General features: G+C 71.7%; 39 protein-coding genes. 27 read left to right on the forward strand and 12 right to left on the reverse strand.

The genetic code is table 11. The features are described 5' to 3' along the window. Positions 1-115 precede the first annotated feature (115 nt). Both L3K22_RS13280 and L3K22_RS13285 read right to left on the reverse strand, forming a co-directional pair. Positions 116-1366: an aminotransferase class I/II-fold pyridoxal phosphate-dependent enzyme gene (locus L3K22_RS13280; protein ID WP_263311795.1), complete on the reverse strand. Its 1251-nt coding sequence runs from the start codon at positions 1364-1366 to the stop codon at positions 116-118. Between the two features lie 304 nt (positions 1367-1670). Next, positions 1671-2252, reverse strand: coding sequence for a GtrA family protein (locus L3K22_RS13285; RefSeq protein ID WP_263311796.1), 582 nt, complete (start codon positions 2250-2252; stop codon positions 1671-1673). Positions 2253-2523: 271 nt separating this feature from the next. On the opposite strand from L3K22_RS13285, the gene L3K22_RS13290 reads away from it, so the two are divergent. The 11 genes from L3K22_RS13290 to L3K22_RS13340 all read left to right on the forward strand — a co-directional run bounded on the left by L3K22_RS13290 (position 2524) and on the right by L3K22_RS13340 (position 12494). Then, a complete protein-coding gene (locus L3K22_RS13290; RefSeq protein WP_263311797.1) occupies positions 2524-3324 on the forward strand; it encodes a hydroxymethylpyrimidine/phosphomethylpyrimidine kinase in 801 nt (266 codons plus the stop codon). A 511-nt stretch (positions 3325-3835) separates the two neighbouring features. Continuing rightward, positions 3836-4651, forward strand: a complete 816-nt coding sequence (locus tag L3K22_RS13295; protein WP_308445943.1) for an amino acid ABC transporter ATP-binding protein — start codon at positions 3836-3838, stop codon at positions 4649-4651. Positions 4652-4739: 88 nt separating this feature from the next. Next, positions 4740-5711, forward strand: coding sequence for a glutamate ABC transporter substrate-binding protein (locus L3K22_RS13300; RefSeq protein WP_263311798.1), 972 nt, complete (start codon positions 4740-4742; stop codon positions 5709-5711). Between the two features lie 87 nt (positions 5712-5798). Continuing rightward, positions 5799-6497 carry an amino acid ABC transporter permease gene (locus tag L3K22_RS13305; RefSeq protein ID WP_263311799.1) on the forward strand — a complete coding sequence of 233 codons (699 nt, stop codon included), beginning with the start codon at positions 5799-5801 and terminating at the stop codon, positions 6495-6497. A gap of 46 nt (positions 6498-6543) precedes the next feature. Beyond that, positions 6544-7371, forward strand: a complete 828-nt coding sequence (locus L3K22_RS13310; protein WP_263311800.1) for an amino acid ABC transporter permease — start codon at positions 6544-6546, stop codon at positions 7369-7371. A gap of 142 nt (positions 7372-7513) precedes the next feature. Continuing rightward, positions 7514-8383 (forward strand): class II glutamine amidotransferase, encoded by an 870-nt coding sequence (locus tag L3K22_RS13315; protein ID WP_263311801.1) that lies wholly within the window; start codon positions 7514-7516, stop codon positions 8381-8383. A gap of 54 nt (positions 8384-8437) precedes the next feature. Next, on the forward strand, positions 8438-9328 hold the full coding sequence (locus L3K22_RS13320; protein WP_263311802.1) for an ABC transporter ATP-binding protein: 891 nt from the start codon (positions 8438-8440) through the stop codon (positions 9326-9328). Further along, a complete protein-coding gene (locus tag L3K22_RS13325) occupies positions 9325-9975 on the forward strand; it encodes an ABC transporter permease (protein WP_263311803.1) in 651 nt (216 codons plus the stop codon). Before L3K22_RS13320 ends, L3K22_RS13325 begins: the two co-directional genes overlap by 4 nt. Next, the gene (locus L3K22_RS13330) at positions 9972-10643 is read left to right on the forward strand and encodes an ABC transporter permease (RefSeq protein ID WP_263311804.1); all 672 of its coding nucleotides are present in this window, start codon (positions 9972-9974) and stop codon (positions 10641-10643) included. Before L3K22_RS13325 ends, L3K22_RS13330 begins: the two co-directional genes overlap by 4 nt. A 61-nt stretch (positions 10644-10704) precedes the next feature. Further along, on the forward strand, positions 10705-11655 hold the full coding sequence (locus L3K22_RS13335) for an ABC transporter substrate-binding protein (RefSeq protein WP_263311805.1): 951 nt from the start codon (positions 10705-10707) through the stop codon (positions 11653-11655). Continuing rightward, complete coding sequence (locus tag L3K22_RS13340; RefSeq protein WP_263311806.1) at positions 11655-12494, forward strand: SDR family oxidoreductase; 840 nt, start codon at positions 11655-11657, stop codon at positions 12492-12494. The genes L3K22_RS13335 and L3K22_RS13340 overlap by 1 nt, the downstream gene beginning before the upstream one ends. Before the next feature lie 16 nt (positions 12495-12510). Here L3K22_RS13340 and L3K22_RS13345 read toward each other — a convergent pair whose 3' ends face one another. From L3K22_RS13345 to L3K22_RS13375, 7 genes are all read right to left on the reverse strand, one after another. Next, positions 12511-13302: an IclR family transcriptional regulator gene (locus L3K22_RS13345; protein WP_263311807.1), complete on the reverse strand. Its 792-nt coding sequence runs from the start codon at positions 13300-13302 to the stop codon at positions 12511-12513. Continuing rightward, positions 13299-13679 carry a cupin domain-containing protein gene (locus L3K22_RS13350; protein ID WP_263311808.1) on the reverse strand — a complete coding sequence of 127 codons (381 nt, stop codon included), beginning with the start codon at positions 13677-13679 and terminating at the stop codon, positions 13299-13301. Before L3K22_RS13350 ends, L3K22_RS13345 begins: the two co-directional genes overlap by 4 nt. A 44-nt stretch (positions 13680-13723) precedes the next feature. Beyond that, a complete protein-coding gene (locus L3K22_RS13355; RefSeq protein WP_263311809.1) occupies positions 13724-14974 on the reverse strand; it encodes an aminopeptidase P family protein in 1251 nt (416 codons plus the stop codon). A 316-nt stretch (positions 14975-15290) separates the two neighbouring features. Beyond that, the gene (locus L3K22_RS13360; RefSeq protein ID WP_263311810.1) at positions 15291-16109 is read right to left on the reverse strand and encodes a creatininase; all 819 of its coding nucleotides are present in this window, start codon (positions 16107-16109) and stop codon (positions 15291-15293) included. Further along, a complete protein-coding gene (locus tag L3K22_RS13365; protein ID WP_263311811.1) occupies positions 16106-17929 on the reverse strand; it encodes a BCCT family transporter in 1824 nt (607 codons plus the stop codon). Before L3K22_RS13365 ends, L3K22_RS13360 begins: the two co-directional genes overlap by 4 nt. Before the next feature lie 210 nt (positions 17930-18139). Beyond that, entirely contained in the window at positions 18140-19498 is a 1359-nt protein-coding gene (locus L3K22_RS13370) for an MFS transporter (RefSeq protein WP_263311812.1), read from the reverse strand. A 165-nt stretch (positions 19499-19663) separates the two neighbouring features. Beyond that, positions 19664-20326, reverse strand: coding sequence for a GntR family transcriptional regulator (locus L3K22_RS13375; RefSeq protein ID WP_263311813.1), 663 nt, complete (start codon positions 20324-20326; stop codon positions 19664-19666). Between the two features lie 164 nt (positions 20327-20490). Between L3K22_RS13375 and L3K22_RS13380 the strand changes: the two genes are divergently transcribed. From L3K22_RS13380 to L3K22_RS13415, 8 genes are all read left to right on the forward strand, one after another. After that, the gene (locus L3K22_RS13380) at positions 20491-21708 is read left to right on the forward strand and encodes a sarcosine oxidase subunit beta family protein (protein WP_263311814.1); all 1218 of its coding nucleotides are present in this window, start codon (positions 20491-20493) and stop codon (positions 21706-21708) included. A gap of 34 nt (positions 21709-21742) precedes the next feature. Then, positions 21743-22192, forward strand: a complete 450-nt coding sequence (locus tag L3K22_RS13385; RefSeq protein WP_263311815.1) for a sarcosine oxidase subunit delta — start codon at positions 21743-21745, stop codon at positions 22190-22192. Then, complete coding sequence (locus L3K22_RS13390; protein WP_263311816.1) at positions 22185-25139, forward strand: FAD-dependent oxidoreductase; 2955 nt, start codon at positions 22185-22187, stop codon at positions 25137-25139. Before L3K22_RS13385 ends, L3K22_RS13390 begins: the two co-directional genes overlap by 8 nt. Continuing rightward, a complete protein-coding gene (locus L3K22_RS13395) occupies positions 25129-25818 on the forward strand; it encodes a sarcosine oxidase subunit gamma (protein WP_263311817.1) in 690 nt (229 codons plus the stop codon). Before L3K22_RS13390 ends, L3K22_RS13395 begins: the two co-directional genes overlap by 11 nt. Positions 25819-25981: 163 nt before the next feature. After that, positions 25982-26470 carry an SRPBCC family protein gene (locus tag L3K22_RS13400; protein ID WP_083305794.1) on the forward strand — a complete coding sequence of 163 codons (489 nt, stop codon included), beginning with the start codon at positions 25982-25984 and terminating at the stop codon, positions 26468-26470. A gap of 230 nt (positions 26471-26700) precedes the next feature. Continuing rightward, positions 26701-27228, forward strand: a complete 528-nt coding sequence (locus L3K22_RS13405) for an SRPBCC family protein (protein ID WP_263311818.1) — start codon at positions 26701-26703, stop codon at positions 27226-27228. Between the two features lie 40 nt (positions 27229-27268). Next, positions 27269-28141: a formate dehydrogenase accessory sulfurtransferase FdhD gene (fdhD, locus tag L3K22_RS13410; protein WP_263311819.1), complete on the forward strand. Its 873-nt coding sequence runs from the start codon at positions 27269-27271 to the stop codon at positions 28139-28141. A gap of 173 nt (positions 28142-28314) precedes the next feature. Continuing rightward, on the forward strand, positions 28315-28773 hold the full coding sequence (locus tag L3K22_RS13415; protein WP_263311820.1) for an ASCH domain-containing protein: 459 nt from the start codon (positions 28315-28317) through the stop codon (positions 28771-28773). Positions 28774-28950: 177 nt separating this feature from the next. On the opposite strand, the gene L3K22_RS13420 is transcribed toward L3K22_RS13415, so the two are convergent. Continuing rightward, positions 28951-29910: a sugar-binding transcriptional regulator gene (locus tag L3K22_RS13420; protein WP_263311821.1), complete on the reverse strand. Its 960-nt coding sequence runs from the start codon at positions 29908-29910 to the stop codon at positions 28951-28953. 146 nt (positions 29911-30056) lie between these two features. Between L3K22_RS13420 and L3K22_RS13425 the strand changes: the two genes are divergently transcribed. The 4 genes from L3K22_RS13425 (at position 30057) to putP (ending at position 36143) form a co-directional block, all read left to right on the forward strand. After that, complete coding sequence (locus L3K22_RS13425; protein WP_263311822.1) at positions 30057-31814, forward strand: glycerol-3-phosphate dehydrogenase/oxidase; 1758 nt, start codon at positions 30057-30059, stop codon at positions 31812-31814. Positions 31815-31967: 153 nt separating this feature from the next. Then, positions 31968-32687, forward strand: coding sequence for an MIP/aquaporin family protein (locus tag L3K22_RS13430; protein ID WP_263311823.1), 720 nt, complete (start codon positions 31968-31970; stop codon positions 32685-32687). 97 nt (positions 32688-32784) lie between these two features. Further along, on the forward strand, positions 32785-34329 hold the full coding sequence (gene glpK, locus L3K22_RS13435) for a glycerol kinase GlpK (RefSeq protein ID WP_263311824.1): 1545 nt from the start codon (positions 32785-32787) through the stop codon (positions 34327-34329). 251 nt (positions 34330-34580) lie between these two features. After that, positions 34581-36143 carry a sodium/proline symporter PutP gene (putP, locus tag L3K22_RS13440; protein WP_263311825.1) on the forward strand — a complete coding sequence of 521 codons (1563 nt, stop codon included), beginning with the start codon at positions 34581-34583 and terminating at the stop codon, positions 36141-36143. Between the two features lie 209 nt (positions 36144-36352). Here the strand turns inward: putP and L3K22_RS13445 are convergent, their stop codons facing one another. Beyond that, a complete protein-coding gene (locus L3K22_RS13445) occupies positions 36353-37228 on the reverse strand; it encodes an SMP-30/gluconolactonase/LRE family protein (protein WP_263311826.1) in 876 nt (291 codons plus the stop codon). Positions 37229-37330: 102 nt separating this feature from the next. Continuing rightward, on the reverse strand, positions 37331-38809 hold the full coding sequence (locus L3K22_RS13450; protein ID WP_263311827.1) for an FGGY-family carbohydrate kinase: 1479 nt from the start codon (positions 38807-38809) through the stop codon (positions 37331-37333). 388 nt (positions 38810-39197) lie between these two features. On the opposite strand from L3K22_RS13450, the gene L3K22_RS13455 reads away from it, so the two are divergent. From L3K22_RS13455 to L3K22_RS13470, 4 genes are all read left to right on the forward strand, one after another. Beyond that, positions 39198-40145 (forward strand): sugar-binding transcriptional regulator, encoded by a 948-nt coding sequence (locus tag L3K22_RS13455; protein ID WP_263311828.1) that lies wholly within the window; start codon positions 39198-39200, stop codon positions 40143-40145. A gap of 174 nt (positions 40146-40319) precedes the next feature. Then, positions 40320-41408 carry a zinc-binding dehydrogenase gene (locus L3K22_RS13460; RefSeq protein WP_308445944.1) on the forward strand — a complete coding sequence of 363 codons (1089 nt, stop codon included), beginning with the start codon at positions 40320-40322 and terminating at the stop codon, positions 41406-41408. Between the two features lie 104 nt (positions 41409-41512). Then, positions 41513-42868 (forward strand): RbtT/DalT/CsbX family MFS transporter, encoded by a 1356-nt coding sequence (locus L3K22_RS13465; protein ID WP_263311829.1) that lies wholly within the window; start codon positions 41513-41515, stop codon positions 42866-42868. 143 nt (positions 42869-43011) lie between these two features. Then, positions 43012-43797 carry an SDR family oxidoreductase gene (locus tag L3K22_RS13470; protein WP_263311830.1) on the forward strand — a complete coding sequence of 262 codons (786 nt, stop codon included), beginning with the start codon at positions 43012-43014 and terminating at the stop codon, positions 43795-43797. Positions 43798-43818 lie beyond the last annotated feature (21 nt).

Raw genomic sequence — 43818 nt, forward strand, 5'->3', positions numbered from 1 at the left:
GAGGACACCTTCGAGCTGCTCGGCAACGAGCTCGGCTACAAGATCGAGATCGTCTCCCCGGAGGACGCGGAGCGCGACCGGGTCGGCGGCGTCGACCCACCGGGCCGTCGACCACTCAGCGGCGGGGCGCCGCCCAGCTCTCGAGCCGCTCCAGCGCCTGCTCGATCGTCGCGCGCGACTTGCAGAAGGCGAGCCGCAGGTGCGAGGAGGCGTCGCCCGCCTCGCCGTCGCGGTAGAAGGCCGACAGCGGTATCGCGACCACCCCGGCCTCCTCGGGGAGGCGCTCGGCCAGGGCGCGGGCGTCGCGCTCGCCGAGCGGGCCCGCGTCGGCGACGGTGAAGTATCCGGCCTCCGGCACGCTCACCCGGAAGCCGATCCGGCGCAGCCCGTCGGTGAGCAGGTCGCGCCGAGCGCGCAGGTCGGCGGCGAGGTCGTGGAAGACCGTCGGATCCAGACGCAGCCCGGCGGCGACCGCGGGCTGGAAGGGAGCGCCCGAGGCGTAGGTCAGCCACTGCTTGACCCCGGTGATCGCCGTGATCAGCTCGGGCCGCGCCGTGATCCAGCCGATCTTCCACCCGGTCACGGCGAAGGTCTTGCCCGCCGAGGAGATCGAGATCGTGCGGTCCTGCGCCCCGGGCAGCGTCGCCGGCGGCAGATGGGCGGGGCCGAAGGTGAGGTGCTCGTAGACCTCGTCGGTGACGATCAGCGCATCGTGCCGCTCCGCCTCCTCGACGATCGCCTGCAGCGCCTCCACCCACAGCATCAGACCGGTGGGGTTGTGCGGCGTGTTCACGAGCACCAGGCGGGTGCGCTCGGAGAACGCCGCGCGCAGCGCGTCCCGGTCCACGTCCAGCACCAGGTCCCCGTCGTCGGCCGCCGAGCCGGTGTCTGTGGCGGAGCCCGGCCGGGAGGTGATCGGGACGGTGCGGTGCACGCCGCCCGCCAGCGCGATCAGCGCCGCGTACTGGTCGTAGAACGGCTCGAGCGTGATCACCTCGTCGCCCGGCTCGACCAGCGCCAGGATCGTCGCGGCCAGCGCCTCCGTCGCCCCGGTCGTGACCAGCACCTCCGTGGCGGGATCCCAGCGCAATCCGTACCAGCTCGCCTGGTGCTCGGCCACGGCCTCGCGAAGCTCCGCCTCGCCCGCACCCGGCGGGTACTGGTTGCGGCCGCGCCGGATCGCGTCGATCGCCGCCTCGGCGACCAGCGCGGGCGGGTCGTCGTCGGGATAGCCCTGCCCGAGGTTCAGCGCGTCGTGGGCGGCGGCCTTCGCCGACATCTGCGCGAACACGGTGGGTTGTGCCTGCCCGCCCACGAGCAGGCCGGCAGCGGCGGCGGCACGGGTCCAGGGACCGGAGGAGTTCATGGGTCCGAGTCTCTCAGAGCTGCGGAGCCGTACGGCGGCGATCGCGGTGCATGGGCACCCGGCGTGCTGACTGCGCATGCTCGCAGGGCGTCGTGACTGTGCGCTCGCACCAGGCATGCGCGCCGCGCAAGCGCCCAGGGCAGTGACGTTCTGTGCCCGTGGCGACTCATGTCGGCGCGCGCATGAGTCGCCGGGGGTACAAAACCTGGCCTGGCCGTGGGGAGGGGAGGAGCCGAGGGGCCGGGCCGCATCGGCGGAACCGAGCGGGACGAGACGTCAGCGGCGGGGCCGAGCGGCCCGATGCTCAGCGGCGGGGGAAGACCAGCCGCCCGTAGGTGACGTAGCGGAACGAGGTCGAGACGATCTGGCCGATGAAGGTGCCGGAGATGTTGTCCGCGAGCGGTGAGTCCAGTCCCAGCACGTACCGCGAGAAGGCAAGGCAGGCGAGCTGCAGCCCCGTCGCGATCACGTTGACCAGGATGAACAGCATGATCGAGCGGGTCGTGTCCGGGCGGGGCCGATCCCCGAAGGTCCACAGCCGGTTGCCCAGATAGGTCAGGCACGAGGCGACCGCGATCGTGAGCACCTTCGCCGTGAGCGGGCTGCCGTGCATGAGGCCCTCGCCCCAGCCCTGCGTGGGATGCCAGAACACCAGCAGGTTGTACATCGCGGCGTCCAGCAGGAACACCAGTCCGCCGACGACCAGGAACTTCAGCGTCGAGCGGAGGTGATCGTCGACGAGCGCGCCGGCGTGGCCACGGAGGGTGCGGCGGGTCCCGGCCGACGTCGCGGGGGAGTGCTCGGCCGTCCCGCCCTCGGACAGGGAGAAGCCGCGGAGCGTGGTGGACGGAGCGCTGCGCCCCGTCGTCTCGTCCGGCGACAGCACGCCCGGCACTGTACCGGACCCGGTACCATCGTGGACCTGCCGCAGCGACGGGTCGGCGGCGCCGCACGCGGCGCCCGGCCCTGGGAGCGCGCGGCACCGACCGCTGCGACGGGAGGCGCCCCCGAGGGGTGCGCCGGCCCTGGGAGCGCGCGGTCACGTCGCCCGACGGCGCCCGTCCCCGGACGGCACCCGTCACGAGGCGGAGCCCGTCGGCCCCCGCGCCGCGGACCGCCCCGGCGACGCCGACGCACACACCACGAGAAAGGCCCCCATGACTCACGTCGCCCTGACCATCGCCGGCTCCGAGGCCTCCGGAGGTGCCGGTGCCCAGGCGGACATCAAGACCTTCCACCAGCTCGGCACCTTCGGCGCTGCGGCGCTGACCTGCATCGTCTCCTTCGACCCGAAGAACGACTGGAGCCACCGCTTCGTGCCGCTCGAGCCGCAGCTGATCCTCGACCAGATCGAGGCGAGCACCGCGGTGCACGACATCGACACCACGAAGATCGGCATGCTCGGCACCCCCGCCACGATCGAGACCGTCGCCGGGGCGCTCGCCGAACGGTCCTTCACCAACGTCGTGCTCGACCCGGTGCTGATCTGCAAGGGCAACGAGGGTGGCTTCGCCCAGGACACCGACGACGCGCTGAAGGCGAAGATCCTGCCGCTGGCCACCTTCGTCACCCCCAACCACTTCGAGACCCTGGCGCTGTCCGGCATGGAGAGCATCGAGACCGTCGAGGACCTCGCCGAGGCCGCGAAGCGGATCCACGAGACCTTCGACGTGATCGTGCTGGCCAAGGGCGGGGTCGTGCTCGAGGGCGAGGACGCGGTGGACGTGTTCCACGACGGCGAGCAGACCGTCGAGCTGCGCAGCCCGAAGGTCGGCCAGGAGCGCGTGAACGGCGCCGGCTGCACCCTGGCCGCCGCCGTCACCGCCGAGCTCGCCAAGGGCGCCACCCCGCTCGAGGCCGCCCGCACCGCGAAAGCCGTGGTCACCAGCTCCATCGAGAACCGCCAGAAGGGCCACACCCCCTTCGACTCCGTCTACCAGGGCAAGTACCAGGGCTGACGGGCCCCGGGGCCGGGCAGGCGGATCTGCCCGCCCAGGTCATCACGCCGCCCGGAAGCGGCGCTGCCCGCACCGAGTGCTGCATATGGACCGCCACCAGGGCCCGGCGACGGTCCACATGCAGCACTCGATCACGTCGGACGGGCCGGGCCTCGCCCCGAGCCCGGTCTGCGGCCATCGAGTGGGGATTCCGCGGGCTGTGGCCGGGCAGTCTGCGTCGGGCCGGGCAAGGCAGCCTGCGACGGGTCGGGTCGGGTCGGGTCGGGTCGGGTCGGGTCGGGCTGGGCCGCGTCGGGCAGAGCAGTCCGGGTCGGGTGACCGACAGGGCGGTCGCCCGCAGCTGCGGCGTGGTGAAACGCAGCCGCAGCGCGGGCAGACGGGCCCGGAGCGGGCGAAGGAGCCGCGGAAGAGGTCCAGCAGACGGTCCCGGAACGGTCACGAATGCATCCCGACATCCGGTCAGCGCTCCCCTCATGTGGACAGATGTCGCCGGGGGAAGCATTCTCGGAGCATGAACGAGCGCACCACGCCGCCCGACGCCGACGTCGCGGGGCAGGACCCGACCCGCCCCGCGGGGGCTCCCCGCACCGGCGAGCCCCTGATCTCCGTGCGCGGCGTCGACAAGCTCTTCGGCGACTTCCAGGCGCTGAAGGGCATCGATCTCGACATCCACCGCGGCGAGGTCGTCGCCCTGATCGGCGCCTCCGGCTCCGGGAAGTCGACCCTGTGCCGCTGCCTGAACCGGCTGGAGACCATCAGCGCCGGGGAGATCACCATCGACGGGGAGCGGCTGCCCGAGGAGGGAAGGGAGCTCACCCGACTGCGCGCCGACGTCGGCATGGTGTTCCAGAGCTTCAACCTCTTCCCGCACCTCAAGGCGATCGACAACGTGACCCTCGGCCCGCGCAAGGTGCGCGGCGTGCCCAAGGCCGAGGCGGACCAGCAGGCGATGGAGCTGCTGGAGCGCGTGGGCCTCGCCGACAAGGCGAACTCCCTGCCCACGGCGCTGTCCGGAGGTCAGCAGCAGCGTGTGGCGATCGCCCGCGCACTGGCGATGAAGCCCAAGGCGCTGCTCTTCGACGAGCCGACGTCGGCCCTGGACCCCGAGGTGATCAACGAGGTCCTGGACGTCATGGCGGAGCTCGCCGAGGCAGGGATGACGATGCTCGTGGTCACCCACGAGATGGGCTTCGCCCGCCACGTCTGCGACCGCGTGGTCTACATGGACGCCGGCGAGATCGTCGAGGAGGGCGAGCCCGAGCAGTTCTTCACCGCCCCGCGCAGCGACCGCGCCAAGGCCTTCCTGTCCAAGATCCTCGCGCACTGACCCCGGCGCAGTCCGACGCTCGCGCCTCCGCCCCCTCACACCCCGACCCCCGCTCCGCCGGGAGCGCACGCAGAAACCGGAGAAATCCATGAACCCCACGAGCTTCCGCCCCCGCCGCCGGGCCGTCGTCGCCGCGGCGGCCGCCCTCCCCCTGGTGGGACTGGCCGCCTGCTCCTCCGACACCGGTGACGGCCCCGACCTCGGCGGCGGCTCCGACGGCGGCGGCGAGGGCTCGGCCTTCGTCGACGTGATCGCCTCCGGTCCCGTCGCGGCCGACGACGCGATCGCCGGCAGCGCCTGGGCCGCCGCGATCAAGGAGAAGGACCAGCTGATCCGCGGCGGCACCGTCGCCAACCAGGTCTTCTCCCTCGCCTCGACCACCGGCGGGCAGCCCACCGGCTTCGACGCGGGCATCACCCAGCTGCTGGCGAAGTACATCCTCGGCGAGGGCGGCGAGGAGAAGGTCGAGTACATCGACACCACCGTCGAGACCCGCGAGACCCTGGTGCAGAACGGGACCGTGGACTGCGTGATCGCGACCTACTCGATCACCCCCGAGCGCCTCGAGGTCATCGACTTCGCCGGCCCCTACTACCTCTCCGGCACCGCCATCCAGGTGCGCACCGAGGACGCCGAGACGGTCGCCGGGCCCGAGGACCTCACCGGCAAGAACCTCGTCACCCAGGCGAACTCCACCGGCATCCAGGCGATCGAGGAGTTCGTGACCGACCCCGGCGATGTCCAGACCCTCCCGGACAACGAGTCCTGCGTCGCCGCGCTCAAGCAGGGCCGGGCCGACGCCTATGTGCTCGACCAGGGCGTCCTGCTCGGCAACTCCGCCGCGGACCCCGAGGTCACCGTCGTCGGCGAGCCCTTCGTCGACGACCCCTACGGCGTCGGCCTCGCGAAGGACGCCGAGGGCGCGGTCGACTTCGTCAACGCGTTCCTCCAGGAGATCATCGATTCCGGCGCCTGGGAGAAGCTGTGGACCGCCACGATCGGCGAGGTCATGGACACCGAGGCCCCTGAGCCGCCCGTCCCCGGCGAGCTGCCCTCCTGACCGGCTGAGCCGCCCGGCCGATGGACGGGCCGCTGGCCCGTCGGCCGTCCCTGATCCCCCGTCCCCGATCGCACCGAGAGGCCCCTGATGGACGCCATCCGCGAGAACATCCCGCTGCTGCTGCAGGGCATCGGGACGACCGTCGCACTGACCGTGCTCGGCTACGTGTTCGCGCTCGTCGTCGGCACCGTGATGGCGGTGGCGCGGGTCAGCCCGATCCCGCCGCTGCGCTGGGCGGCGACCGTGTACGTCGAGATCTTCCGCAACATCCCGCTGCTGAGCCTGCTGATCCTCATCTCCTTCGGCCTGCCGGACGTCGGGCTGCGCCTGCCCTACTTCTGGTGCGGCGTGCTGGGACTGACCCTCTCGTCGGCCGCGTTCGTGTGCGAGAACGTGCGCTCGGGCATCAACACGGTGCCCGTCGGCCATGCGGAGGCGGCCCGCTCGATCGGGCTCGGGTTCTTCGGCACGCTGCGCTACGTGGTGCTGCCGCAGGCGTTCCGCTCGATGGTGCAGCCGCTGGTGAACGTGTTCATCGGCACCGTGATCGGCTCGGCGCTGTGCTCGGCGATCGCGGTGCAGGAGGTCACCTGGGTGACGCAGACGCTGAACATCCGCTACGCCCAGGCGGTGCTGATGTTCCTCATCGCCGGCGCCGTCTATCTCGTCCTCTCCCTCGGCGGTGCGGCGATCGGCGGGGCGATCGAACGTGCCGTCTCCCCGGGCGGTCGCGACCGCTCGCGCGCGAGCAAGGCGCTCGACGTGACGGCAGGAGCCCAGGCATGATCGCGCGTCGACGAACTGCGAGGAACGAGCGGGAGGAGATGCGCCCATGAGCACGACGTCGTCCACCGCCACCCAGGTCCTCTTCGACGCGCCCGGCCCGAAGGGCCGTCGGCGCATCCTGCTGCTGTCGATCCTCAGCGTGGTCGCGATCCTGGCGCTGCTCGCGGGGGCGCTGTGGCAGTTCCAGTCCAACGGCCAGCTCGACCAGAACAAGTGGATCGTCTACCTGCGGGTGGACTACCTCGCCTTCCTCGGCCAGGGCCTGTGGGGAACCCTCAAGGTCACGGCGCTCGCCGCCGTGGTCGCCTTCCCGCTCGGCCTGCTGCTGGCCCTGGCGCGGCTCTCCCGCTTCCGGGTGCTGAGCATGCTCGCCGCGGTGTGGATCGAGTTCTACCGCGGCATCCCGATGCTGCTGGTGGTCTACGCATTCCTGCTGGCCCTGCCCGCCTTCGGCGTGACCTTCCCGCGGTTCTGGATGCTGGTGATCCCGATGATCCTGGTCTCCTCCGCCACCACCGCCGAGGTGTTCCGCGCCGGGATCAACGCCGTGGACCGCGGACAGCACGAGGCGGCCGCCGCGATCGGGCTCTCGCGCCGCGATGCGATGACCTCGGTGATCCTGCCGCAGGCGGTGCGCCTGGTGCTGCCGAGCCTCATCCTCGCCCTGGTCACGCTGCTGAAGGACTCGACCCTCGGCTACGTGGTCAGCTACAACGAGCTGCAGTTCCAGGGCAAGACGCTCGTGTCGATCACCCGCTACCTGGTGCAGACGTACCTGGTGGTCTCGGTGATCTACATCGTCATCAACTTCCTGCTCACCCGGATCGCGCTCGCGCTGGACGCGCGGATGAAGGCCCGCGCCGCCGCGGGCTGAGCGCAGCGGGGCGGGCTCCGGCCGCACCGGCTCGTCCCGTCGGCCGTCTCGTCCCGTCCCTCGAGCCGTCCCGTCGGCCGACCGGCGCGACCGCTGTCCCGTCGGCCGCCCCGCCCTCGCCCCCTCCAGGAAGGCCTCTCCCATGTGCCGTCTGCTCGGCGTCGTCTCCCGCGGCGCGCTCCCGCTGCCCGAGGCGGTGCCCGACGAGCTGCCGCTGTTCACGGCGCTCTCCGAGCGGCACAAGGACGGCTGGGGCGTGGCCTCCTATCCCGCGGGCACGGGGGCCGACGGGGGCGACGACCCCGCCCCGATGCTCCCGCTGCTGCGCCGCGGCACCGACACCGCCCTCGCCTCGAACGACTACGGGGACGCGGTCGCGGAGGCGCGCGGCGAGGTGATCGTGGTGCACCTGCGTCGGGCGAGCGTGGGCCTCGCGCTGACCCCCGAGAACACCCACCCCTTCGTCGAAGGGGAGATGACCTTCAGCCACAACGGCCAGTTCGACCTCTCCGACGAGCTGCGCGAGCGGATCCTCGCCCGCGGCGGCCGCACCCCGCTGGGCACCACCGACTCCGAGCTGTTCCTCTCGCTGATCACCGCCTGGGCGGGCGAGCTCCCCCCGCGGGAGGGGCAGACGGACTGGGCGCTCGCGATCCAGCACGCGGCCGCCGAGCTCACCGCGCTGACCACGGAGCTCTTCGGCCGCCCGCCCGAGTCGCTGAACTGCCTGCTCACCACGCCCGGCACGCTCGTCGCCTTCGCCCAGCACGACCCGCCCCAGGCCCCCGAGGACCAGCCGGGCGAGGTCTACGACCTGCGCTGGCGGGCGGATCACGACCGGGTGCTGATCTCCTCGACCGGCTATCCGCAGGAGGGTTTCGCGACCCTCGCACAGGGGGCGGCGCTGACCGTGCACCGCGGCAGCCTCCGAGTCGAGGAGAATCCGCCGCTGGGTCTGAACGCGGCGGACCGATCGGCCTGGCACGACCCCGCGCGTCGGGTCACTCGATAGGGTTGGTCCCTCCGGCAGTGACAGCTCGTCGGCCCGACCATCCTGGGAGGCCCCGTGATCGGTTTCGAGAACGTCCGCAAGGAGTATCCGGGCGGCACGCTCGCGGTCGAGGACTTCACCCTCGAGATCGCCTCCCACGAGGCGGTCGCGCTCGTGGGCACCTCCGGCTCCGGCAAGACCACCCTGATGCGCATGATCAACCGCATGGTCGACCCCACCTCCGGACGCGTCACGATCGACGGCGAGGACGTCGCGGCGATGGACCCGGTGCGACTGCGCCGCTCGATCGGCTACGTCATGCAGGCCTCGGGCCTGCTGCCCCACCGCACCGTGCTGGACAACATCACCACCGTCCCCGTGCTGCGCGGCACCGCGAAGGGCGCCGCGCGTGAACGGGCCCGCGAGCTCATGGACACCGTGGGTCTCGACCCGGAGCTCGCCTCCCGCTATCCCGCCCAGCTCTCCGGCGGCCAGCAGCAGCGCGTCGGCGTCGCCCGCGGCCTCGCCGCCGACCCGAACATCCTGCTCATGGACGAGCCCTTCGGCGCCGTCGACCCGATCGTGCGCGAGGAGCTGCAGAGCGAGCTGCAGCGCCTCCAGCGCGATCTGCGCAAGACGATCGTCTTCGTCACCCACGACATCGACGAGGCCTTCCGCATCGGCGACCGCGTCGTGATCCTCCGCCCCGGCGGCCAGATCGCCCAGGTCGGCACCCCGCAGGAGATCCTCGCCGACCCGGCCGACGACTTCGTGGCCAGCTTCGTCGGCGCCGACCGCGGCGCCCGCACCCTGCACGTCGAGCATGTCGACGGCCGTGACGTCGTCGTCGACGCGGACGGGCGCGCCGCCGGGGTGCTCGCCGGCGCCCCCGCGGCCGACGGGACCGGCTCGCATCGGGCCGACGGGGGCCGCGAGGGCGAGCGCGGGCAGGAGCGGCCCCGGTGAGCTGGGTCCTCGACAACCTCGACGTGATCGCGGGATACACCGGCGCGCACCTGGTCCAGGCGCTGCCGCCGATCCTGCTCGCCTTCGCGCTCTCCCTGCCGCTGGCGAAGCTCGCGAACTCCCGCGGCTGGCTGCGCACCGGCGTGACCACCACCGCCGGGCTGATGTACGCGATCCCGTCCCTGCCGCTGTTCGTGCTGCTGCCGGGCCTGATCGGCACCGGCGTGCGCAGTCCGCTGAACATCGTCGTCGCCCTGACCCTCTACGGCCTCGCGCTCATGGTCCCCACCGCCTCCGACGGCTTCCGCTCCGTCTCCCGCGATGTGCTCGGCTCCGCGACGGCCCAGGGCTTCGCCCCGGCCGCCCGCTTCTGGCAGGTCGAGCTGCCGCTGGCCGGGCCGGTGCTGCTGGGCGGGGTGCGGGTCGTCGCGGTCAGCACGATCTCGCTGGTCACCGTCGGCGGTGTGCTCGGCGTGCCGAGCCTGGGGATGCTGTTCGTGGACGGGGTGCGGCGAGGGATCGTCGCCGAGATCGCCGCCGGCGTCGTCGCGACCGCCGCCCTCGCGCTGCTCACCGATGCGCTGCTGGTGCTGCTGGGCCGGGCGCTCATGCCCTGGCACCGAGGGCGGAAGGAGGGCAGGCCGTGAACGAGAACCCCTTCGCCGGCGCCCTCGAATGGCTCTCCGACCCGGTGCGCTGGACCGGGCCGTCCGGGATCCCCCTGCGCACCGCCGAGCACCTCGGCTACACCGCGCTCGGCGTGCTGGTCGCGGCGCTGATCGCCGTGCCCGTCGGGCTGTACGTCGGCCACACCGGCCGGTTCAAGGGCCTCGCCGTCGGCGCCGCGGGCGCGGCCCGCGCCCTGCCCACTCTGGGCCTGGTGACCCTGTTCGCGCTGCTGGTGGGGATCGGGCTCACCGCGCCGCTGCTCTCCTTCGTGATCCTCGCGATCCCATCGCTGCTCGCCGGGGCCTACTCCGCCGTCGAGTCCGCAGACCCAGCGACAGTCGACGCCGCCCGCGCCCAGGGCATGACCGAATGGCAGATCCTCACCCGGGTCGAGCTCCCGCTGGGGATGCCGCTGCTGGTGGGCGGGGTGCGCGGCGCGACCGTGCAGGTCGTCGCCACCGCCATGCTCGCCGCCTATGTGGGCAGCGGCGGCCTGGGCCGATACATCTTCCAGGGCCTCGGCTCCCAGGACTATCCGCAGATGATCGCCGGGTCACTGCTGGTCATCGTGCTCGCGCTCGTGCTCGACCTGGCCCTGCTGCTGCTCCAGCGCGCGACCGCGCCGCGCGGGACGGCGACAGCATGAGCCCCGACCGTTCCCTCCCCGCCGCACGCTCCGTCCGACCTCACCTCCCAGGAGAACCCTCATGAGCATCCACAACACCCGTCGTCACCTGCTGGGCGCCCTCGGCGCGGGCGGGCTCGCCCTCGGCGCCGCGGCCTGCGGCAGCTCCGACCCCTTCGAGGAGGACGGCGGCTCCGGCGCCGCCGGCTCCGACGGCGGCGGCGAGGCCCCCGCGGGCACGCTCGCCATCGGCTCCCAGGCCTACTACTCCAACGAGATCATCGCCGAGCTGTTCGCGCAGGTGCTCGAGAAGGCGGGCTTCACCGTCGACCGCCAGTACCAGATCGGCCAGCGCGAGGTGTACATGCCCGAGCTCGAGGCCGGGTCGCTGGACCTGCTGCCCGAGTACCTCGGGAACCTCCTGCAGCACTACGAGTCCGACGCGGGCTCCGCGAGCCCTGAGGAGATCCGCTCCTCCCTCGAGGAGGCCCTGCCGGAGGGGCTGCGCGTGCTGTCCTTCGCCGAGGCCTCCGACCAGGACTCGTACACCACCACCTCCGACTTCGCCTCCACGCACTCCCTCAGCGCGATCGGCGACCTCGCCGGCGTCGAGGAGGACCTGAAGATCGCCGCGAACAGCGAGTTCGAGACGCGGCCCTACGGCCCCGAGGGCGCGAAGGCGGTGTACGACGTGGACATCGCCGTGGTGCCGGTGGAGGACTCCGGCGGTCCGCTGACCGTCCAGGCCCTCCTGGACGGGGACGTCCAGCTCGCCGACATCTACAGCGCCGATCCCTCCATCGCCGAGAACGACCTGGTGGTGCTCGAGGACCCGGAGTCGATGATCCTGCCGCAGAACGTGGTCCCCGTCGTCTCCGAGAAGATCGACGAGCAGGCGGCCGAGGCGATCGAGAGCGTGATCGCCGAGCTCAGCGCCGACGACCTCGTCGAGCTGAACCGGCAGAGCGTCGTGGACCAGGCCTCCAGCGCCGACATCGCCACCGGCTGGCTGACGGAGAAGGGCCTGCTCTGATGCGCATCGTGGTCACCGGGGCGAGCGGCAAGGTGGGCGGCGAGGTCGCCCGCCTGCTCCACGGGGCGCCCGGGGTCACGCTGCGCCTGGTCGGCCGGAGCCTCGAGCGCCTCCCCGCGCTCGAGGGCGTCGAGCAGGCGCAGGCCGGGTTCGGCGACGCGGACGCCTGCGCCGCCGCCTTCGACGGGGCCGACGCGCTGCTGCTGGTCTCCGCCGGCGAGGCCGAGGACCGGCTCGACCAGCACCGGACCGCGATCGACGCCGCCGCCCGTGCCGGGGTCCGGCACGTGGTCTACACGTCCTTCCTCGGCGCGTCCGATGACGCGGGCTTCACCCTCGCCCGCGACCATGGCGCGACCGAGGAGATGCTGCGCGGCTCGGGGATGGCCTGGACGTTCCTGCGCGACAGCTTCTACGCCGACGTGCTGCTCGATTTCGCCGGCGACGACCGGGTGATCCGCGGCCCGGGCGGCACGGGACGCTGTGCCTTCATCGCCCGCCGCGACGTGGCCGAGGTCGCCGCCCGGATCCTGCGCGACCCCGCCCCCTACGCCGGGCGGGCGCTGGACCTGACCGGCCCGGTCGCGGTCAGCCTCGCCGAGGCGGCGCTGCTGATGACGCGCGCGACGGGGGAGGAGTACGAGTACGTCGACGAGTCGATGGCCGAGGCCCGCGCCTCCCGTGCCCCCTACGGCGCATCGGACTGGCAGGTCGAGGCGTGGATCAGCACCTACACCGCGATCCGCGACGGCGAGCTCGATCTCGTCTCCGGGCACGTCCAGGAGGTCCTGGGGCGGGCACCCCGCGACCTCGAGGAGGCGGTCGCCGACCCGCTGTGAACGGGGGAGGGGCTCCTCAGCCCGGGCTCACCGCGCCGAGCCGGCGCGAGATCGCATCGGCCGCGGCACGGGTCCGGGCGGCGAGCTCCGGGAGCTGCTCGGCCCCGGCGCGGTAGAAGGGCGCCGCGAGGAGCACGGCGCCGGCGACCTCCCCGCGGTGGTCGCGCACCGGCGCGGAGAGGGAGACCTCGTCCTCGGAGGTCTCGCGGTCGTTGAGCGCGTACCCCTGCTCCCGCACCCGGGCGAGCCGCTCCATGTAGTCGCCGGTCTCCCAGCCCTCCTCGAGACGGATCGTGCCGGCAACGACCAGGGCCTCCGCTACGGCGGGCTCGAGGGCTGCGAGGAGCACCTGCACGGTCGAGCTCAGCGCCGTGCGGTAGTGGCTGCCGAGCACCGAGGTGTGCTTGATCTGATGGCGGCTCGGGACCTGCTCCACCGTCACCGACGCCGCACCGTTCCAGACCGCGAGCGCGGAGGTCTCCCCGGTGCGCTCGGCGAGCTCCTGCAGGTCCTCGAGCGCGACCCGGCGCACGTCGAGCTCCGCCAGCAGCGGCCCGGCCACGGCGATCAGGCCCAGGCCCAGCCGGTAGCGGCGGGAGGCCTCGTCGCGCTCGACCACCCGCTCCTGCTCGAGGGTCGACAGGATCCGCGAGACGCTCGACTTGTGCAGGCCGACCTGCTCCGCGATCTCGGTGACGCCCTGCTGCGGATGCTCCACGGTGAAGCAGCGGATGATCCGCAGGACGTTGACGATGACGGAGGCGCCGCGGCCGCTCTCGGAGCGCTCCTGCTCGTTGGTGCTGGTCATCCTCGAATCCTATCGGCGCTGTCGTCCCCAGGAGCCTCGCCGCGGGAGACCGTGTCGGTGGAGGGCTCGTCGCGGGAGGCCGATTCGGCGTCGCGTGCGGCGAGGGCCTTGCGGTACGAGCCGAAGCCGCTCATGTCGAAGTGCCCCGTCGGCCCCCATGCCACGAGCACCTGCAGCGGCTCGTCGCCCTCGCAGGCCAGGTCGTGCTCGATGCCGGCCGGGGCGCGCAGCGCATCCCCGGGACCCAGCAGATGCGTCTCGCCCTCCTGGCGGATGCGGGCCCGGCCGGAGGGGACCAGGTAGATCTCCTCGAGCGCCGGCTCGTGATGCGCGTGCATGCCCTCGTGGGCGCCGGGGACGAGGACGCCGGCCGGCATCGTCCGCGGGTGCGGTGATGCCGGCCGGCGTCCCCTGTGCCTGATCAGGCCGGGATGATGTTGTGCTCCGGGCCGAAGGGGAACTTCGTGATGTTCTCGGCGCCGTCCTCGCCGACCACGAGGATGTCGTGCTCGCGGTAGCCGCCCGCGCCGGGCTGGCCCTCGGGCACGGTGATCATCGGCTCCATCGAGACGACCATGCCCGGCTCGAGCACCGTGTCGATGTCCTCGCGCAGCTCCAGGCCGGCCTCGCGGCCGTAGTAGTGCGAGAGGACGCCGAAGGAGTGGCCGTAGCCGAAGGTGCGGTTCGGCAGCAGGCCGTAGCCGATGTAGATCTTGTTCAGCTCATGGGCGATGTCCTTGCACACGGCGCCGGGCTTGATCAGCGCGATGCCGGCGCGGTGCACCTCGACGTTGATGTTCCACAGGCGCAGAGACTCCTCGTCGGGCTCGCCGAAGAACAGCGTGCGCTCGAGGGCCGTGTAGTAGCCGGTGGGCATCGGGAAGGCGTTCAGCGACAGGATGTCGTGCTCCTGCACCTTCCGCGTGGTGGCCCAGTTGTGGGCGCCGTCGGTGTTGATGCCGGACTGGAACCACACCCAGGTGTCGCGCACCTCGCGGTGCGGGAAGGTCTTCGCGATCTCGCGGGTCATGGCCTCGGTGCCGGCCAGCGCCACCTCGAACTCCTGCACACCGGCGTGGACGGCGTTCCTGATCGCCTCGCCGCCGATGTCGCCGATCCGCGCGCTCTCCTTGATCACCGCGATCTCCTCGGCGGACTTGATCATGCGCTGGCGCATCGCGTCCTGGGAGACGTCGACCAGCTCGGCGCCGGGGAAGGCGTCCTGGAGGCGGCGGAGGATCTGCAGCGTGACGGTGTCGTCCTCGATGCCCAGGCGCCTCGGGTCGGTGATCCCGCGCTGGGCGAGGGCCTGCTGGAGCGCGTAGTAGAAGTTGTCGCGGTTCCAGTCGGTGTAGACGATGTTCTCGCCGTAGCTGGTGCGCCAGGGCATGCCCGCGTCGATGTTCGCGGTGATGGTGCAGGTGTCGTCGGCGGTGACGACCATGCCGTAGGAGCGGCCGAAGTACGTGAACAGGAAGTCCGAGTAGTACTTGATGCCCTGGTAGCTGGTGAGGATCACGGCCTCGAGGTTCTTCTCGGCCATGATCCTGCGCAGGCCGCTGAGGCGGCGCTCGAACTCGGCGTCGGAGAAGGTCAGCTGCTGCTTCTCGCCGTTGTGGAGGACCTTGAGGCGCTCGAGGTCGTTGACGGAGGTTGCGGTGGTCGCGGTCATGATTGTCTCCTTCGGCGGGGCACGGAACGGTACGTGGCCTTGGTGGTTGTCTTGAGTGCAACCGTGTTGCGCCAGTGTTGCGCGTGAGGGGCGTCACGTCAAGCGGTTCGGGGGGAAGTTGCTGACCCGTGATGGTGGGGCGGGCGGCGGCGGGATCGGCGATGCAGACGGGACCGACGGGATGATCGACCCCGCCGGGGCGGACGAGGTCGACGGGGCCGACGAGCTCGACGGGTCTTCGGGGCCGCCCGGCCGCCCGGAGGACGACGAGCCCCGCCCCTTGCCCGAGGTGGACGCGGAGCGAGGCTCGTGGAGGTCAGAGCCTGAGCTCGGTGCGCAGCTCCGCCGCGAGGTCCGCGACGGTCTGCGTGAACAGCAGCTCGCCCTTCTCGGCGCTCGCGCCGTCGGGCGCCGAGAGGCAGCCGGTGTCCGGCGTCCGCCCGGGCACGACCGGCAGGCGGTCGAAGCGGTACGGCGCGGCGGGCGGATGGCTCACCGCGCGGTCCATGTGCACCAGCTCCGGGCGCAGGTGCAGCAGCAGCGCGGTCTCCAGCACCCCGCCGTGCTCCACGTCCCAGCCGGGGAACCCGTCCGGGTAGACCACCTCGAGCGTCGGCGCGGAGACGTAGTCCCAGTAGGACAGCAGCATCACCGACTGCTCCGCGCCCGGGGTCAGGCCCAGGTCGCGCAGCGCCAGGTCCGCGCCCTCGTAGAGGAACTGCGTGTTCTCGTAGTGACCGTTGAGCACCACCACGTGTCGCACGCCCTGGGCGAGCAGGCCCCGGATCAGCTGGCGCGCCTGGGCGATGAGCGCATCGGCGTCGAGGCTGAGCGTGCCCGGCAGGTGGTTCCCACCGCCCGAGCGCTGCTGGGACTTGTACCCGAGCGTGAACGGCTCGAGCACCTTCGCCCCGATCCGCTCCGCCGCCGCCGTCGCGACCGCCGTGGAGAGGATCGCGTCGGTCCCCAGCGGCAGGTGCGGGCCGTGCTGCTCGAACGCCCCGGTGGGCAGGATCGCGACGGCGCTCCCGCCGTCCACCCACTCCTCGTACTCCCGGGCGGTCATCGTCGCCAGGCGCACGGTGCGGGCGGGCCCGTCGGCCGACGGGAGGTCGGGCGTGGTGGGCTCTGTCATCGGTAGTCATCCCTTCGGTCGTCGTGCCGGCGGATCGTCTGCGGGGGCACGAAGGTGCCCTCGCCGACGCCGCGCTTGGGGTCGGGGATCCCGTCCTCGTCGACGAACTCGTCCTCGGGGCGGGGCTCGGGGTCGTTGATCTCACGCTCGGTCCGCACGACCGCGGCGTTGCGGCTGCGCAGTCGCCGGATCAGGTTCGCGATCATCAGGATGATCACGAAGGAGAACGGGAAGGCGCCGATGATCGTGCCGGTCTGGACGGTGTCCACCACGGCCGCGCCGCCGAGGGACAGCAGCACCGCCGCGACGGTCGCGATCGAGATCACGAGCACCACACGGAAGGCAGGGCCGGACTTCTTGGGGGCCGAGACGAACTCCGCCAGCGCGTAGGTGCCGGAGTCGAGGCTGGTCACGTAGTAGGTCGCGACCAGCACGGTCGCCATGATGATGAGGAGGATGCCGATGCCCGGCACCATCTCCAGCATCCGGAACAGCGCCACCGAGAGGTCATCGTTCACTGCCTCGGAGATCGCCAGGCCGTTCTGGTCGTCGTAGCGGATGCCGGCCGAGGCGATGACCGCGGTCCACACCATCACGATCAGCGAGGGCACGATCGTCACGCCGAGCACGAACTCGCGGAGCGTGCGGCCGCGGGAGATCCGGGCGATGAAGCCGGCGACGAAGGGCGAGAACGCGATCACCCAGCACCAGATGAACACGGTCCACGGGCCGTTCCAGAGCTCGTCCCAGGGGGCTCCGCTGCCGGCGGCCTCGGCCTCGGTCCAGAAGCTCATGGCCGGGAAGGAGGCGAATAAGCCGCCGAAGGTCTGGAACATGTTCGAGAGGATGAAGATCGTCGGCCCGAAGACGAACACGCCGACCACCAGCACGATGCTGAGCACGGAGTTCAGCTCGCTGATCCGCTTCATGCCCTTGTTCACGCCCATGAAGGCGGAGACGGCCGTGAGCGTGCCGAGCACGACGATCACGATCATCCAGACCAGGGGGCCGGAGGCGACCCCGGTGAAGGCGTTCAGGCCCGAGGAGAACTGCATCGCCGCGAAGCCGAAGGAGGTCGCCAGTCCCAGCACGGTCGCGATGATCGCGAGCAGCTCGATGACCACGCCGGCGGGGCGGCGCACGGCCGAGGGGAGGATGTCGACGGTCGCCTCGCGGAAGGTGAGGGTCTTGCCGAGGTTGTGGTGCGAGTAGGCCAGGCAGATCGCGACCACGCAGTACATCGCCCAGGCGGTGGGACCCCAGTGGAAGTAGGTCCAGATGATGCCGGACTGGCCGGCGTTGCCCATGTCCGAGGCCACCGGGGCGCCGTCGCGCAGCATCATCGGCTCGGCGAGGGACCAGAAGATCAGCCCCACGCCCTGCCCGCAGGCGAAGAGCATCGAGTACCAGGCGAAGTTGCCGTGGGCCGGCCGGGCCTTCGGGCCGCCCAGGCGGATGCGGCCCAGCGGGCTGATGCACAGCCACACGCAGACCGCCACGGCGATCAGCGAGTAGAGCACGAACCACCAGGTGAATCCGCCGGTGACGAAGGAGCGCAGGTTCGAGATGAGGTTCGCGGAGGCGTCGGGTGCGAGGATCACCGCGATGACGACGCCGACGATCAGCAGCGGCGGCAGCACCATGATGATCGTGCGGTCCAGCGCCGGGATCTGGAATCCGCGGAAGCGGGGGAGGTCGACCGTGCGCTCATCGGCGCGGGAGGCGCCCTCGGGCGTCTCCGCCGCACCGTCGCGGTTCTCGGGCTCCGGGGGCGAGGACGGGTCCTCGGCGCCGGGATGGTTCGTCTCTGTGGTCGTCATGGGACACCCCTCGGGATGGTCGGTGCGGCCGGGCCTACGGCGATCGTTCTCGATTGCTCGACGGTCCGCGGGACTGATTCCCCTGCACTGTTGCGTTGACCGCAACTTGGTTGCCCAAGCGTTCACGTGGCGGCGGTCACAGTCAAGGGGGTTCTGGGGCGCGGCGCGCCGCGCGGCACCTGTGAGCCGCCCACGCGACGTGTCGGGCGCTCAGGGGGCGGCGAGCTGCTCCTGCTCCTCGCGGGCGGCCTGTTCCCGGGCGGCCTTCGGATCGTACGAGTCGCCCTGGAGGATCAACGCGACCAGCCCGAGCAGCGAGAGCCCCATGATCAGGAAGGCCGGCGAGTACGAGTTGTCCGTGACCGAGATCAGCCAGGTCGCGATGAACGGCGCGGTGCCGCCGAAGATCGCATTGCCGAAGTTGAAGGGGATCGCGAAGCCGGAGAGGCGCACCTGCGGCGGCACCGCCTCGACGAAGTAGACGGCGAAGGTCGAGTCGTTGAGGCTGAACAGCGCCACCAGCGAGATCTGGATCAGCAGCACGCCGAGGAAGCCGGACTGCCCCAGCAGCACGAAGGCCGGGTAGCTCAGCAGGATGAACCCGATCGCGTTGATCAGCAGCAGTCGACGCCGGCCGAAGGTGTCCGAGAGCCAGGCGCCCACGAAGATCAGCGGCAGGTAGAGCACCAGCGCGAGCGAGAGGATCAGACTCGACTGGAAGGCCGTCAGCCCCAGCTCCACCTCGATGTAGGTGGCCATGTAGGTGAGCACCAGGTAGTAGCCGCTCGCGTTCACGGCCATGATGAAGACCATCCGCAGCATCGAGGGCCAGTGGCCCTTGATCAGCTCGAGCAGCGGCGCGGTCGCGACCGCCTCCTCCTGCTCCATCTGCGCGCGCACCGGCGAGTCGGAGACCTTGCGGCGGATCCAGCGCACCACGACCGTGAGCACCGCCGCGGCGAGGAACGGGATCCTCCAACCCCACTCCTGCACGGCCTCCTCGGGCAGCAGGCCGTTCAGCAGCGAGGCCATCACCGACGCGCCGAGGAAGCCGGCCGACGTCGCGATCGGGACGGTCGAGACCCAGCGGGCGCGCTTGTGCGCCGGTGCGTGCTCGGCCAGCAGCACCGCCGCGCCCGAGTACTCGCCCGCGGCGCAGAAGCTCTGCAGCATCCGGGCCGCGAGCAGCAGGATCGGGGCGGCGAGCCCGATCGTGGCGTAGCCGGGCAGCACGCCGATGGCGAAGGTCGCCAGCCCCATGCCCACGATCGTGAGGGTGAGCGTGCGCTTCGGACCGATCTTGTCGCCGAAGTGGCCCCAGAACAGCCCGCCGATGGGGCGGACCAGGAACGACAGCGCGAAGACGCCGAAGGTCTGCATCAGCGCGATGCCCGGGTCGGTGCTCGGGAAGAACACCTGGGCGATGGTGGTGGCGAGATAGGCGTAGCTGGCGTACTCGAACCACTCGATGAAGGTGCCCAGGCCGACGGTGCTGAGCGTCAGCCTGACCTGGCCGCGCTCGAGCCGTGTGGCCGCGGCCGCGGTCGCATGGGAGGAAGTGCTGGACATGGGGACTCCTGTCTTCCTCCCGCCGTTGGGAGGTCGGAGGCGTCGGCCCGCTCGGAGCGCGACGCGGGGAGGGGCGCGCGACGGCGAGCGTGCGCGTTGCGTTCAGTACAACCGAGTTGCCAGAATGCCCTGTGGGCTGGGTCACGTCAAGGAGGTCGGCCCGCCTCAGAGCACCGTGCGGATGGAGGACTCGAACCCCGCGACGTGCTGCGCGACGAGCTCGGCGGCGCGGTCGTCGTCCCCCGCGAGCATCGCGTCGAGCATCTCCCGCAGCTCGGTGACGTGCGAGGTCAGGCCCGGCAGGCGGTGCATCGCCACGCACCAGATGCGGGTGGAGAGGTTGTCCAGGCGCAGCAGCGTCTCGGCGAGGTAGACGTTCCCGCAGGCGCGGTAGATCGCGCGGTGCACGCCGACGTCGACCTGCAGGGCGTGGCGCGGGCCCGCGGTCTCGGGCTCGGCCTCGAGCGCGTCGAGGGAGCGCAGCGACTCCTCGAGGGCGGCGCGGGCCGAGGGATCCTGGTTCGTGGTCGCGGCGCGGACCGCGACCGGCTCGAGCGCCGCGCGCACCTGGGTGATCGCCGCCAGCGCCGTGATGTCGACCGTGGTGGCGAAGGTGCCGCGGCGGGGATAGGTGACCACGAGGTGGTCGAGCTCGAGGTGCTTGATCGCCTCACGCACCGGGGTTCGGCCCACGCCGAGCCCCTCGGCGATCCGGCCCTCCTGGAGCGGCTCGCCCGGGGCGATCTCGAGCATGATCAGCCGGTCGCGCAGGGTCAGGTACGCCTGCTCGGCGAGCGAGGCGGGGGAGGTGCCGAGGGGCGTGGTCATCTCTGCTCCTGAGCGTCGGGGCGGCCGGTATTGACACCGGATGTGCCCCACCCTACAGTGAGCGATCAGTGATATATCAGTCACAGTCGACTGGTCGACACACGCTCCGTCCGGCCCACGGCCGGCGACGGCGCGCCCCGTCCCCTTCTGCGAAGGAACCCTCCATGGCCGACCTTCTTCCCGAGCATCCCGATTTCCTGTGGCACTCGCCCGAGCCGAGGTCCGGCTACGACGTCGTGATCGTCGGCGGCGGCGGCCACGGCCTCGCGGCCGCCTACTACCTGGCCTCCCGCCACGGCATCACGAACGTCGCCGTGCTCGAGCGCGGCTGGCTGGCCGGCGGCAACATGGCCCGCAACACCACGATCATCCGCTCGAACTACCTCTGGGACGAGTCGGCGATGATCTACGAGGCCTCGCTGAAGCTGTGGGAGCAGCTGCCCGAGGAGCTCGAGTACGACTTCCTGTTCAGCCAGCGCGGCGTGCTCAACCTCGACCACACCCTCGGCGACGTGCGCGGCTCCGTGCGCCGCGTCAACGCCAACAAGCTCAACGGCGTGGACGCCGAATGGCTGGACCCGAAGCAGGTCAAGGAGGTCGTGCCGATCCTCAACATCTCCGAGGACATCCGCTACCCCGTCCTCGGCGGCACCTACCAGCCCCGAGCCGGCATCGCCAAGCACGACCACGTCGCCTGGGCGCTCGCCCGCAAGGCCGACGAGATGGGCGTGCACATCATCCAGAACTGCGAGGTCACAGACGTCATCGTCGAGAACGGCCGCGCCGTCGGCGTCGAGACGACCCGCGGCCGGATCGACGCCGGGAAGGTCGCACTCGCCGCGGCCGGACACTCCACCGAGGTCTCCGAGACCGCCGGCGTGCGCCTGCCCGTCCAGTCACGGCCCCTCCAGGCCCTGGTCAGCGAGCTGTTCGAGCCGGTCCACCCCGCCGTCGTGATGAGCAACCACGTGCACGTCTACGTCTCCCAGGCCCACAAGGGCGAGCTCGTGATGGGCGCGGGCGTGGACCAGTACAACGGCTACGGCCAGCGCGGCGCCTTCCACGTCGTCGAGGACCAGCTCGCCGCCGCCGTGGAGCTGTTCCCGATCTTCTCCCGGGCCCGCGTGCTGCGCACCTGGGGTGGGATCGTCGACGTCACCGCCGACGCCTCGCCGATCATCTCGAAGACCGAGGTGGACCAGCTGTACGTCAACTGCGGCTGGGGCACCGGTGGCTTCAAGGCCACCCCCGGCGCCGGCTTCGCCCTCGCGCACACGATCGCGCACGACGAGCCGCACGAGATCAACGCGCCCTTCACCCTCGACCGCTTCGAGACGGGCCACCTCATCGACGAGCACGGCGCCGCCGGCGTCGCTCACTGACCGCGCCCCGTCCCCACGACCCCAGGAGGCCACCATGCTCCTCATCGACTGCCCCCACTGCGGGCCCCGCAACGAGGTCGAGTTCCACTACGGCGGCGAGGCCCACGTGCCCTACCCCGAGGACCCCTCGGCCCTCGACGACCGCGAGTGGTCCCGCTACCTCTTCTACCGCGCCAACACCAAGGGCATCCTCGCCGAGCGCTGGCAGCACTCGGCCGGTTGCCGCAAGTGGTTCAACGCCCTGCGCGACACCCGCACCTACCGCTTCGAGCGCATCTACCCGATGGGCTCCCCGCGCCCCGACCTGCCCGGCCCCGAGAAGGTCCCGGCCGACGCCGCCGAGCCGGACCGCTTCGCCTCGATGGCCACCACCGAGGGACGCACCGACGGCTCCCTCGCCGCCCCCTCCGCCGCCGGCAGCGCCGCCGACGGCTCCACCCCTGCCCGTGAGGCTCGCACCGGGAACGAGGACGACCATGCCTGAGAACCAGACCCCCCGCCGCGGCCCCGCCCACGGGGTCGACCCCGCACGGCCCCTGACCCTCACGGTCGAAGGCCAGACGCTGCCCGCGCTCGCCGGCGACACCGTCGCCAGCGCCCTGCTGGCCGCCGGTCGCCTGACCGTGGCCCCCTCGATCTATCTCGCCCGCCCCCGCGGCCTCATGGCCGCCGGCCTCGAGGAGACCAACGCCCTGATCACCGTCCACGACCGACGGGAGGACGGGACCGACGAGTCGATGCTCCCGGCCACCGCGGTCGAGGCCGTCGACGGGCTCGAGGCGAGCCTGCTCAGCGGGCTCGGCACGCTCGACCCGCGCGAGGACCGCGCCTACTACGACCACAAGCACGTCCACACCGACGTGCTCGTCGTCGGCGCCGGCCCCGCCGGACTCGCCGCCGCCCGCGAGGCCGCCCGCTCCGGCGCCCGCGTCATGCTGCTGGACGAGCAGCCCCTCGCCGGCGGCTCGCTGCTGTCCTCGCGGGGCCTGCGGATCGACGACCAGGACGCCATGGACTGGGTCGATGCGACCGTCGCCGAGCTGCGCCGCACCGAGGACGTCACCGTGCTCGAGCGCACGAACGTCTTCGGCAGCTACGACTCGAACTACATCACCGCCCTGCAGAAGCGCACCGACCACCTCGGACTCCCCGCGGAGGGCGCGGACGACGGCCGCCCCGGCGTCTCCCGCCAGCGCGTCTGGCACCTCCGCGCGAAGCAGGTCGTGCTCGCCCCCGGCGCGATGGACCGCCCCGTCGTGTTCGCGCACAACGACCGCCCGGGCGTCATGCTCGCCGCAGCCGTGCAGACCTACCTCAACCGCTTCGGCGTCGCCGCGGGCGAGGACGTCGCGGTGCTGACCACGAACGACTCCGCCTGGGAGCTCGTCGCCGATCTGTACGACGCGGGCGTGCGCCTGCCCGTCGTGCTCGACTCCCGCCCCGAGCCCAGCGCCCGCGCCGCGGCCGTCCTCGAGGCGACCGGCGTCGACGCCCGCTTCGGCTGGTCCGTCGTGGACACCGTCGGCGGCGGCGACGGGGACCGCCTCACCGCGGTGCAGATCGCGCCGCTGGGCGCCGACGGCGAGATCGCCGGCGAGGTCGAGACCGTCGCCGCGGACCTCCTCGCCGTCTCCGGCGGGCTCTCCCCGCTCGTGCACCTGCACTCCCAGCGCCAGGGCCGGATCCAGTACGACGAGGCACTGACCTCGTTCGTCGCCGTCCCCTCGGTCGAGGACCAGCACCTGGCCGGCTCCGTGCTCGGCACCGCCGACCTCGCGGACGCCCTCTCCCAGGGAGCCGAGGCCGGCGCCGCCGCCGCGACCGCCGCCGGACACCCGGTCACGGCGAGGGCCCCGCGGGCCGAGGCGTCTGCCCCCGTGGCACCGGCCCGGCCGCTGTGGCTCGTGCCCTCCCCGGACAGCGGGCCCGTCTCCGCGGCGACCGAGGACCCCGAGCAGTGGCGCGAGCACTTCGTGGACCTGCAGCGCGACCAGACCGTGCGCGACGTGCTGCGCGCGCTGGGCGCGGGCATGCGCGCGGTCGAGCACGTCAAGCGCTTTACCTCGATCAGCACCGGCGCCGACCAGGGCAAGACCTCCGGCGTCGCCGCGATCGGCGTGATGAGCGTGCTGCTGGGGGAGGAGGACCTCGGCGGAATCGGCACCACCACCTACCGGGCGCCCTACGCCCCGGTGAGCTTCGCCGCCCTCGCCGGACGCCGCCGCGGGCAGATGTTCGACCCCGCCCGCATCACCTCCATCCACCAGTGGCACCTCGAGCACGGCGCCGTCTGGGAGGACGTGGGCCAGTGGAAGCGACCGCGATACTTCCCGCAGGGCGGGGAGGACATGGACGCGGCGGTGCTGCGCGAGTGCGCCGGCGTGCGCGACTCCGTCGGCATGATGGACGGCACCACCCTCGGCAAGATCGAGATCCGCGGCGCGGATGCGGCGCGGTTCCTCAACCGCATGTACACCAACGGCTTCCTCAAGCTGCCGGTGGGCAAGGGCCGCTACGGCGTGATGTGCGGGCCCGACGGCATGATCATGGACGACGGCGTCACGCTGCGCGTGGCAGAGGACCACTTCTTCATGACCACCACGACCTCGGGCGCCGCCCTGGTGCTCGACCACCTCGAGGAGTGGCACCAGACGGAGTGGCCGGAGCTTGACGTGTCCATGACCTCGGTGACCGAGCAGTGGACCACGATCACCGTCGCCGGCCCCCGCTCCCGCGACGTGATCGCGAAGGTCGCCCCCGACCTCGACGTCTCCCAGGAGGCGTTCGGGTTCATGGAGTTCCGCGACACGGTCCTGGCCAGCGGCATCCCGGCCCGGATCCCGCGGATCTCGTTCTCCGGCGAGCTCGCCTTCGAGATCAACGTCGACGCCTTCTACGGGCGGTCCGTGTGGGAGGCCGTGCACGAGGCCGGCCAGGAGTACGGCATCGTCGTCTACGGCACCGAGACCATGCACGTGCTGCGCGCCGAGAAGGGCCTGATCATCGTCGGCCAGGACACCGACGGCACGATCACCCCGCAGGACGCGAACATGTCGTGGATCATCGGCGCCAAGAAGAAGGACTTCGTGGGCAAGCGGTCCCTGGACCGCCCGGACTCCGTGCGCGAGGACCGCCGCCAGCTCGTCGGCCTGCTCAGCGACGACGGCAGCACGCGTCTCGAGGAGGGCGCTCAGATCGTCGACGCCGACACCCCGATCACCCCCGAGGACGGGCCCGTGCCGATGATCGGCTGGGTCTCCTCCTCGTACCTCTCGGCGGCTCTCGACCAGCCGTTCGCGCTCGCCCTGGTCGACGGCGGCCTCGGTCGCATCGGCGAGAAGGTCCGCTCCCCGCAGGGGGACCGGATCATCGACCTGACCATCACCTCTCCCGTGCTCGTCGACCCCGAAGGAGCCCGCCGTGACGGCTGACAGCACCACCCCGACCACCTCGATGGACGTCCTGGAGCCGCTGCGCGCGGCCCCCGCCCGCCATCTGACCGACCTGATGGAGGGGGCCGCCGTCACCGGGACGCGCGCGGTGACCCTGCGCGAGCACGAGTTCGCCGTGCAGATCGGCCTGCGGGCCGTGCCCGGCGAGCAGGGCGCGACGGCGCTCGAGTCCGTGCTGGGCGTGCCGCTGCCGACGGCGCACGGCGAGGTGACCGGCGACCTGGACGGCCTGCACGTCCTGCGCCTCTCGCCGGACGAGTTCCTCGCCGTGGACGTCTCCCGCCGGCAGGAGCCCGGCGTCGAGGCGCCCTACCAGGAGGCGCTGGAGGAGGGGGTCCCCGGACAGGCCGTGGACCTCTCCGCCAACCGCACCGTGCTGGTGCTGGAGGGCCCCGGCGCCCGCGAGGTGCTCGAGAAGAGCGTCGCGCTGGACCTGCACCCGCGCGAGTTCGGCGTCGGCCGAGCCGAGGCGACGCTGCTGAGCACCATCCCGGTGGTGCTCGTGCGCAGCGGCGAGGAGACCTGGCGGATCCTGCCCCGCGCCTCCTTCGCGGACCACATGGTGCGCTGGCTCGTCGACGGCATGACGGAGCTCGGCTCCGCCTGCCCGGAGGAGGAGTCCGCGCAGCGCTCGGTGCGCCCTGCGCAGCACCCCTGAGCTCGCGCGCGGCACGGCGCGAGGGGCCGACGGGATCCGTCCGTCGGCCCCTCGCGCCGTGCCCGGCTGCTCCCAGCGAGTCCCCGCACCGCGGTGAGCAGGCCGTTCGACCGCCCGGTCGTTGCGGCGTGACATCGCGCAGCTCACGAGGCAGGGTGGAGGGATGAACACAGAGCAGACCCATCTGACCGTCACCCGCACGATCGACGTGCCCGCGAAGGACGTGTTCGCGGTGCTCACCCTGCCCGCCCGCCACCACGAGTTCGACGGCTCCGGCTTCGTCCGCGCCGCCGACGACACCGAGCGGATCACCGCTGTGGGCGAGAAGTTCGTGATGAACATGCACGGTGACCACATGGGCGGCGACTATCGCACCCACAACTTCGTCACCGCGTACGACGAGAACAAGATGGTGGGCTGGAAGCCCGCTCCCGAGGGGGAGGACGGCAGCGCCCCCGAGGGCCCGAAGGGCTGGGAGTGGCTCTACGAGCTCACCCCGCAGGGCTCGGACGCGACCGAGGTGTCGCTGACCTACAGCTGGTCCGACGTCACCGATCCCGAGCTGCTCAAGCAGATCCGCTTCCCGATGATCCCCGAGGAGGATCTGGAGCAGTCGCTGAACCTGCTTGCCGCCGCGGTCACGAAGGACTGATCGCGCAGGTCGCCGCCGCGGCCACGAAGCGCCGGTGCCGGAGCCCGCCCGCCCGTCCGGGTGGGCGGGCTGCTGCGCGCCCGGGCCACCCACGCATGGAACGCCCGCATCCGCAGCGCACACCCCCGGCCGAGCCCGTCAGCCTGGGAAGGAGCCTCGCCCGGGCCGCCGATCTCTGGCACGCTTCGTGAGGACGGCGACGACGCCGCCCCGACCCGAGGAGCACCGTGATGGCCGACGCCCAGTCACTCCCCGCCGACGCCCCCGTCCCCGACGAGATCGTGCACAGCGTGCTGATCGACGCGAGCGCGGAGACGGTCTTCGCGGTCATCCGCGAACCCGGCTGGTTCATCAACGACGGCGAGTACCGCGAGCACGAGATCACCACGTCGGGCCCGGTCACACGCGTGGTCGACCCCGCCCACGGCAGCTTCCAGCTCGCGATCGAGGCGCACGAGCCGCCGAACCGTGTCGCGTTCCGCTGGCTCGGCGGCGGGCTCGGCGAGATCTCCGACGCCCCGAACAACACTGTCGAGTTCGTCATCGACCCCGCCGGCACCGCGGCCCGGAACAGTGTGCGGCTCACCGTGCGCGAGCGCGGCTTCGCGAAGCTGGGCCTGGACGAGGCGGTCCGACGGCGCAACTATGAGGAGAACCTCCACGGCTGGCAGCAGGAGCTCGACCTCGCCAAGCGCCTTGCGGAGAACGGTCGCGACGGCGCCGCCGCGTCGGGATCCGGGGACGACGCCCACGGCTGAGGGCACGCCGCACCGCAGGTCGGAGGGCTATCCTCGAGGGATGGGCAGGGTCACCGACAGCACGCGGATCCGCACCGTCAGGGTGCGGGACGGGAAGCTCTATGCCGGGCGCAAGGGCGACCACGTCGCCGTCGAGGAGCCGCTGGACATCCGCCTGAACGGGCAGCAGCTCTCCCTCACCATGCGCACCCCCGGCAACGACGTCGAGCTGATCCACGGCTTCCTGCACGCAGAGGGTCTGATCCGTGACCGTGAGGACGTGGCCGAGGCCCGCTACTGCGACGGCGCCGTCGTCGACGCCGGCAGCGGCTTCGCCCAGAACACCTACAACGTCATGGACTTCACGACCACCCGGCCGCAGCTGCTGCCGCAGGTCGCACGCGCCTTCACCACCACCTCCGCCTGCGGGGTGTGCGGCGCGGAGAGCATCGACGCCGTCCGGCAGAAGAGCCGGTACACGCTGCTGCAGTCCTGGGTGGCGGACCCGCACGTGATCCTCCGCGCCGCCCGCGAGCTCTCCGACCAGCAGGTCGTCTTCGCCCGCACCGGCGGCGTCCATGCCGCCGCGCTCGTGGACCTCGAGGGGAACCTGCTCGTGGTCCGCGAGGACGTGGGCCGGCACAACGCTGTCGACAAGGTCATCGGCTGGGCCCTGCTCGAGGATCGCCTGCCGCTGCGGGACTGCTTCCTGCTGGTCTCCTCCCGGGCGAGCTTCGAGATCGTCCAGAAGGCCTGCATGGCCGGAATCCCGCTGGTCGCCTGCGTCTCCGCCGCGAGCTCCCTCGCCGTCGAGACCGCCCGCGAGTTCGGCCAGACGCTCGTCGGCTTCACCCGCGCGCGGGACGACGGCGATGGCCGCATGAACCTCTACACCCACCCCGAGCGCCTCGACCTCTCCGCTGCCGAGGGCTGACAGGGCAGGGTGGCCCGACCTGCTCCTGCGGTCCGGCTCGGATGGCTCGCACCCGTCGGCCGTACTCGCAGGCAGGATCCGTCGGCCGCACTGTGCGGCCGGCCCGGTGGACGGGCCTCGCCGGTCGGTGCCGATGGTCGGCTCCGCGTCTTCGTGCCCGGTAGGGTGCGGGGGTGACCAGCGACGACGCCGCCCTCCAGCAGTTCTGGGCCGAGGCCCGCACCGCCCGCCCCGAGCTGCCCGAGCACAGGCCGGAGGCCTGGGCGTTCGGCGCCACCCCCGAGCACGCCGACGGGCTGCTCCGCCTCGTGCTCGACGGCGTGAAGACGGGGACCGCCTCCGCGCTTCGGGACTACGAGGCCGACGGGGACCCGCTCCCGGAGGTCGGCGAGCTGTCGATCATCCTCGACGGCAGCGGGGCGCCCCGCGCGGTGCTGGAGACGACGGAGGTCACGACCGTCCCGTTCGACCAGGTCACCGCCGAGCACGCCCACGCCGAGGGGGAGGGCGATCGGACCCTCGCGGCCTGGCGGCAGATCCACGAGCGCTTCTGGACCGAGCACTCGCACGGCGGCTTCGCGCCGGACATGGTCGTCGTCTGCGAGCGGTTCCGCCTGATCCACCCCCGCTGACCGCCCCACCCAGTCGCTGTGCCGCCTGCTGCGCGGCCCGGCGACCGTCCCGATCGCCGTTCTCCCTGCCCGGGTGCCGGCTACGTGCGATCGAGACGTGGATATGTGCCGATATCCGCCGCCATACCGACACATCGCCACGTCTCGGTGTTGTGATGCCGGGGCGGGGACCTCGCCTCAGCGCAGGGCGAGCAGCGCCGTGGCGGTGACCGCATCGAGGACCAGGTCCGTCGCGACCCCGGCCCGCAGCGCCGCCCGCAGCGGCAGCGCCTTGCGAGAGCCGGAGGCGACCAGGAGGCGGCGCGGGATCCGGGCCAGGCGGTCCGGGGCGGTGCCCGATCCGCGCGCGTTCATGGCGATGTCGCGGAAGGTGCCGTCGGCCCGCAGGAACACGGTGCACACATCGCCCACCGCGCCGTCGGCCCGCAGTGAGCGCAGGTCCGCAGCCGTGAGGTAGTTGTGGGTGTAGACGTGGCTGGGGACCTCCGCGTCGAAGGCGCCGACGCTGAACACTGCGACCGTGGCCTGCGTCTGCGTCTCCAGCACCCGCTGCACCGAGCGCTCGTGCCACATCGCCTCGCGCGTGGCGGCGTAGTCGAAGAAGGCCGGGACCGGGAACTGGTGCACCGTCGCGTCCCATCGCTCCGCCGCCCGGGCGAGCACGGTCGCGATATAGGTCAGGCCCGAGCCCTCGACGTTGATCGCGCCGTTGAGCTGCACGATCCGCATCCCGGGAACGGGGCGTGGTCGGACCGTGCCCAGCAGTGCCGCGACCGTCGTGCCCCAGGCGATGCCGAGCGTGGAGCCGGGCTCGAGCATCTGATCGAGCAGCTCCGCGGCCTCCTCGACCACGGCGGCGAGGCGGTCGCGCTGATCGCTCTCGGGCGGATCCGGCACCACGTGCACCTTCACCCCGTACTGGCGGGCGATGCGTCGTCCGAGGTCCTCCACGCGATGCGCCTCGGGCGGGCGCAGGGTGATCTGGACCAGGCCGGCCTCGCGCGCGTCCCGCAGCATTCGTGACACGGTCGAGCGGGACACCGCGAGCTCTCCGGCGATCGCCTCCATGGTCTGGCTCTGCCCGTAGTACATCCGTGCAGCGGTGAAGAGGTCCTCGAGCCGGGAAGCGGGGGTCATGGACACCAGTCTTGCACGTTCGTGCACCTGGCTTGCGCGATGCTGCACGCCCGTCCCAGGATGGCCGTGTCACCGCCGCGGAGAGCGCGACGGGCCCGGCCGCGAGCGCCGGGATCACCAGGTGCCGATGCGAAGGAGCAGCCAGCGTGTCCGAACAGCAGCGATCCGCACTCACCCCCGAGGGCCGCGGCGAGCACCTCGCCCGCCTGCGCGCCACGACCGCCGAGAACCCGCTGGACGTCCTCGTCGTCGGAGGCGGGGTGAACGGGGCGGGCGCCGCCTTCGACGCCGCCACCCGCGGCCTGTCCGTCGGCCTCGTGGAGTCCCACGACTGGGCCTCCGGCACCTCCTCCCGCTCCTCCAAGCTCATGCACGGCGGCCTGCGCTACCTGCAGATGCTCGACTTCAAGCTGGTCGCCGAGGCGCTGCGCGAGCGCGATCTGCTGCTCGAGCACACCGCCCCGCACCTGGTGAAGCCGATCAAGTTCGTCTTCCCCTTCTTCAAGAAGGTCATCGACCGCGGCTTCATCGGCTCCGGCGTCATGCTCTACGACGCGATGCAGTCGGTGGGCCGCAAGCGCGCCGTCCCCTTCCACCGCCATCTCCTGCACGACAAGATGCTCGAGGTGTTCCCGGCGCTCGACGGCGACAAGGCCGTCGGCGCGCTCGAGTACTACGACGCGCAGGTCGACGACGCCCGCTTCGTGATGATGCTGGTGCGCTCCGCCGCCCAGCTCGACGCCTCGGTCGCGAACTACACCTCCGTCGTCGACTACCTCCACGAGGGCGAGCGCGTGGTCGGCGCCCGGGTGCGCGACGAGGAGAGCGGCGAGGAGTTCGATGTCCGCGCCCGCCACGTCATCCTCGCCGGCGGCGTCTGGACCCAGGAGCAGCAGGAGCTCGCCGGGGCCGACGGCGGCCTCGAGGTCCTCGCCTCCAAGGGCATCCACGTCACCGTCGCCCGCGACCGGATCCCCGCCGTCCCCGACACCGGCATCATCACCCAGACCGAGAAGTCGGTGCTGTTCATCATCCCGTGGGACGAGTACTGGGTCATCGGCACCACCGACACCCCGTGGACCCAGGACCCCCGCGACGTGGGCGCCACCTCGGACGACATCGACTACGTCCTCGAGCACGCCAACGCCGTGCTCGCCGACGACCTCACCCGCGAGGACGTCATCGGCGTCTACTCGGGCCTCCGCCCCCTGCTGCAGCCCGTGAAGAAGGGCTCGGACAAGGGCTCGACCAAGGTCTCCCGCGAGCACACCGTCATGCAGGTCGAACCCGGCCTGAGCGCCATCGCGGGCGGCAAGTACACGACCTACCGCGTGATGGCCGAGGACGTCGTCGACTTCGCGATCAAGGACACCGAGCCCGGCCGCCCGTCGCTGACCCGCTCGGTCCCCGTCATCGGTGCGCAGGGCTACGCGGCCCTGGTGCGCGACAAGTCCGAGATCAGCAAGCGGATCGGCGGCGAAGAGTCCGGCGCCGACGAGATCCGCGTCGATCGGCTCCTGTTCCGCTACGGCAGCCTGCTCACCGACGTGCTCGCCCTGATCGACGAGGATCCGTCCCTCGCGACCCCGCTCGAGCATGCCCCGCGCTACCTGCGCGCCGAGGTGGTCTATGCCGCCCGCGCCGAGGGGGCCCGGCATCTCGCCGACGTGCTCGAGCGCCGCACCCGCCTGGACTACGAGACTCGTGACCGCGGGGTCGCTGCGGCCGACGAGGTCGCCGCGCTGCTCGCGCCGGAGCTCGGCTGGGACGAGACGACGGTGCGCGCCGAGGTCGACGCCTACCGCGGGTACATAGAGGCCCGTCTCGCCGGGGAGGCCACCGCCTCCGACGCCGAGGCCGCCGCCCGCATCGCGGCCGCCGCGGAGGTGCCCGCCCGCCGCTGACCCAGAACTCCTCCCCGGTCGTGATCCGGCCGGGGAGGCCCTCCGCGGGCGACTCCGCCCGCGGACCATGGGCGGGCAGGACCCGCCCCTCTCCCCACCATCTGGATGCCACCGGTCCCGCAGAGCTGCGGGGCCGCTCGACGAGGAGGCCCCATGGCAACCATCTTCCTGTACGAGATCGCCGGAACGGCGATGCTCACCCTGCTCGGCGGCGGCGTCGTCGCCAACGCGATCCTCGGCAAGACGAAGGGCAACGGCGGCGGCTGGCTGATGATCAACTTCGGCTGGGGCCTCGCGGTCTTCGCCGGCGTGTACGTCGCCTACAAGACCGGCGCCCATCTGAACCCCGCGGTGACCCTCGGCCTGCTCTCCAGCGGCGCCGCGGAGTACGCCCCCGGGATCGCCGTCACCGTCGGCAGCACGATCGCGTACCTGCTGGCGGAGCTGATCGGCGCCTTCCTCGGCGCGATCGTCGCCTGGCTCGCGTACAAGACCCACTACGACCAGGAGACCGATGCCGGAACGATCCTCGGCACCTTCTCCACCGGTCCGGAGATCCGCTCGTACGGCTGGAACTTCGTCACCGAGGTCATCGCGACCTTCGTGCTGGTGTTCGTGATCATCATGTTCGGCAGCACGCCGAGCGGGCTCGGCCCCCTCGCGGTCGCGCTGCTGGTCGTCTCGATCGGCGCGTCCCTCGGCGGACCCACCGGCTACGCCATCAACCCCGCCCGTGACCTCGGCCCCCGCCTCGCCCACGCGATCCTCCCGATCCCGCACAAGGGCAGCAGCGACTGGGGCTACTCGTGGGTCCCGATCGCCGGCCCGATCGTCGGCGGCGTCCTCGCGGGCCTGGCGAGCTTCGCCTTCTGACCCGACCCGCCGCTCCACTGCCGAGCGGTTCCCGTGCGCCGCGCGGGGCTGTCCGGCACCATGACCTCCACCCGTTCATCACCACGAAGGAGTTCCGATGACCGACTCGACGAAGTACATCCTCTCGATCGACCAGGGCACCACCTCGACCCGCGCGATCGTCTTCGACCACGCCGGCCAGATCGTCTCGACCGGCCAGCAGGAGCACGAGCAGATCTTCCCCAGGTCCGGCTGGGTCGAGCACGACCCGATGGAGATCTGGCGCAACACCCGCTCCGTCGTCGGCGCTGCGCTGACCGGCGCGGAGATCAACCGCCACCAGCTCGACGCCGTCGGCATCACCAATCAGCGCGAGACCGCGGTGGTGTGGGACAGGAACACCGGCGAGCCCGTCTACAACGCGATCGTCTGGCAGGACACCCGCACCCAGAAGATCTGCGACCGCCTCGCCGGCGACGAGGGCGCCGACAAGTACAAGGAGCGCGTGGGCCTGCCGCTGGCGACCTACTTCTCCGGCCCCAAGATCGCCTGGATCCTCGAGAACGTCGACGGCGCGCGCGAGAGGGCCGAGGCCGGCGATCTGCTGTTCGGCAACACCGACTCGTGGCTGGTGTGGAACCTGACCGGCGGCGTGAACGGCGGCGTGCACGTCACCGACGTCACCAACGCCTCGCGCACCATGCTCATGAACATCGACACCCTCGACTGGAACGAGGACATCGCGAAGGACATGGGCATCCCGATGTCGATGCTCCCGGAGATCAAGTCCTCCTCCGAGGTGTACGGGCACGGCCGCAAGAATGATCTGCTCATCGACACCCCGATCGCCGGCATCCTCGGCGACCAGCAGGCCGCCACGTTCGGCCAGGCCTGCTTCGAGATCGGCATGGGCAAGAACACCTACGGCACCGGCAACTTCATGCTGGTCAACACCGGCGAGGACCTGGTGCGCAGCGAGAACGGGCTGCTCACCACCGTCGCCTACAAGATCGGCGAGAACAAGCCCGTCTACGCCCTCGAGGGCTCGGTCGCGGTGACCGGCTCGCTCGTGCAGTGGATCCGCGACAACCTCGGCCTGATCAAGGACGCCCCGGAGATCGAGGACCTCGCCAAGCAGGTCGACGACAACGGCGGCCTGTTCGTGGTCCCGGCGTTCTCGGGCCTGTTCGCCCCGCACTGGCGCTCCGACGCCCGCGGCGTGATGGTCGGCATGACCCGCTTCCACAACAAGAACCACATCGCCCGCGCGGTCCTGGAGGCCACGGCCTTCCAGTCCCGGGAGGTCCTCGATGCGGCGATCGCCGATGCGGCCTCAGAGGGCGTGGAGCTCACCGAGCTGAAGGTCGACGGTGGCATGGTCATGAACGAGACCCTCATGCAGTTCCAGGCCGACATCCTCGGAGTGCCCGTCGTGCGCCCGAAGGTCATCGAGACCACCGCGCTGGGCGCCGCTTACGCGGCCGGCATCGCGGTGGGCTACTGGGAGGGCGAGCAGGACGTCGTCGACAACTGGGCCGAGGACAAGCGCTGGGAGCCTCAGATGGACGAGGAGACCCGCGACCGGTACATGCGCCTGTGGCGCAAGGCCGTCGAGCGCACCCTCGACTGGGTCGACGACGACACCGACGCTCTGTACGGCTGATCGACGATCTGCGGCGCCCGGCATCTCGAGGGATGCCGGGCGCCCGCATGTCCGGGGGAGAGGTCACCGTCCGGACACGGAACGAAGTGATCGACGTCACTCCGGCGTAGGATTCGCGGCACCTGCCCTCCCGGGCGCCGGTACGGTGGCGCGTCGTCCCCGACCGGACCGGTGGCCCGCGAGCGACGACATTGCGCACGGACCTCCGATCCGGCCCGTCCGCCCTTCCCCACCAGAGATCGGAGAGACACATGGATCTCGCCTTCAAGCTGGTCGCCCTCGTCGTCTACTTCGGCGGCATGATCGGCATCGGCCTGTACGCCTTCCGCAGGACCAAGGGCGGCGAGGACTACATGCTCGGCGGCCGACAGCTGCACCCCTTCGTCGCGGCGCTCTCCGCCGGGGCCTCGGACATGTCCGGCTGGCTGCTGATGGGCCTGCCCGGCGCGCTGTACATGAGCGGCATGGTCGAGGCGTGGATCGCGATCGGCCTGACCATCGGCGCCGGTCTGAACTGGATCTTCGTCGCCCCGCGCCTGCGCCAGTACACCCAGATCGCCGGCAACGCGATCACGGTGCCGAGCTACTTCGGCAACCGTCTCCACGACCGCACGAACATCCTGCGGATCGCGGCGGGCCTGATCATCCTGGTGTTCTTCACCTTCTACGTCTCCTCCGGCATGGTCGCCGGCGGCGTGTTCTTCCAGTCGATGTTCGGCGGGCCCTACCTGACCGGCCTGCTCCTCGTGGGCGGCGTGACGATCCTGTACACCCTCTTCGGCGGCTTCCTCGGCGCGAGCTACACCGACGTGGTGCAGGGCCTGATCATGCTGGTCTCCCTGATCATCGTGCCGATCACCGCGATGTTCGTCGTCGGCGGGCCCACGGCGATGTTCGCCTCGGTGCGCGAGGTCGACCCCTCCTTCGGCTCCCTCGTCTCCGGCGGCACCTGGGTAGGGATCCTCTCCGCCCTCGCCTGGGGCCTGGGCTACTTCGGCCAGCCCCACATCATCGTGCGCTTCATGGCGCTGCGCTCCTCGCGCGACGCGAAGTACGGCACGATCGTCGGGATGAGCTGGATGATCCTGTGCGTGACCGGCGCCGTGTTCACCGCGATGGCGGGTCTGGCCTACTTCCAGCAGAACCGCGACGTGCAGATCACCGACGCGACGAACGGCGAGTCGGTGTTCCTCGACCTCGCCCAGGTCCTGTTCCATCCGCTGATCGCCGGCATCCTGCTGGCGGCCGTGCTCGCAGCGATCATGTCCACGATCTCCTCGCAGCTGATCGTGACCACCTCCGCGCTGGTCGAGGACATCGTCGGCGGTGTGGGCGTGAAGCTCGGCGACGGCGCCAAGCTGTGGGCCGGACGCATCGGCGTGCTCGTCGTCTCCGTCGTCGCGGTGATCCTCGCCCTGGATCCCGAGAGCTCGGTGCTGGCCCTGGTCGCCTTCGCCTGGGCGGGCTTCGGCGCCGCCTTCGGGCCGATCGTGCTGCTGTCGCTGTTCTGGCGTCGCCTGACGATGGCGGGCGCTGCGGTGGGCATGATCTCCGGCGCGGTGGTCGCCTTCGTCTGGGGCCAGTCCTGGGGTGCGGAGAAGCAGCCTCTCGATGTCACCCTGGGCCTCTTCGGCGGAGAGCATCTGTACGAGATCATCCCCGGCTTCGTGGTCTGCCTGGTGCTCGCGGTCGTGGTCAGCCTGATCACCCCGCAGCCGCCCGCCAAGGCGATGGTGGAGTACGACGACATGCTCGACTCCCTCGCTACGGGCGAGGCCCGGGACCGCTCATCGGAGGAGCCCGCCGCGGCCTGAGCCGTCGGCGTCCCGGCCGGCGGTGCCGTCCCTGGCTTCCGGCCGCCATCCCCGGCCCAGGCCGTCGGTGCCTTCCCCGGCGCCCTGGCCCCGGCGCTGCACACTTCTGCGCTTCTGGCGTGACCTCAACGGCTATACGGCCCTCAGGTCACGCCAGGAGCGCATTCGTCGTCACGGCCAGCCCCGGGGCACGGGGCTGGCCGTCGGGGTCAGGCGTCCGGGTCGGTCTCGTCGGGGTCGCCGAAGAGGTGCTCCTCGGCGGGGCCGACGACGCCCGGACGCACCGAGAACAGCGCGCCGGCTTCCGGATCGTCCCCGTCGGCCACGTTCTCCCGGCTGGTGGTGATGAACAGGGTCCCGCGGTCCTCGCCGCCGAAGGTGCAGGCCGTGACCTGGCGCGCCGCCACCGTGATCCGCTCGGCGATCCCGCCCCGCTCGTCCAGGCCCAGGACCTGAGAGCCGCCGAACATCGCCACCCACACCCGGCCCTCGGCGTCCAGGCACAGCCCGTCCGGGCCGCCGTCCTCGCCGGAGAGGTCGGCGAAGGGCCGGCGCTCGACGAGCCCGTCGGCGTCGGACCAGTCGAAGAGGTCGACCCGCCCGGTGGGGGTGTCGACGTAGAAGGCGCGCGTCCCGTCGGCCGTGAAGGCGAGGCCGTTGGAGATCGTGAGGTCCCCGAACTGCCGGGTGGTGGTGCCGTCGGGCATCAGGCGCCACATCGCGGCGGCGCCGGGCCGCTGGTCATAGGCCATCGAGCCGCACAGGAAGGAGCCGTCCGGCGCGATCGCGCCCTCGTTCATGCGCACGTCCTCGTCCCACAGCGGCGGCAGCGCGCGGATGGACCCGTCGGCGTCCTCGAGGCCGAAGCCCTTCTCGAGGGCGAGCACCGCCCCGCCGTCGGCCGCGGGGCGCACGCAGGCCACGACCGGGCTCGGGGTGGGCAGGCGCCGGGCGGTCCCGTCGGCGCCGAGATGCAGCATGTCACCGGCGAGCATGTCCACCCAGCGCAGGCCGTCCCAGGTCTCTGACCAGTACGGACCCTCCGCGTGGTGACAGAGGGATTCGGTGAGTCGGTCGGCATGCATGGGGCTCCCCTTCCGGGCGCTGGATGCGGTCGACCGGCGCGCGGAGGTGCCGGTAGGGCCACCGTACGGGGTACGACGGCGCGGCGTGCGGGAGTCCCGGCCTCAGTGCTCCTGCATCGCCGCGAGCGCGTGGGTGATCTCGTAGGTCGCGGGGTAGAGGTCGCGGTAGAGCCGGTACAGCTCGTCGTACCGCTCGCGCCGCGCCGGGTCCGGGACGATCTCGTGATCGGTGGGGTTCCAGCGCGAGACGTCGGTGCCGTGGGCGAGGCGCGCGGCGAGCATCGAGCCGCCGTAGGAGGCGCCGACGACGCGCCGCGGTATCCGCTGGACCAGGCCCGTCGCGTCGGAGACGATCTGCGGCCACAGGTCGCTGCGGGCCCCGCCGCCGACGGCCACGACCCGGTCCAGGCTGAGCTCGGCCGCGGTGAGGGTCTCGAGGTGGTGGCGCACCCCGAAGGCGGCGGCCTCGAGCGCGGCGCGGTAGAGGTCCCCGCGGGTGTGCGAGAGGGTCAGGCCCGCGATCACGCCCCGAGCGCCGGGGTCGGCGATGGGGGAGCGCTCGCCGGCGAAGTAGGGGAGCATGACCAGCCCGTTCGCGCCGGGACCGCTGGCCTCCGCCTCCGCGAGGAGCTCGTCGAACCCCGGGGAGCCGGTCAGCTCGCGCAGCCAGCCGGTGATCGCCCCGGAGGACGCCATGCCGCCCGAGAGCGCGTAGGCGCCCGGCTCCACCCCGGAGGTGGGCCACAGGGTGCGGCTCGCGACGGGCTCGACGGTGGTCGCGACGAGGAAGGTGGTGGTTCCGTACATCAGCATCAGGTCGCCCGGGGAGGCGGCGTCGACGCTGACCGCCTCCGCCCAGGCGTCGACGGTGCCGGTGATGACGGGGATCCCGGAGCGCAGACCGGGCACGCGCCGCGTGATCGCGCTCTGCACGGTCCCCGCCGCCTCGCCCGCCCAACGCAGCTCCGGGAGCTCGAGGCCGGGGCCGACCTGCTCGGCCCACTCGGGATGCCACGCCTGGTGGCGAAGGCTGTACATCGGAGCGGACTGGCTGGCGCTGACGTGGTCGAGCACGTACTCGCCGGTGAGGCGGAATGCGAGATACGAGGCCGGCATGAACAGCCGACGCGCCCGCGCATAGACCTCCGGCTCGTGCCGGGCGACCCAGGCGACCTTCGGCCCGGCCGCCTGCGAGGTGAGCATCCCGCCGCAGTGCGCGACGATCTCCTCCCTGCCCAGCACGTTCGTGAGGTGGCGGATCTCCTCGCCCGCGCGGGTGTCCACTCCGTAGAGGATCGCCGGGCGCACCGGTTCGCCGCGCTCGTCGGTGAGCAGCACGCAGGGGCCCATCCCCGAGACGCCGATCGCGGTGACTTCCGCAGGGACGTCCGCGGCGCCGGTCGCGGTGAGCTCGCGGGCGATGTCCACGAACTCCTCCCACCAGATCTCCGCGTCCATCTCGACGTGGCCCGGGGCGGGGCGGGAGACCGAGTGCTCGCGCACGGCGGTGGCGAGGATGGTCCCGTCGAGCGCGACGAGGGTGCCCTTCGTGCTCGAGGTGCCGACGTCGACGCCCAGCACGGCGGGGACCCTCGCGCCGGCTGGCGCTCCGGCCGCTCGGGGCGCGGCCGACGGGGCGGACGAGGCGGTGGGGGCGACGGATCCGGCGGTGGTCGCCGCCGCCGTCCGCGAGGCGGGCTGCGCTGCCGGCGCCGCGGTCGCTGGCGACGCTGCCGAGGAGTCCGACGGAGCAATCCGCGGAGCAGGGGTCGTCGCCCCCGTGCCTGCCGTCATCGCGCCGCCTCTCCGTGCCGTCATCGCCGCGGACCATCCTGCCACCGACGGCCCTGCCCGGGGCGCAGGACGGGGCCCCGTTCCGCAGCACTGCCCGGCGTTCACTAGGATCATCGGCGCGAGCCCCGTCGCCCCGGGGCCCGGACACGGCCTTGACGGAGAGGGAGGAGCATCGATGCTCGAGACCGCGATGGACCTCCAGCTGCTCCACCGCGCCGCCTCGGCCTACTACGTCGACGGGGTGCGTCAGGCCGAGGTCGCCGAGCGCCTGGGCGTCTCCCGGCCCACGGTCTCCAAGCTCCTCGCCGAGGCGCGACGGATCGGGATGGTGCGCTTCGAGGTGCTCGAGCCGCCGACCGCCGACCTGCCCGATCTCGCCGCCCGCCTGCAGGATGTGCTCGGCGTCCGCTCCGTGCGCATCGCCCCGGGGAACCAGGTCCAGCGCGACTACCGCGGCATCGGCGACCTGCTGGGGGAGGAGCTGCGCTCGCTGGACCTGCAACGGGGCGATGTGCTGCTGATCTCCTCGGGCAAGACGACCTACGCCGTCAGCGGCATGCCCGGGCTGCCCGAGCTGCCGGGAGTGGTGATCGCCCCGACCGTCGGCGGGCAGCAGGAGACCGACCCGTCCTTCCAGACCAACGAGATCGTGCGCCGCTTCGCGGACCGCACCCGGGCCGAGCCGAGGTTCATGTTCGCCCCGGCGAGCCCCTCGGAGCAGCTCTGGGAGTCCCTGCAGGCCGACCCCAGCTTCCGCGAGATCACCGACCTGTGGGCGCGGGCCCGCGCCGTGGTGGTCGGGATCGGCGAGCCCTACCAGGGGCGCGCGGCGCTGACCTCCGTGGTGCCGCGCGACGAGACGGCGCTGCTCCCGGCCGTCGGCGACATCAACCTCCACTTCTACGACATCGACGGGCATCCGGTGAGCTATCCCGGCTCGGAGCGGCTGGTGCGCCCGCCGCGCGCGCTGCTCACCGCGCTGCCGACCTCGATCGCGATGGCGGCGGGGGAGCGCAAGGCGCCCTCGATCCTCGCCGGCGCCCGCGCCGGGCTGTACACGACGCTGCTGACCGACGAGCCGACGGCCCAGGCCGTGCTCGCGCTCGTCGCCTCGATGGGCTGACCCCGCCCGATCCGCCCCGTGGCATCCCTCTGACCTGCGACACCCTGATCGTGAACATTTGTGCTTGACGTTTGTTCCCAGTCTGCCTAGAGTGTTCCTGGTCAGGCCCGACCCGTCGGCGCGCGCTGTGGCGCCCCAGGCCGGGCGGAACGTATCGAAGGAGATGTGTCTTACGTGAGCCAGCTGCCCGCCACCATGCAGGCCGTCGTCATGCATGCCCCCGAGGACTACCGCCTCGAGGAGCGCCCGGTCCCGACCCCCGCCGCCGATGAGCTCCTGATCCAGGTCGAGGCCGTCGGCGTCTGCGCCTCCGACCTCAAGGCCTACGCCGGCGCCGCCAAGTTCTGGGGCGACGAGAACCGCGACCGCTGGGTCGAGCCGGGCATCATCCCCGGCCACGAGATCACCGGCACCGTCGTGCAGGGCTCCGACGAGGTCCTCGCCCACCACGACGTCTCCGTCGGCGACCGCATCGTCGTCGAGCAGATCGTCCCCTGCGGCGAGTGCATGTACTGCCAGCGCGGCTGGTACTGGATGTGCGCCCCGCACGACATGTTCGGCTTCAAGCACTACCACGGCGGCATGGCCGAGTACATGATCGTGCCGAAGCTCGCCCGCGCCCACAGGATCTCCAAGGACATCGCACCGCAGCACGCCGCCTACGCCGAGCCGCTGTCCTGCTCGATGCACGCCGTCGAGCGCGCCGAGCTGGAGTTCGACGACGTCGTCGTCATCGCCGGCGCCGGCCCCATCGGCCTCGGCGCGATCATCGGCGCGGCCCACAAGAACCCCAAGCTCGTCATCGCCCTCGACTTCGACGACGAGAAGCTCGAGCTCGCGAAGAAGTGCGGCGCCGACCTCACCCTGAACCCCTCGAAGGTCGACATCTACGAGGAGATCCGCGGCCTCACCGGCGGCTACGGCGCCGACGTCTACATCGAGTGCACCGGCCACCCCAGTGCTGTGCCGCAGGGCCTGAACCTGCTGCGCAAGCTCGGCCGCTTCGTGGAGTACTCCGTGTTCAAGGAGAACGTCTCCGTGGACTGGTCGATCATCTCCGACGACAAGGAGCTCGACGTGCGCGGGGCACACCTCGGCCCGCACACCTGGCCCGCCGCCATCAAGATCATCGAGAAGGGCGACCTGCCGCTCGACGAGATCTGCACCCACCAGTTCGGCCTCGCCGACTTCCAGAAGGCCCTCGACTCGGTCGCCGACTCCGCCGGCGCCTCCGTCAAGGTCTCCATCCTCCCCGGCCGCTGAGCGCGGCCCCGCTGATCCCGGATCAGCCCTGGCGGGGCGGCCGACGCCTCGATGATGCCGTCGGCCGCCCCGAGCCTCTCCCCCTCGCACACAGGAGTGCCCTTATGAGCGCCGTACCCTCGACCACCCAGCCCGGACCCGCCGTCCCGGCCGCCGGGTCCTCCCAGGAGACCTTCCTGGACCGACTCGGCATCCCCCATCCGCTGCGGTGGGGCTTCCTCGGCGTGCTCGTCTTCATGACGGGCAACGGCGTGGAGACCAACTTCGTCTCCCCGCACATGGCGAACGTCTTCGGCGGCGGCGACGACATGATCAACGTCGCCGCCACCATCATCACCTTCTACTCCCTCGCCTCGCTGGTCGGCTCGTACCTCGCCGGCGCCCTCTCGGATCTGTGGGGCCCGCGCAGGGTGATGCTGCTCGGCCTCGTCGTCTGGCTGGTGTTCCAGGCCGCGTTCCTGGGCGCGCTGTCCACCGAGTCGATCCCACTGGTGGCCGCGACCTACTTCTTCCGCGGCTTCGGCTTCCCCCTGTTCGCCTTCTCCTTCCTGGTGTGGGTCAACGCCGTGGTCCCCAAGGAGCGCAACGGTGCGGCGGTCGGATGGTTCTACGTCATGTTCACCGGCGGCATGCCCACCATCGGCTCGCTCGTCGCGATCGGTCTGATCCCCGCCTTCGGCGGCGGCTTCTTCGGTGAGCGCTGGGCCATGGCCGTCTCCTCGGTGATCGTGATCGCCGGCTTCCTGATCGCCTGGCTCGGGGTGCGCGAGAAGCACGGCTCCCTCCGCCTGGCCCCGGAGGGCGAGACCTCCCGCCAGGTGATCTTCTCGGGCGTGCACCTCGCGTTCACGAACAAGCGCGTGATGATGGGCTTCCTGACCCGCCTGATCAACACCGCCCCGCAGTTCGGCATGTTCATCATCCTGCCCACCGTCATCGCCGAGACCCTCGGTTGGGGGCAGAGCCGCTGGCTGCTGATGACCTCGATCGTCTTCGCCGGCAACATCCTGTTCAACGCCGCCTTCGGCGCCCTCGGCGATCGCATCGGCTGGACCACCACGGTGCGCTGGTTCGGCATCGTCGGCTCCGCGATCGGCCTGCTGCTGTGGTGGTACGTGCCGCACTGGGTGCCGGCCGGCTCCGACTGGGGCTTCGTCGTCGCCGTCATCGCGGGCACCGTCTTCGGCATCCTGCTGGCCGGCTTCGTGCCGCTGGGCGCGATCATGCCGGCGCTCGCCCCGGACCACAAGGGCGCCGCGATGGCGATGTACACGACCGCCGCGGGCGGTGCGACCTTCCTCGGCTCGGCCGTGGTCGCCGTCGTCCGCCCCTGGGGAGGGGACGTCGGCGTGGTCTGGGCGTTCGTGGTCCTGTATGTCCTCGCCTTCCTGATGACCTTCGCGCTGAAGGTCGACCAGCCCCGCGTCGGCAAGAAGCACATCGCCGCCGCCGAGGCATGATCCGCGCCCCGGGGGCCGACGGGATGACCGTCGGCCCCCGGGCCCCGGCCGATCCGCCCGCTCGTCCGTCGCGCCCCGCCCCGCGCGCAGCGCCCGTCGGCCCCGACGGCCCCCGTCCGCCCACTGCTTCGAAGGAGTCCTCCATGACCTCCGCCATCAGCCCCATGTTCGACCTCACCGGCCGCACCGCCCTCGTCACCGGCGGCGCGAAGGGCCTCGGCCTCGCGATGGCCCGCGGCCTCGCTCAGCACGGCGCCCCGATCGTGCTCGCCGACATCGACGACGCGACCGGCGAGCAGGCCGCGAAGGACCTCGCCGCGGAGACCGGGGTGGAGGTCTCCTACCGCCACCTCGACGTCACCGACCAGGCGATGGTCGAGAAGGTCGTCGCCGAGATCGACCAGGAGGTCGGCGGGATCGAGATCCTGCTGAACAACGCCGGGCGCACCATCCACCACCCGGTCGAGGACGGCGACGGCGAGAAGTGGCGGGCCGTGATGAGCCTGAACCTCGACGGCGTCTACCACGTGCTCTCGGCCGTGGGCAGGCGCATGCTCGAGCGGGGCCGCGGCAGCATCATCAACACCGGCTCCATGAGCGGCATCATCGCCAACGTGCCCCAGACCCAGGCCTCCTACAACGCCTCCAAGGCCGCGGTCCACAACCTCACCCGCTCCGCCGCGCTCGAGTGGGCCTCCCGCGGCGTGCGCGTGAACGCGATCGCGCCCGGGTACATGCGCACCGAGCTGACCCGCGGCTTCTATGAGGAGGGCGGCGAGCAGATCGACATCTGGAACGCGATGACCCCGATGTCCCGCCCGGGCGAGCCGGAGGAGCTCGCCGGCGCCGCCGTGTACCTCGCTTCCGACGCCGCGAGCTTCGTGACAGGCTCGATCCTGTCGATCGACGGCGGCTACACCGCCGCCTGAGCCCCGGCGGCCGACGGGCCA

It is taken from the genome of Brachybacterium atlanticum, assembly GCF_025669985.1.
Taxonomy (GTDB): domain Bacteria; phylum Actinomycetota; class Actinomycetes; order Actinomycetales; family Dermabacteraceae; genus Brachybacterium; species Brachybacterium conglomeratum.

What these genes read in the sequence shown, in the direction of transcription:
- L3K22_RS13280 (WP_263311795.1), bottom strand. Translation starts at nt 1,366, where the DNA reads ATGAACTCCTCCGGTCCCTGGACCCGTGCCGCCGCCGCTGCCGGCCTG.
- L3K22_RS13290 (WP_263311797.1), top strand. Translation starts at nt 2,524, where the DNA reads ATGACTCACGTCGCCCTGACCATCGCCGGCTCCGAGGCCTCCGGAGGT.
- L3K22_RS13295 (WP_308445943.1), top strand. Translation starts at nt 3,836, where the DNA reads ATGAACGAGCGCACCACGCCGCCCGACGCCGACGTCGCGGGGCAGGAC.
- L3K22_RS13300 (WP_263311798.1), top strand. Translation starts at nt 4,740, where the DNA reads ATGAACCCCACGAGCTTCCGCCCCCGCCGCCGGGCCGTCGTCGCCGCG.
- L3K22_RS13305 (WP_263311799.1), top strand. Translation starts at nt 5,799, where the DNA reads ATGGACGCCATCCGCGAGAACATCCCGCTGCTGCTGCAGGGCATCGGG.
- L3K22_RS13310 (WP_263311800.1), top strand. Translation starts at nt 6,544, where the DNA reads ATGAGCACGACGTCGTCCACCGCCACCCAGGTCCTCTTCGACGCGCCC.
- L3K22_RS13315 (WP_263311801.1), top strand. Translation starts at nt 7,514, where the DNA reads ATGTGCCGTCTGCTCGGCGTCGTCTCCCGCGGCGCGCTCCCGCTGCCC.
- L3K22_RS13335 (WP_263311805.1), top strand. Translation starts at nt 10,705, where the DNA reads ATGAGCATCCACAACACCCGTCGTCACCTGCTGGGCGCCCTCGGCGCG.
- L3K22_RS13340 (WP_263311806.1), top strand. Translation starts at nt 11,655, where the DNA reads ATGCGCATCGTGGTCACCGGGGCGAGCGGCAAGGTGGGCGGCGAGGTC.
- L3K22_RS13345 (WP_263311807.1), bottom strand. Translation starts at nt 13,302, where the DNA reads ATGACCAGCACCAACGAGCAGGAGCGCTCCGAGAGCGGCCGCGGCGCC.
- L3K22_RS13350 (WP_263311808.1), bottom strand. Translation starts at nt 13,679, where the DNA reads ATGCCGGCCGGCGTCCTCGTCCCCGGCGCCCACGAGGGCATGCACGCG.
- L3K22_RS13355 (WP_263311809.1), bottom strand. Translation starts at nt 14,974, where the DNA reads ATGACCGCGACCACCGCAACCTCCGTCAACGACCTCGAGCGCCTCAAG.
- L3K22_RS13360 (WP_263311810.1), bottom strand. Translation starts at nt 16,109, where the DNA reads ATGACAGAGCCCACCACGCCCGACCTCCCGTCGGCCGACGGGCCCGCC.
- L3K22_RS13365 (WP_263311811.1), bottom strand. Translation starts at nt 17,929, where the DNA reads ATGACGACCACAGAGACGAACCATCCCGGCGCCGAGGACCCGTCCTCG.
- L3K22_RS13370 (WP_263311812.1), bottom strand. Translation starts at nt 19,498, where the DNA reads ATGTCCAGCACTTCCTCCCATGCGACCGCGGCCGCGGCCACACGGCTC.
- L3K22_RS13375 (WP_263311813.1), bottom strand. Translation starts at nt 20,326, where the DNA reads ATGACCACGCCCCTCGGCACCTCCCCCGCCTCGCTCGCCGAGCAGGCG.
- L3K22_RS13380 (WP_263311814.1), top strand. Translation starts at nt 20,491, where the DNA reads ATGGCCGACCTTCTTCCCGAGCATCCCGATTTCCTGTGGCACTCGCCC.
- L3K22_RS13385 (WP_263311815.1), top strand. Translation starts at nt 21,743, where the DNA reads ATGCTCCTCATCGACTGCCCCCACTGCGGGCCCCGCAACGAGGTCGAG.
- L3K22_RS13390 (WP_263311816.1), top strand. Translation starts at nt 22,185, where the DNA reads ATGCCTGAGAACCAGACCCCCCGCCGCGGCCCCGCCCACGGGGTCGAC.
- L3K22_RS13400 (WP_083305794.1), top strand. Translation starts at nt 25,982, where the DNA reads ATGAACACAGAGCAGACCCATCTGACCGTCACCCGCACGATCGACGTG.
- L3K22_RS13405 (WP_263311818.1), top strand. Translation starts at nt 26,701, where the DNA reads ATGGCCGACGCCCAGTCACTCCCCGCCGACGCCCCCGTCCCCGACGAG.
- fdhD (WP_263311819.1), top strand. Translation starts at nt 27,269, where the DNA reads ATGGGCAGGGTCACCGACAGCACGCGGATCCGCACCGTCAGGGTGCGG.
- L3K22_RS13420 (WP_263311821.1), bottom strand. Translation starts at nt 29,910, where the DNA reads ATGACCCCCGCTTCCCGGCTCGAGGACCTCTTCACCGCTGCACGGATG.
- L3K22_RS13430 (WP_263311823.1), top strand. Translation starts at nt 31,968, where the DNA reads ATGGCAACCATCTTCCTGTACGAGATCGCCGGAACGGCGATGCTCACC.
- glpK (WP_263311824.1), top strand. Translation starts at nt 32,785, where the DNA reads ATGACCGACTCGACGAAGTACATCCTCTCGATCGACCAGGGCACCACC.
- putP (WP_263311825.1), top strand. Translation starts at nt 34,581, where the DNA reads ATGGATCTCGCCTTCAAGCTGGTCGCCCTCGTCGTCTACTTCGGCGGC.
- L3K22_RS13445 (WP_263311826.1), bottom strand. Translation starts at nt 37,228, where the DNA reads ATGCATGCCGACCGACTCACCGAATCCCTCTGTCACCACGCGGAGGGT.
- L3K22_RS13455 (WP_263311828.1), top strand. Translation starts at nt 39,198, where the DNA reads ATGCTCGAGACCGCGATGGACCTCCAGCTGCTCCACCGCGCCGCCTCG.
- L3K22_RS13465 (WP_263311829.1), top strand. Translation starts at nt 41,513, where the DNA reads ATGAGCGCCGTACCCTCGACCACCCAGCCCGGACCCGCCGTCCCGGCC.
- L3K22_RS13470 (WP_263311830.1), top strand. Translation starts at nt 43,012, where the DNA reads ATGACCTCCGCCATCAGCCCCATGTTCGACCTCACCGGCCGCACCGCC.